General features: G+C 58.7%; 57 protein-coding genes (2 of these 57 running past the window's edge). 23 read left to right on the forward strand and 34 right to left on the reverse strand.

What is annotated here, in order from left to right; genetic code table 11:
* Both panC and glpK read left to right on the forward strand, forming a co-directional pair.
* On the forward strand, positions 1–330 hold the final stretch of the coding sequence (gene panC, locus AC2FJ5_RS13755) for a pantoate--beta-alanine ligase (protein ID WP_496793699.1). The gene continues 513 nt to the left of window position 1, outside the view; only the last 330 of its 843 coding nucleotides appear in the window; its start codon lies beyond the left edge, outside the window; its stop codon occupies positions 328–330.
* Between the two features lie 69 nt (positions 331–399).
* The gene (glpK, locus tag AC2FJ5_RS13760; protein WP_496793701.1) at positions 400–1878 is read left to right on the forward strand and encodes a glycerol kinase GlpK; all 1479 of its coding nucleotides are present in this window, start codon (positions 400–402) and stop codon (positions 1876–1878) included.
* Between the two features lie 180 nt (positions 1879–2058).
* On the opposite strand, the gene AC2FJ5_RS13765 is transcribed toward glpK, so the two are convergent.
* The 3 genes from AC2FJ5_RS13765 to AC2FJ5_RS13775 form a co-directional block, all read right to left on the reverse strand.
* Positions 2059–2904: an enoyl-CoA hydratase/isomerase family protein gene (locus tag AC2FJ5_RS13765; protein WP_142640334.1), complete on the reverse strand. Its 846-nt coding sequence runs from the start codon at positions 2902–2904 to the stop codon at positions 2059–2061.
* A 99-nt stretch (positions 2905–3003) separates the two neighbouring features.
* Positions 3004–3792, reverse strand: coding sequence for an SDR family NAD(P)-dependent oxidoreductase (locus tag AC2FJ5_RS13770; RefSeq protein ID WP_496793702.1), 789 nt, complete (start codon positions 3790–3792; stop codon positions 3004–3006).
* Between the two features lie 47 nt (positions 3793–3839).
* On the reverse strand, positions 3840–4622 hold the full coding sequence (locus tag AC2FJ5_RS13775; protein ID WP_496692789.1) for a CmcJ/NvfI family oxidoreductase: 783 nt from the start codon (positions 4620–4622) through the stop codon (positions 3840–3842).
* Between the two features lie 96 nt (positions 4623–4718).
* Here AC2FJ5_RS13775 and AC2FJ5_RS13780 point away from each other — a divergent pair, with 96 nt between their 5' ends.
* Both AC2FJ5_RS13780 and AC2FJ5_RS13785 read left to right on the forward strand, forming a co-directional pair.
* Positions 4719–5627: a LysR family transcriptional regulator gene (locus tag AC2FJ5_RS13780; RefSeq protein ID WP_271951652.1), complete on the forward strand. Its 909-nt coding sequence runs from the start codon at positions 4719–4721 to the stop codon at positions 5625–5627.
* A 130-nt stretch (positions 5628–5757) separates the two neighbouring features.
* Positions 5758–6660: a 2OG-Fe(II) oxygenase family protein gene (locus tag AC2FJ5_RS13785; protein WP_496714279.1), complete on the forward strand. Its 903-nt coding sequence runs from the start codon at positions 5758–5760 to the stop codon at positions 6658–6660.
* A 221-nt stretch (positions 6661–6881) separates the two neighbouring features.
* On the opposite strand, the gene smpB is transcribed toward AC2FJ5_RS13785, so the two are convergent.
* From smpB to AC2FJ5_RS13835, 10 genes are all read right to left on the reverse strand, one after another.
* Complete coding sequence (smpB, locus tag AC2FJ5_RS13790; protein WP_496692792.1) at positions 6882–7358, reverse strand: SsrA-binding protein SmpB; 477 nt, start codon at positions 7356–7358, stop codon at positions 6882–6884.
* Between the two features lie 145 nt (positions 7359–7503).
* Positions 7504–8046 (reverse strand): isopentenyl-diphosphate Delta-isomerase, encoded by a 543-nt coding sequence (idi, locus tag AC2FJ5_RS13795; RefSeq protein WP_142638583.1) that lies wholly within the window; start codon positions 8044–8046, stop codon positions 7504–7506.
* Positions 8047–8245: 199 nt separating this feature from the next.
* Positions 8246–8659 carry a c-type cytochrome gene (locus AC2FJ5_RS13800; protein WP_142638581.1) on the reverse strand — a complete coding sequence of 138 codons (414 nt, stop codon included), beginning with the start codon at positions 8657–8659 and terminating at the stop codon, positions 8246–8248.
* 113 nt (positions 8660–8772) lie between these two features.
* Positions 8773–9786: a P1 family peptidase gene (locus AC2FJ5_RS13805; RefSeq protein WP_496692793.1), complete on the reverse strand. Its 1014-nt coding sequence runs from the start codon at positions 9784–9786 to the stop codon at positions 8773–8775.
* A gap of 82 nt (positions 9787–9868) precedes the next feature.
* On the reverse strand, positions 9869–10615 hold the full coding sequence (locus AC2FJ5_RS13810; protein WP_496793703.1) for an SDR family oxidoreductase: 747 nt from the start codon (positions 10613–10615) through the stop codon (positions 9869–9871).
* A 59-nt stretch (positions 10616–10674) separates the two neighbouring features.
* Complete coding sequence (gene arfB / locus AC2FJ5_RS13815; RefSeq protein ID WP_142638575.1) at positions 10675–11094, reverse strand: alternative ribosome rescue aminoacyl-tRNA hydrolase ArfB; 420 nt, start codon at positions 11092–11094, stop codon at positions 10675–10677.
* Positions 11095–11356: 262 nt separating this feature from the next.
* A complete protein-coding gene (locus AC2FJ5_RS13820; RefSeq protein ID WP_496678444.1) occupies positions 11357–12001 on the reverse strand; it encodes a queuosine precursor transporter in 645 nt (214 codons plus the stop codon).
* Between the two features lie 91 nt (positions 12002–12092).
* Positions 12093–12977 carry an esterase-like activity of phytase family protein gene (locus tag AC2FJ5_RS13825; protein WP_142638571.1) on the reverse strand — a complete coding sequence of 295 codons (885 nt, stop codon included), beginning with the start codon at positions 12975–12977 and terminating at the stop codon, positions 12093–12095.
* A complete protein-coding gene (mepA, locus tag AC2FJ5_RS13830) occupies positions 12950–13813 on the reverse strand; it encodes a penicillin-insensitive murein endopeptidase (RefSeq protein ID WP_496692797.1) in 864 nt (287 codons plus the stop codon). Before mepA ends, AC2FJ5_RS13825 begins: the two co-directional genes overlap by 28 nt.
* Entirely contained in the window at positions 13810–15177 is a 1368-nt protein-coding gene (locus tag AC2FJ5_RS13835) for an MFS transporter (RefSeq protein ID WP_496729245.1), read from the reverse strand. The genes mepA and AC2FJ5_RS13835 overlap by 4 nt, the downstream gene beginning before the upstream one ends.
* Positions 15178–15308: 131 nt before the next feature.
* Between AC2FJ5_RS13835 and AC2FJ5_RS13840 the strand changes: the two genes are divergently transcribed.
* From AC2FJ5_RS13840 to yaaA, 3 genes are all read left to right on the forward strand, one after another.
* Positions 15309–15596 carry a YggT family protein gene (locus AC2FJ5_RS13840; RefSeq protein WP_271951835.1) on the forward strand — a complete coding sequence of 96 codons (288 nt, stop codon included), beginning with the start codon at positions 15309–15311 and terminating at the stop codon, positions 15594–15596.
* Positions 15597–15673: 77 nt separating this feature from the next.
* Positions 15674–17713: a DNA helicase RecQ gene (gene recQ, locus AC2FJ5_RS13845; protein ID WP_496793705.1), complete on the forward strand. Its 2040-nt coding sequence runs from the start codon at positions 15674–15676 to the stop codon at positions 17711–17713.
* A gap of 33 nt (positions 17714–17746) precedes the next feature.
* A complete protein-coding gene (yaaA, locus tag AC2FJ5_RS13850; RefSeq protein WP_496703451.1) occupies positions 17747–18538 on the forward strand; it encodes a peroxide stress protein YaaA in 792 nt (263 codons plus the stop codon).
* Here yaaA and AC2FJ5_RS13855 read toward each other — a convergent pair.
* The 6 genes from AC2FJ5_RS13855 to AC2FJ5_RS13880 form a co-directional block, all read right to left on the reverse strand.
* Positions 18508–18969: a VOC family protein gene (locus tag AC2FJ5_RS13855; RefSeq protein ID WP_496703450.1), complete on the reverse strand. Its 462-nt coding sequence runs from the start codon at positions 18967–18969 to the stop codon at positions 18508–18510. The genes yaaA and AC2FJ5_RS13855 overlap by 31 nt on opposite strands.
* 9 nt (positions 18970–18978) lie before the next feature.
* On the reverse strand, positions 18979–21195 hold the full coding sequence (locus AC2FJ5_RS13860) for a response regulator (RefSeq protein ID WP_496793706.1): 2217 nt from the start codon (positions 21193–21195) through the stop codon (positions 18979–18981).
* Positions 21196–21508: 313 nt separating this feature from the next.
* Positions 21509–23551, reverse strand: coding sequence for a hypothetical protein (locus AC2FJ5_RS13865; RefSeq protein WP_496690276.1), 2043 nt, complete (start codon positions 23549–23551; stop codon positions 21509–21511).
* Complete coding sequence (locus tag AC2FJ5_RS13870; protein ID WP_496793708.1) at positions 23548–26310, reverse strand: DUF4159 domain-containing protein; 2763 nt, start codon at positions 26308–26310, stop codon at positions 23548–23550. Before AC2FJ5_RS13870 ends, AC2FJ5_RS13865 begins: the two co-directional genes overlap by 4 nt.
* Complete coding sequence (locus AC2FJ5_RS13875) at positions 26307–27182, reverse strand: DUF58 domain-containing protein (RefSeq protein ID WP_496793709.1); 876 nt, start codon at positions 27180–27182, stop codon at positions 26307–26309. The genes AC2FJ5_RS13870 and AC2FJ5_RS13875 overlap by 4 nt, the downstream gene beginning before the upstream one ends.
* A complete protein-coding gene (locus AC2FJ5_RS13880; RefSeq protein ID WP_271951824.1) occupies positions 27179–28186 on the reverse strand; it encodes an AAA family ATPase in 1008 nt (335 codons plus the stop codon). The genes AC2FJ5_RS13875 and AC2FJ5_RS13880 overlap by 4 nt, the downstream gene beginning before the upstream one ends.
* Positions 28187–28250: 64 nt before the next feature.
* Between AC2FJ5_RS13880 and AC2FJ5_RS13885 the strand changes: the two genes are divergently transcribed.
* Entirely contained in the window at positions 28251–28826 is a 576-nt protein-coding gene (locus AC2FJ5_RS13885) for a DUF1285 domain-containing protein (protein WP_496793710.1), read from the forward strand.
* Here AC2FJ5_RS13885 and AC2FJ5_RS13890 read toward each other — a convergent pair.
* Positions 28809–29753 (reverse strand): DMT family transporter, encoded by a 945-nt coding sequence (locus AC2FJ5_RS13890; protein WP_496793712.1) that lies wholly within the window; start codon positions 29751–29753, stop codon positions 28809–28811. The genes AC2FJ5_RS13885 and AC2FJ5_RS13890 overlap by 18 nt on opposite strands.
* A 178-nt stretch (positions 29754–29931) precedes the next feature.
* On the opposite strand from AC2FJ5_RS13890, the gene AC2FJ5_RS13895 reads away from it, so the two are divergent.
* Positions 29932–30687, forward strand: coding sequence for a hydroxypyruvate isomerase family protein (locus AC2FJ5_RS13895; RefSeq protein ID WP_282022075.1), 756 nt, complete (start codon positions 29932–29934; stop codon positions 30685–30687).
* 71 nt (positions 30688–30758) lie between these two features.
* Positions 30759–30989, forward strand: a complete 231-nt coding sequence (locus tag AC2FJ5_RS13900; RefSeq protein ID WP_142638700.1) for a DUF2798 domain-containing protein — start codon at positions 30759–30761, stop codon at positions 30987–30989.
* A gap of 42 nt (positions 30990–31031) precedes the next feature.
* Here the strand turns inward: AC2FJ5_RS13900 and polA are convergent, their stop codons facing one another.
* The 4 genes from polA to AC2FJ5_RS13920 form a co-directional block, all read right to left on the reverse strand.
* Positions 31032–33830 (reverse strand): DNA polymerase I, encoded by a 2799-nt coding sequence (polA, locus tag AC2FJ5_RS13905; RefSeq protein ID WP_496793713.1) that lies wholly within the window; start codon positions 33828–33830, stop codon positions 31032–31034.
* Positions 33831–33900: 70 nt separating this feature from the next.
* A complete protein-coding gene (locus tag AC2FJ5_RS13910) occupies positions 33901–34368 on the reverse strand; it encodes a hypothetical protein (protein ID WP_281973333.1) in 468 nt (155 codons plus the stop codon).
* 64 nt (positions 34369–34432) lie between these two features.
* A complete protein-coding gene (locus AC2FJ5_RS13915) occupies positions 34433–34780 on the reverse strand; it encodes a DUF2459 domain-containing protein (RefSeq protein WP_496793714.1) in 348 nt (115 codons plus the stop codon).
* Positions 34781–34960, reverse strand: a complete 180-nt coding sequence (locus AC2FJ5_RS13920; RefSeq protein ID WP_282027669.1) for a zinc-finger domain-containing protein — start codon at positions 34958–34960, stop codon at positions 34781–34783.
* Positions 34961–35047: 87 nt separating this feature from the next.
* On the opposite strand from AC2FJ5_RS13920, the gene AC2FJ5_RS13925 reads away from it, so the two are divergent.
* Positions 35048–36040, forward strand: coding sequence for an ABC transporter ATP-binding protein (locus tag AC2FJ5_RS13925; protein ID WP_496793738.1), 993 nt, complete (start codon positions 35048–35050; stop codon positions 36038–36040).
* On the opposite strand, the gene AC2FJ5_RS13930 is transcribed toward AC2FJ5_RS13925, so the two are convergent.
* Positions 36037–36504 (reverse strand): DUF1203 domain-containing protein, encoded by a 468-nt coding sequence (locus AC2FJ5_RS13930; protein WP_142638541.1) that lies wholly within the window; start codon positions 36502–36504, stop codon positions 36037–36039. The genes AC2FJ5_RS13925 and AC2FJ5_RS13930 overlap by 4 nt on opposite strands.
* 165 nt (positions 36505–36669) lie before the next feature.
* Between AC2FJ5_RS13930 and AC2FJ5_RS13935 the strand changes: the two genes are divergently transcribed.
* Together AC2FJ5_RS13935 and AC2FJ5_RS13940 are read left to right on the forward strand one after the other, a co-directional pair.
* The gene (locus AC2FJ5_RS13935) at positions 36670–37101 is read left to right on the forward strand and encodes a group III truncated hemoglobin (RefSeq protein ID WP_142638539.1); all 432 of its coding nucleotides are present in this window, start codon (positions 36670–36672) and stop codon (positions 37099–37101) included.
* A 112-nt stretch (positions 37102–37213) separates the two neighbouring features.
* A complete protein-coding gene (locus AC2FJ5_RS13940) occupies positions 37214–38152 on the forward strand; it encodes a DMT family transporter (RefSeq protein ID WP_496706935.1) in 939 nt (312 codons plus the stop codon).
* Between the two features lie 9 nt (positions 38153–38161).
* On the opposite strand, the gene AC2FJ5_RS13945 is transcribed toward AC2FJ5_RS13940, so the two are convergent.
* Together AC2FJ5_RS13945 and AC2FJ5_RS13950 are read right to left on the reverse strand one after the other, a co-directional pair.
* Positions 38162–38887 carry an NYN domain-containing protein gene (locus tag AC2FJ5_RS13945; RefSeq protein WP_496793716.1) on the reverse strand — a complete coding sequence of 242 codons (726 nt, stop codon included), beginning with the start codon at positions 38885–38887 and terminating at the stop codon, positions 38162–38164.
* A 95-nt stretch (positions 38888–38982) separates the two neighbouring features.
* A complete protein-coding gene (locus AC2FJ5_RS13950) occupies positions 38983–40095 on the reverse strand; it encodes an S-(hydroxymethyl)glutathione dehydrogenase/class III alcohol dehydrogenase (protein ID WP_142638535.1) in 1113 nt (370 codons plus the stop codon).
* A gap of 130 nt (positions 40096–40225) precedes the next feature.
* Here AC2FJ5_RS13950 and AC2FJ5_RS13955 point away from each other — a divergent pair, with 130 nt between their 5' ends.
* Positions 40226–40513, forward strand: a complete 288-nt coding sequence (locus tag AC2FJ5_RS13955; RefSeq protein ID WP_496678465.1) for an I78 family peptidase inhibitor — start codon at positions 40226–40228, stop codon at positions 40511–40513.
* 34 nt (positions 40514–40547) lie between these two features.
* On the opposite strand, the gene AC2FJ5_RS13960 is transcribed toward AC2FJ5_RS13955, so the two are convergent.
* Positions 40548–41273: an SDR family NAD(P)-dependent oxidoreductase gene (locus AC2FJ5_RS13960; protein ID WP_496793717.1), complete on the reverse strand. Its 726-nt coding sequence runs from the start codon at positions 41271–41273 to the stop codon at positions 40548–40550.
* 178 nt (positions 41274–41451) lie between these two features.
* On the opposite strand from AC2FJ5_RS13960, the gene AC2FJ5_RS13965 reads away from it, so the two are divergent.
* The 5 genes from AC2FJ5_RS13965 to AC2FJ5_RS13985 are packed head-to-tail and all read left to right on the forward strand — an operon-like array spanning position 41452 to position 45658.
* Complete coding sequence (locus AC2FJ5_RS13965; RefSeq protein WP_496793719.1) at positions 41452–42786, forward strand: NAD(P)/FAD-dependent oxidoreductase; 1335 nt, start codon at positions 41452–41454, stop codon at positions 42784–42786.
* Positions 42737–43282 carry a hypothetical protein gene (locus AC2FJ5_RS13970; RefSeq protein WP_496706927.1) on the forward strand — a complete coding sequence of 182 codons (546 nt, stop codon included), beginning with the start codon at positions 42737–42739 and terminating at the stop codon, positions 43280–43282. Before AC2FJ5_RS13965 ends, AC2FJ5_RS13970 begins: the two co-directional genes overlap by 50 nt.
* Entirely contained in the window at positions 43282–44505 is a 1224-nt protein-coding gene (locus AC2FJ5_RS13975; RefSeq protein ID WP_496793721.1) for an MFS transporter, read from the forward strand. Before AC2FJ5_RS13970 ends, AC2FJ5_RS13975 begins: the two co-directional genes overlap by 1 nt.
* The gene (locus tag AC2FJ5_RS13980; RefSeq protein ID WP_496793723.1) at positions 44502–45119 is read left to right on the forward strand and encodes a DUF3833 domain-containing protein; all 618 of its coding nucleotides are present in this window, start codon (positions 44502–44504) and stop codon (positions 45117–45119) included. The genes AC2FJ5_RS13975 and AC2FJ5_RS13980 overlap by 4 nt, the downstream gene beginning before the upstream one ends.
* A complete protein-coding gene (locus AC2FJ5_RS13985; protein ID WP_496793725.1) occupies positions 45116–45658 on the forward strand; it encodes a DUF3833 domain-containing protein in 543 nt (180 codons plus the stop codon). The genes AC2FJ5_RS13980 and AC2FJ5_RS13985 overlap by 4 nt, the downstream gene beginning before the upstream one ends.
* A 60-nt stretch (positions 45659–45718) precedes the next feature.
* Here AC2FJ5_RS13985 and AC2FJ5_RS13990 read toward each other — a convergent pair whose 3' ends face one another.
* From AC2FJ5_RS13990 to AC2FJ5_RS14015, 6 genes are all read right to left on the reverse strand, one after another.
* Positions 45719–46726, reverse strand: a complete 1008-nt coding sequence (locus AC2FJ5_RS13990) for a porin (protein ID WP_496678480.1) — start codon at positions 46724–46726, stop codon at positions 45719–45721.
* A 442-nt stretch (positions 46727–47168) separates the two neighbouring features.
* A complete protein-coding gene (locus tag AC2FJ5_RS13995) occupies positions 47169–48296 on the reverse strand; it encodes an energy transducer TonB family protein (protein WP_496793726.1) in 1128 nt (375 codons plus the stop codon).
* On the reverse strand, positions 48293–48670 hold the full coding sequence (locus tag AC2FJ5_RS14000; protein WP_271951792.1) for an ExbD/TolR family protein: 378 nt from the start codon (positions 48668–48670) through the stop codon (positions 48293–48295). Before AC2FJ5_RS14000 ends, AC2FJ5_RS13995 begins: the two co-directional genes overlap by 4 nt.
* 4 nt (positions 48671–48674) lie before the next feature.
* Positions 48675–49040, reverse strand: a complete 366-nt coding sequence (locus tag AC2FJ5_RS14005) for a biopolymer transporter ExbD (RefSeq protein ID WP_496703416.1) — start codon at positions 49038–49040, stop codon at positions 48675–48677.
* Positions 49033–49698 (reverse strand): MotA/TolQ/ExbB proton channel family protein, encoded by a 666-nt coding sequence (locus tag AC2FJ5_RS14010; protein ID WP_496692821.1) that lies wholly within the window; start codon positions 49696–49698, stop codon positions 49033–49035. The genes AC2FJ5_RS14005 and AC2FJ5_RS14010 overlap by 8 nt, the downstream gene beginning before the upstream one ends.
* Positions 49695–50129 carry a hypothetical protein gene (locus AC2FJ5_RS14015; protein ID WP_496793728.1) on the reverse strand — a complete coding sequence of 145 codons (435 nt, stop codon included), beginning with the start codon at positions 50127–50129 and terminating at the stop codon, positions 49695–49697. The genes AC2FJ5_RS14010 and AC2FJ5_RS14015 overlap by 4 nt, the downstream gene beginning before the upstream one ends.
* A gap of 448 nt (positions 50130–50577) precedes the next feature.
* On the opposite strand from AC2FJ5_RS14015, the gene AC2FJ5_RS14020 reads away from it, so the two are divergent.
* The 4 genes in view from AC2FJ5_RS14020 to AC2FJ5_RS14035 are tightly spaced (at most 53 nt apart) and all read left to right on the forward strand, a layout consistent with a single transcriptional unit that may run on beyond the window.
* Positions 50578–53781 (forward strand): adenylate/guanylate cyclase domain-containing protein, encoded by a 3204-nt coding sequence (locus AC2FJ5_RS14020; protein ID WP_282022070.1) that lies wholly within the window; start codon positions 50578–50580, stop codon positions 53779–53781.
* A gap of 53 nt (positions 53782–53834) precedes the next feature.
* Positions 53835–54716 (forward strand): encapsulin, encoded by an 882-nt coding sequence (locus tag AC2FJ5_RS14025; protein WP_271951782.1) that lies wholly within the window; start codon positions 53835–53837, stop codon positions 54714–54716.
* A gap of 14 nt (positions 54717–54730) precedes the next feature.
* Positions 54731–55558, forward strand: coding sequence for a DUF3237 domain-containing protein (locus tag AC2FJ5_RS14030; RefSeq protein ID WP_496692824.1), 828 nt, complete (start codon positions 54731–54733; stop codon positions 55556–55558).
* Positions 55551–55707, forward strand: the 5' end (the start) of a protein-coding gene (locus tag AC2FJ5_RS14035) for a hydroxysqualene dehydroxylase (protein ID WP_142638506.1). Its footprint extends 1892 nt past the window's final position; 157 of the gene's 2049 nt are visible here — the first part of the coding sequence; it begins with the start codon at positions 55551–55553; the stop codon falls past the right edge of the window. Before AC2FJ5_RS14030 ends, AC2FJ5_RS14035 begins: the two co-directional genes overlap by 8 nt.

The following is a 55707-nucleotide window of genomic DNA, read 5'->3' on the forward strand; positions in this document are numbered from 1 at the left end:
GTGATCGGCTGCCCCACGGTGCGTGAACCCTCGGGTCTGGCCATGTCCTCACGCAATCAGCGCCTCTCGCCCGAGGGGATGGAGATTGCAGCGCACAAACACCGCATCATGCTGGATCTTGCCAACGCGCTAAAGAACGGCGCCCCGTTCGACACACTGGCAGCACAGGCCAGTACCGATCTTTTGGCCGCAGGTTTTACACAAGTGGAATATATCCAACTGCGCTGTGCGGAATCTCTGAACCCGCTGACACATGCCGACCGACCCGCCCGCCTGTTTGCCGCGGCCTGGGCGGATGGAGTGCGTCTAATCGACAATATTCCCGTCTGAACACTCTGGTACGCAACCGACTGTTTGCGCTAAAGTCTCGCAAAACCAAATGCGAAGGGGGGCGCAGGCGTGACCTATATTCTTGCCATTGATCAGGGCACCACATCATCACGGGCCATTCTGTTCGACGCAGACATGCAACGGGCAGGCACCGCGCAGCATGAATTTACGCAGTATTTCCCACAAGAAGGCTGGGTCGAACACGATCCCGAGGAAATCTGGGACAGCGTCCTACGTGTCTGCCGCGAGGTGATGCAGAGCGTTGGCGCAACCCCCGATCAGATTGCCAGTATCGGCATCACCAACCAGCGTGAAACAACCGTGGTCTGGGACAAGCAGACCGGCAAGCCGATTTACAATGCTATCGTCTGGCAGGATCGCCGCACCGCCGATATCTGCGCCCGCTACAAGCAGGCCGGTTGCGAGGATGACGTGACCCACCAGACCGGGCTGTTGCTGGACCCGTATTTTTCGGGAACCAAAGTCAAATGGCTACTGGACAATGTCCCCGGCGCCCGCGATCGCGCCGAGGCAGGAGAGCTACTGTTCGGCACCATCGACAGTTTCCTGATCTGGCGCCTGACCGAAGGCCGCAACCATGTGACAGACGCCACCAACGCTGCCCGCACACTGCTGTTCGACATCCACAAAGGCTGTTGGAGCACCGATATCTGCGATCTGTTGGATGTGCCCATGTCCATGCTGCCCGAGGTACAGGATTGCGCCTCGGATTTCGGAGAAACGACTCTGATTGGGGGAAATATCCCGATTCTGGGTGTTGCGGGCGATCAGCAGGCCGCGACCATCGGGCAGGCCTGTTTTCAGCCCGGCATGATGAAATCGACCTATGGGACAGGCTGTTTTGCGCTGTTGAATACCGGGCCACAGCCGGTCGCTTCGAAGAACCGCCTGCTGACGACGATCGCCTATCAGTTGGAAGGACAAAGAACCTATGCGCTTGAGGGGTCGATCTTTGTCGCAGGGGCTGCGGTGCAATGGCTGCGTGATGCTTTGCAGATCATCGAAACAGCCGCGGAAAGTGGTGAGCTGGCGCAGCAGGCCGACTCCAACCAGCATGTTGTGCTGGTGCCCGCGTTTACCGGATTGGGCGCGCCCTATTGGAAACCAGATTGTCGGGGCGCGGTCTTTGGCCTGACCCGCAATTCCGGGCGGGCAGAATTTGCCAAGGCAACACTGGAAAGCATCGCCTATCAGACCCGAGACCTGTGGCATGCCATGCAGGGCGATTGGGGCGCAGATACCGATGTCATCTTACGCGTCGACGGCGGTGCCAGCGCATCTGATTGGGCGATGCAAGGCCTGTCGGATTACCTCGGCGCCGAGGTCGACCGACCCGTGATGCAAGAAACCACCGCTCTGGGCGCGGCTTGGCTGGCCGGTATGCGCGCGGGCATCTACCCTGATCAACAGGAATTCGCGGAAACCTGGGCGCTGGATCGCCGGTTCGAACCCAAACTATCCGCAGAGGAACGCGACGCCGCCTATGACCGCTGGCAACGCGCTGTTCAGGCGGCCATGGCGTTCTGATCGCAGCCGCATTTGGGCTCTGCTTTGTTCAAACTTGGGTTCTTATGGGGCCACCCGTGCGAACGGTGAATTTCTACGGCAAGTCAGTGCTGCGAGTAAGGCTGTTGGTCAATGTCGGGACCGCGGGACAAAACGGACATCCGACGCACAAGGCCGAATGTCCGCTTAATCCAATCAATCTCAGTTGATATCCTGAACATCCATGACCAGGTTTTCCCAGTTCCGCTGGTTTTCCATGTCGTGCTCTAGGCCCTGCTCGTCTGCGATCGTGAAGCGTTTAACGGCTGATGTTTTGCTCGTTGCCTGGTAGAGCCAATAGGCCTCGGCCTTCAGGGCCTCATCGATAGGCTTGTCGATCGACTCGTAGACCATCTGCTTGCAGGCATTGATGGACTCTGCCGGGAACTTGGAAATCCGCTGCGCCAAGGTGTTTACGTAGTCGTCGATCTCATCAGCATCCAACGCTTTATTGATCGTGCCCATTGCCTCGGCTTCATCGGCGTCAAAGTCTCGGGCACTCAGGATGATTTCCAGCGCGCGGCCCAGACCGGTCTGACGGGCCATGCGGGACGCACCGCCGCCGCAGGGCAGGATACCCATGCCGACTTCCATCTGCATGAACTTGAATTTGCCACGCGCCGCAAAGCGCATGTCCAGCGCCAGGGCCAACTCGTGGCCACCACCGCGTGCGAAGCCTTCCAGCTTCGCGATCGTGGCCTGAGGCACCTTGCTGATGCGTTCGCAGACCGCTTGCAAATCGAGCAGCTGGGCTTCATCGCGGGAGACAGCTTCGGTCGACATGTCCTTGAGCAGCTCGGTGTCGTAGTGGCAGACCCAAACCTCGGGGTTCGCGGATTGGAAGATGACCACCTTGGTATCGCGGTCCCGCTCCAGCCGCATGGCAAGGCTGTTGAGGTCGGCCAGCATTTCCTGGCCTTGCACATTCACTGTTCCAAAATCGAATGCCACCGTTGCGATGGCGTCTTGGACCTTCACGTCAAAGGTTTGAAAATTCTCGTATTTCATCAGTCAGTCCTTTCTTGGGTCCGGACAACGCATGTCGCCGGAGGGTTGCAGCTTCAGGTGGTGTAAAAGACGCCCGACGTCAGACGGGCGTCAGTGGGATCAGCTGAGAGATTTCAAAGCATCTTCGATGCCTTGCATCACCTGCGCCGAATGAATTGCGTCCAGTGCAGCCGCATGTGGCTGCGCGAACTGGCCGCTGTCATTGTCAAAATACTTGCCCGAAACATCCGCGAACGACGACCCGAGCACCGCTTCACGCAGGATGTTCGCGCCGATGGACAGATCGTTGCCCGCGATGCCGTAGCCTTCCTTGACCATCTTCGAAGCCAACAACGATCCGGGATTGACGGCGACGACGACGGGTCCGTCGGTCAACTCCTTCGCCAATTCGCGGGTCCAGATCGTAATGCCGAGCTTGCTTTGCGCGTAGGCGTCATTGTGGCCAAGCTGTTTTTCCCCGCGCATGGCAGCCAAATCAATCGGCGCTTGCGCGGCAGAGGATAGATTCACGATCCGCCCGTCTTTCGGAATGATCGGCAGAAGCGCGCGGGTCAGCGCATAGGGCGCCAAGGTGTTGACCATGAACCGCACATCATGGCCGGCCTCGGTCTGGGTCTCCGCGACTTTCAGCACGCCCGCGTTATTGATCAGCACATCAAGGCGGTCGTGTTTCTCGCGCACCTCTGCCGCGAAGGTTTGGATATCGGCCATACGCGACAGGTCAGCGGCATAGGTTTCGACGTCGCCGCCGACCTCGTTGACGGCGGCTTCCAGTTTGGCTGCACCGCGTCCATGAAGCAGAATTTTGTGCCCCTCTTTTGCGAGGGTCTGCGCCGTCAAAAGACCGATGCCGTCTGTTGATCCGGTGATAAGAATTGTCTTGGTCATGATTGTCTCTCTCCGTTTGCTCGTGTTTCGTGGGTCCGATGATGGGATCAGGCAAAACGCACTAGGGTGCGGCTCTCAATGCTTTTGCGGATGGTCATGACGTTTGGGTCTTCGACCATGTCCAACGCGGAGTGCCCGATGGAGGGCCGTCCCTGATTGTCGAAGATGTTGAAGTAGGCGACCTCATCCGGGGTCATCTTCGACATGTAGATCCACTGATGATTCGGGTTTGCCGCCAACCCCATGATCTGTCCTTTGCGGTCGGGATAGATCAGATCAAGCAGGATCCAGTCTTCCGGGGCGACGCTCGACGGCAGGATAAACCCGAGCGGGGCTGAGTTGATCGCCGCCTCGATCGGTCGCCAGATGTTAATGAAGGCGTAGTGCCCCGCGCTCCATTTTGCCGCTGTATCAGCACCAAGAATGTCGATCAGTCGCTGTTCTGCGCCGTCAGGGCTGTAGTCGCTGTGGACGTTTCGCGCGGGCTTGCGCGCGGCGTCAGGGTCATCCACCCGGATCGTGTGATCAAAGATGATCACCTCCTGCGCGTCCAGCTTGGTCGTCAGAAGCGACGTCAGCTCTGCGTCGTACTCCGCTTGCCAAGCATCATCGTCTTGCGCGAACGAGACCGCTGTTGGGACGAAAGAAAACGCGACAGCGTCATCCTCGAATGATGGGTCTGTGGCTGACCTGCGCGCGTCGCGCACTTTCACTTCGGTTGGGGTGAGTTCTGGCGCGATCAGATTGCCAACGATGCCACCGGCATCAAGCTCGAACGCCTGACGCTCCGGTTTGTGGACGTGATAATTCACTGTCGCTGTCTGAGTCATTCCGCTCTCCGCTCTGTCTTGAGCTTTGACCTATACCGCTGCGCAGATATATAAACGGTAGATAATCGAATTCAGTTTTCTGGAAAAATATACAATATGGATACGCAAAGCCTCCGCCTCTTCGTCCTTGCTACTGAAACGCTGAACATCAGCGCGGCGGGCCGAACGCTAGGGATGGCACCGGCGGTGGCCAGCGCGCGGCTCGCAAAGCTTGAAAAACTGCTGGGCGCCGAATTGTTGCATCGATCCACGCGGAAAGTCTCGGTGTCCCTAGAGGGGCAGGACTTCTTGCCGTACGCCCGAGAGATGATCGAACAGGAAGAAGCGGCCCTCGCCGCATTCGGCAAAGGCAAGGCCGAGGTGAGCGGGACATTGCGCTTTGCCGCTCCAAGCACCTTTGCCCAGCTCTATATCGCGCCCCTGTTGCCCGCTTTTATGGATGCCTATCCAGACCTGACGCTCGATTTGCATTTATCAGATACCCAGTTCAACCTGATTGAGGGCAGCTATGATCTGGCCCTCCGCAATTCTATTCTGGAGGACAGCAGTCTGACGGCGCGCAAACTGGCAAACGACACACGTATTCTTTGTGCAGCACCAGACTATCTGGAAACACATGGGGTGCCCGGCACACCGGATGACCTCGCGGCGCATCGTCTGGTCGCCTTCAAGGATCTGGAGCCGCGCGCCTTGGTGTCAGATGACGGAGCCAAAGCAACATTCGACCTCCACAAAGCCTCCCACAGGCTGATCGTGAACGACGGGCTGACACAAGTGCGTGTCACGCTCAAGGGTGCCGGCATTTCGATTAACTCCCTCTGGGCGGTCCACAGCGAGCTGAATGATGGGTCCCTTGTGCAGGTGCTGCCCGGGTACACACTGGCGGACAATCCGGCGCTTTGGCTGATCTACCCCAAAAGCAACGTAGTCTCCGCAAAGGTCCGCGTCTTCATGGACTATCTGATCCAACAGATCGGACGGTCAGCGGCTTGGGCCGGGTCCTAGGCGCCACACCTCTATTATGTAGAAAAAACGAATTCTGTTATCAAAAATATGTCCATTCATACGCAATCTAAGCGTAATATCTGATGTCTCGGAAGCAACAGGCTTGACCATCAGAAAGTTGAGACAGGACATGACACAATCTGCATTAGAGCGCGCACGCGCCGTGGAACGCCCCACACGCGAAGCAATGCTGCAACGCGCCCCGCAAGTCGCGCAATTCTGGAATGACAACCAGGAGCTGTTCAAACACGCATGGAAGGAATGGGAGCAGGCCAATCAAACCGCCTTGGATGCATCTGTTCATGACGACCGTCTCCGCGCAGCGGTCGAGGGGGCCTGGAAAGACCCGGCAACCGAAGGCGAAGTGAAAAAACTATGGGAAGAGGTCTTCCCCGGTGTCTACAAAACCCAGTTCTTTGACCCCGAACGGCTGTTCGTTTTGCGCAGCTATCTGGACAGCGTCGCCGATGCAGGCATTCCGCTGCGCCCACCCTATGGCATTTCCCTCAACCGGGGCGGTGCAATGCTTGACCCGCGCTCGGAAGGGCATCTAGGGGCCTCAGCCTTCCAGACGTTCTACCGCGACCTCATGAACACCTATATGCGGCCCATCTCACGGCTCTTGTTCCCGGATGTGATAGGATACGACACGCAGACCTTCGGGTTTTCCATCCAGTGGCAAGCAGATAAGGACACGTCGCTCCGGCCTCACTCAGACGCATCATCGGTCACGCTGAATATCAATCTAAATCTACCGGACGAGGCCTTTTCTGGCTCCGCTGTCAGCTTCATTGATCCCGCGTCGCGACGGGTCGAAAAACTGCACTTTGAGCCCGGCACGGCCTTGATCCACCACGGCAGCGTCCCCCATGCGTCTGAACCGATCACCGAAGGTCAACGCTCCAATTTCGTGCTGTGGCTCTACGGTCAAAACGGCCAGATCCCGCATCCTGGTGCGTTCGCGCCCACAATCGATCCGCGCGCGCGCTGGACGGTCCCGACCGATCCATCGGACGGGTTTGCGCCCTTCTGATCCGCGGACCTCGACAGGTTGGTTGGGTGATAGACGTCGCCCAGCCAACATAGCGGAGGCTCGTTGGCCGCTTTTTCAGATAATCTCGAAGCAGCCATTGGTGCAGGTTGCAGCATTCGTTGTTTTGGGCTCAAACCTGACATCTGCCGTATCTGTAGCCCCGGTAGCCTGATTGAGAACGCGAGGATCAAATCCATCTGACAACCGATAGTCGAGCGCCTTTAGCTGTGATCTTTCAGCAAGCGTTGCTTTTGCCGTGACCAGTCACGCTTGGCCTGGGTTTCGCGCTTGTCGTGGTTTTTCTTACCCTTGGCGATGCCGATCTTAATCTTGGCCAGGCCCTTGTGGTTGAAATACAGGACCAGCGGCACAAGCGTCATGCCTTTGCGTTGGGTCGCGTTCCACAGATTAGACAGCTCTTTGCGCGACACCAATAGCTTACGGCGACGACGTTCTTCGTGTTTGAAGACCTTGGCCTGGTCGTAAGGGGCGACATAGCTGTTGACCAACCACAGCTCTCCGTCGTCAACCGTGGCATAGCTTTCGGCGATGTTAGAACCGCCTGCCCGCAGGGATTTGACCTCGGACCCGTGCAGCATGATGCCGCACTCGATATCCTCTTCGATCGCGTAATCGAAGCGGGCACGCCGGTTTTCGGCGATGACTTTGTAATTCGGGTCTGTCTTCTGCTTGGCCATGACGGGTTGATTTAGGCCCCTTGGGCGGGCCTTGCAAGCCCAGAGCGCTTTGCGTTCGAATTGAATCGAATTGCGCTGCCTCTCCCTTTGATCGAACGCGCAGCTCGATAGCCTTCTATCAGGAAACGCAAAGCGCCGAGGTGCATCAGGATTTGGCCGAGATAATCAGATCGGGGCCGAAAATTGTGTCGGCGTGGTTGTGCAGGTAGATCTTCAGCCAGGGTGTAAACCGGTCGGGATGGCGCTGCACTTCGGCCAGCAGATCGTGGTAGTCGATCCAGCGGATATCCATCACTTCCTCGGGGTTCGGCTCGATCTTCAATGGCCCGCGGACATGAGCGAGGAAAACATCCACCACCTCATGCTCGATCAGGGAATTGCCGACATCGGCATGATATTCCAGCCGGTGACGGTATTCGGGATACAGCCCAGTGATCCCCAGTTCCTCATGCAGGCGACGCACTGCACAGACCGAGGGCATCTCACCCCAGTCAGGATGGGTGCAGCAGGTATTCGCCCAAAGACCCGGCGTGTGGTATTTGCCCATCGCCCGGCGCTGCAGCAAAATCTCGGTGCCGCGCACAACAAAGACCGACACCGCCTTGTGCCGCAGACCCTTTTCATGGGCTTCAAGCTTTTCAACGGGGGTCAATTCACCATCAACCCAGGCCGGGATCATGATTCCCATTTGTCGTCTCCTGCTGCCGATCCGCCTGTGCGACCGGGAATTCCGGAATAGCTTTGGCCTGATAGGCTTGGCTGTGGTGCAAAGCGGGCAATGCACCACGCGATTCCAAACTGGCGTCTATTGATCCGGTTATCAACCGCACGAAAGGCCGCAGGGGCTGCGGCCTTTTCTGGTCTTACCGATTGCGTGGTTTCCCAGGTTATTCGCCCGAAACACTGACGATATAGGCGTAAACGTCCTCAGCGCCCTTTTTCAGCTTGAAGGTCATTTTGGACTTGGCCGAGGTCTGATCCAGATAGGATTGCAGGAAGGCTTTGGGGTCCTGGGCATATTCGACAAAGGTTGCCTCGTCCCAGACCAAGCCGTTTTCACCGGCTTCGACAATGCTGTCACCGTATTTAAACCCTTCGACCGTCCCAGCAGTACGGCCTGCAACCCCATAGAGGTTCGGGCCGGTTTTTCCGCCCTTTACGATCACCTCGCCATCGGGATCAGCAATCAGATGGCAGGATTTGCATTTGTTGAAGGCTTTCTTGCCAGCTTCGGTGTCACCTTCAGCATAGACTGGAAGGGCCAGTAGGCCGGCAATTGCGGTCGCGAGGATACGATTCATAACTTTTGCTCCGATACGAATTGGCTGCACAGAAAGGACCTCTGGCGCAGCAGAGAGTCAACGCGCAGATTGCCGCGCGATGGCACTGTGTCACAGCCGGGATCGGGTCGTCCTTAACTTAAGTCATGTACGTCTGCCCAACAGGGCAGAAGATCGCCTGCACTGGGTGACGCCAGATAAATCGCACGGGCGATCGCCCGCGACAGGCAAACCGAGGCTGCATGCGCGATCATAGGCAGCACGCTTGGGTCAACAGCTTGACCGGAGGTGCTGATGCCGAAAACCAGATCACCATCTTGTGAAGTATGCGCAGGCACAATCGCGCGAGCGATGCCATCATGAGCTGTCACCGCCAGGCGGTGGCACTGTGTCTTGGTTAACGCTGCATCAGTTGCGACAATTGCAATGGCCGTGTTGGCCCGGTCCGGGTCAACCTGCCCCATAGCTAGAGCTTTGCGGCTTTGCTGAATCTGTGCTTGACCCGATGAGAGGTCTGGCCCCAGGCCGCCAAATTCGTTGTCGATCTCGAATGGCGCCGCCCAAAAGTGGCGATCCCCAGGTGTCGTGACGCTGCCGACCGGATTGGCTGCCACAAGCGCGCCTACAGTGATGCCGTCGTCCAGAACCAACGATGCAGAACCCAGGCCACCTTTTTGCATAGCCGCCAATGCGCCGGTTCCTGCCCCGACTGAACCGAGCGCAAAACGTTCTGCGGCAGCGTGGTAGGCTGCCTTTCCGAGAGCGCGGTATGGATTCTCGGACCAAGTTTTATCGCCGCCATTGAGTAAATCGAACAGAATTGCTCCCGGCACGATGGGCACAATCGCATTCCCGACAGCAAAGCCGCGCCCGTCGGCCCGCAAACCATCCGTAACCCCTGAGCAGGCGTCCAACCCGAAAGCCGAGCCACCAGACAGCACGATCGCATCGATTTGATCAACGGTTTTATCCGGTGCCAACAAGTCAGTTTCACGCGTGCCCGGCGCGCCCCCCATTACATGGACAGAAGCAACAAAGGGTTTGTCCGCTGTCAGAACAGTTGTGCCCGATTTCAACGCCTCGTCCTGCGCGTTGCCGACCTTCAGCCCTGGGACATCGGTGATCAGGTTTTTGGATCCGGGAGTCATCGAAACCTCTGACGTTGGGCAGGGAAGCGCGCCTCGGCGCGCTGCCTCTGGCGGAGATATTTTGAGCCAAATGAAGTCCGGATCAAATGCATCGGCCCCCGTCCACTTCGAGCGTGGTGCCCGTAATCATACTGGCTTCATCCGAGCACAGAAAGCAGGCGGCGTTGGCCATGTCTTCGGGAGTCGAGAAGCGACCCAATGGGATGGTCGACAGGAATTTGGCGCGAATCTCGGGGGTGTCTTCGCCCATGAAGGATTTCAGCAATGGGGTTTCGCCCGCAACTGGGCAGATCGCGTTGACACGCACGCCGGACGGGGCGAGTTCCACCGCCATGGTTTTGGTTGCGGTGATCATCCAACCCTTGGACGCGTTATACCAGTTCAGGTTGGGGCGCGGGGACAGCCCGGCGGTTGAGGCGACGTTCAGGATCGCCCCGGTTCCGCGTGCCTTCATCATCGGCACAAAGGCGCGGGCGGTCAGATAGACGGATTTCATGTTCACGTTGAAGACACGGTCGAAATCCTCTTCGGAGACGTCCTCCAGCGGGGTCGGCAGATGGGTCACTCCGGCATTGTTGACCAGGATGTCGAGCCCGCCAAAGGCGTCGCGGGCGGTGTCCGCCATTTCCTGAACCGATGCCGTGCTGGCCACATCAACCTGCTGCGCGATGGCCTGCGCGCCCAGCGTTTCTGCCATTTCGCGGGCCGCAGCGCCGTTGATATCCGCGATCATCACGCGTGCGCCCTCTGCAATGAACTTCAGCGCGATACCGGCCCCGAACCCGGACGCGCCGCCTGTTACGATTGCGGTTTTTCCCTCCAACCTCATGGCTTTGCCTCCTTGTCGCCTGTCAGGGCAGAGTAGCAAGGCGCAAAGAAGTTACCAGATCAATCTTCGTCGACCCTGCCGCGCAGAGATTTGACATCCGAACGGGCCTTTTTGGCGGCCAATCGACGTTTGACCGAGCCATAGGTGGGCTTGGTGGCGATACGCCGTTTGGGTTTGACCAGCGCGCGGGTGATCAGTTCGGCCAATCGCACCCGCGCAATCTCGCGGTTGCGAGCCTGGCTACGCGTTTCCTCGCACTGGATGATGATCGCGCCCTCTTTGGTCCAGCGCCGCCCAGCCAACCGTTTCAGCCGCGCCTTGACCGGATCAGGCAGTGAGGGCGAGCGCGCCGCTTCGAACCGCAACTCGACTGCGGTCGAAACCTTGTTCACGTTCTGCCCGCCAGGGCCGGAAGAGCGCACAAAGCTTTCGGTCATTTCCCAGTCTTGCAGGGTGATATCGTCATTGATCCGCAACATGGGGCGGACCTTACAAGTGCTGTGCGGAAACAAAAAGGGCCGCCCTAGCAGGACGGCCCTTCGAAAGTTCAGGAGGTTGGGTCGGTTAGATCAATCGACCAGCCGGAGCGAGCGCTCCGCCAAGGGCTGCCCTAACGGGCGATCCCCCCGGTTGTTCCAACACCTCTCTCCAATCTCTTTCTCGACACTGGATCACCTCCTTTTCTATCTGTTGCGGTTAACTAGGATGGTGACACAAGCTGTGCCATTCTCAAAGCGTTTTTTAAACGGGCTGCCCGGTCAGGCGCGCAACGATCACCTTGAAGGGGATCAGCGCCGCCAGCGCCAACGACAACTTTACCAGCCAGTCGGCAAAGGCCAGCGTGACCCACAGGGGTGCCATCGGGCCAGACAGCATGAAGGGAACAGGCTCCCACGCCCAGCTGATCGCAGCGTCGGCATTGGCGCCGAAGATCGCGATCGAGGCCGAAAAGGCGATAGTGAAGAACAATGCTGTATCCAGCGCCGAACCCACTAGAGTCGAGACCAGCGGTGCGCGCCACCAGCGACCCCCGCGCATTGCATTGAACACGGTGACATCGGTCAGCTGGGCGATCAGGAAAGCAGTGCCAGAGGCAACAGCGATCCGCAGCGGCACAGCGGCATAGGTGAACCCGTCGCCCTGCAGAATGATTTGGCTGCCGATCAGCGAGCAGATGATGCCGGTGACGAATCCGGCAAACACGACCTTGCGGGCGGTTGCCACACCATAGACGCGGTTCATGATGTCGGTGACCAGAAAGGCCAGCGGATAGGTGAAAGCACCCCAGGTCAACAGCCCGTCAAGGATCAGGAACTGGACCAGAATGTTCGAAGCCACAACGATGGTGGCCATGGCAAGGATGCCGGGAATAAAAGCGCGTTGCATATTTTGATGCCCGTTTTGACAAGGTAGCGGCGACTTGGCCAAGGGACTGTCCCAAGGCAAGCCGTGCGTTTAGACCTTTGTTTCAGGCCTGTCAATCGGGCAGCAGATATTCCACCAGTTCCGTCCGCTGAAGGGCCAGAAAATTGTCATCCGAAATCATCGTAACCCGCAACCTTCCCTGATCGTCACGCCAGACCGACAGGCCTTCGAGGTTGTCATGCGTCCCGCGCGCGGTTTGCAGCAAGATCTCTTCGGATTGCGGAGTGTCACCATTCAGTTCCCAACGCCTGAGCTGCGACCGAAAGCCTGTCAGGGACACCGATCGTTCCAGCACATAGAACCGCCCGTCGGGGCCGAAATCCGCGGCTACTGGCAGGAACTTGCCCCGTTGCGGCAGGACAAAAGGTGTCGACCACGACAGACCATCCCAACGATATACCGGTATGTCCCCCGATACGGTACGGCTCTTTTCGGTCAGGGTGTACAGCCGCCCAAGCCTGTCAATGGCCAGTGCCTCGAACGAGCCGTTATGGTCAAGAACCTCAAAGGCTTTGGGGCGTGGCAGAACCTGCGCCGGGCCGGTTGGATCGGAATAATAAGCCACCCGGTGCACACCCTCGAATGAGATATAGACCCCACCGTCAGGGGCGATTGCCAGGCCTTCGGAATCGCCCGCGGTGCCCACCAGAACCTTGCCGGTGCTGGACAGGATGGGCCAGTGCCGCTGGATCTCGATGCCAGTAATCTCATCTTCGTTTCGATCAATACGAGCGTCCAACATCGTTGCACGATCACTCAGCGCGATCATGCGGGTGCCACCGTCAAAGATGTGAATTCCGGAATATCCGCCGAACCAATCCGCCTGATGTCGCCAGGCAAAATTGTTCAGCAAAGCGGCAGGCTTTGCTCCCTCGGCCCAGACACCCCCTGACAGCAGCAGCGCCGCGATCAGTTGGATTGCAAGACGTTTGTGCATTGCTTGGGCAGATCGGCCATCCGGTATTCGCGTCGCTTCTTGGGTGCTGGCGCGTTTGGATCGGGCGGTGGCGGGTTGAGGATGTTGTTCACCCATTGCTGTGCTTCGGCGCAACCATCACCCTTGGGCGGCGGATCCTGGTTCACGCAGCCGCTTGATCCTCTGGGGCAGGCCAGCCGCACGTGGAAATGATAGTGATGGCCCCACCATGGCCGGATTTTACGCAGGTAAGCGCGGTTGCCCTTTTCGTCGTTGCACATCTGCACCTTGGCCCCGGGAAAGACGAAAATCCGCGCCACACGCTTGTCTTTTGCCGCCGCACGCAGGACGGCGTGATGCTGTTTGGACCAGTTGCCGTTGACGAAGGCGCCATTGGAACGGCGCAGGGAAATCGAAGAGATATTCTCGCGCGCCTTGCGGGAAAGACGCATGTTGTCACCGGGCAGCATCCAGATATCGATGTCCAGACCCAGCTGGTGGCTGCGGTGGCCCGATGTCATCGGCCCGCCGCGCGGCTGGCTGATATCGCCTATATAGAGACCATTCCATCCTGACTGCTTGGCCGCAAACCGGCTCAGATCCTGGACATAGTCGATCGCCTGCGGATGGCCCCAGTTGCGGTTGCGTGACAGGCGCATAGCCTGCCATGTGGGTCCGGTTTCGGGCAGTTGTACCGCCCCCGCCGCACAGCCGCGCGAATAACTGCCGAAAGCGGCCGGTTTTTGTTGTGAACTTTGCTTTTGGCCTCCGAATAACTGCTTGGCCAGCGGCTCTGAACCTGCGGTACCGGCGAATGTGATTGCGGCAATGACCGCAAAAAAACGTAGTAAAATCATCTGCTCTGATCCCCTTCCGGTTTCACCCAGCGCATTAGGAACAGTCCCAGAATAAACAACAGAACTATGGGTGACACCCCCAGTCGCGCACTACCGGTCAGGGTTGTGGCAATCCCGATCAACAAAGGGGCCGCAAATGCGGTGGCGCGGCCGGACAAGCCATACAGGCCAAAGCTCTCGACCGGGGCAGCGGGATCGGTGTGGCGCACCATCAGAGAACGGCTGGCCGATTGTAGGATACCCCCCATGCCGCCGATCAGAACACCGCAACCAAAGAACACCAGATCCGGCAGGCCCGACCCTTCGGGCAGGGTGATGCCGTAGATCTGGGTCCGGTCCATCATCACGACGGTGATACAGACAAAGATCAGTACCCAGATCGCAACCAGAATGACAGGTTTGGGGCCGTATTTCTTGTCCAGCTTGCCGCCAAGCCAGGCAAAGGCTGCCGCAGCCAGAACGCTGACAATCCCGAATACGCCGATCTTGATCAGATCCCATTCCAGCACCAGCCGCGCATAAACGCCGCCAAAGGTATACAGACCGTTCAGCGCATCGCGATAGAACATGGACGAGCCCAGATAGCTGGCCAGACTGACGCGATTGCGCAGGTTAGAGACTGATTTGACCAGCAGCTGCAGCGCCTCTTTGACGCTGCCTTTCTTTTCGACATCTGGATCGTCGCGCACCCACAGGAAATAGGGGATCATGAACAGAATGAACCACACGGCGGTGAACGGCCCGACAAATCGCGTGCCTTCGCGTGCTGCGGCGTCCAGACCAAAAACAGGGTCCATGCCGATCAGGGTCTTGCCATTACCCTGCTCAACAAACAGGGCCAGCATGATTGCCAGCGAGATAAGCCCGCCGAAATAGCCAAAGGCAAAACCCGAACCCGATATCTCGCCCACCTCACTGTCATCACCCAGATCGGGCAGCTGAGAATTGGCGAAGATCAGCGCGTATTCCGCCCCGACAAAACCCAGGCCAAAGGCCGACAGCATCAGCCACATGTTTGACCCGTCCGGCAACGTGTACCACAGCGCAGCAGAGCCCACCGCGTACATGATGGAAAAGCCGAATATCCATGGTATACGACGGCCCGAAACATCCGCCATCGCCCCCATCAGCGGGGCACCAAAGGCGATGATCAGCCCCACGATGGTCATGCAGTTCGCCCACACCGTCTGCGCCCGTGCGTCTGCGGCATCGGCGCCCAGACCGGCGTTCAGATAATACTCGGCAGCTACTCCGGCAAAATAGGGCCCAAAAACAAAGGTCACCAACAGCGTGTGATAGGGCTGACTTGCCCAGTCGAAGAACCACCAGCCCCAGATGCGTTTGCGCTTGGAAATCTCTGCCATACCTGCCCCGTTTTTATTGTTGGCGTCATAAGACGGGGCTTTGGCTCAATTCGCAAGCGTTCTGTTGGCGCGGACTTGCTCTTTTGTGCAGGGGCGCTTAGGTCTCAGCAGATGTGAAATCCGGAGGCCCCATGCTGTCGTTGATCCAAATTCTGCTGCTGATTCTGGACATTGTCTGGTTCATCATTCTGGCCCATGTCATCATGAGCTGGCTGATCAATTTCCAGGTGCTGAACCTGCATCAACAGTTGGTTGCGCAGATCTGGTACGGGCTGAACCGCCTGTTAGAGCCGATTTACGGCCCGATCCGACGCGTTCTGCCTGCAATGGGCGGACTTGACCTGACGCCCCTGGTGGTTCTGATCGGTGTCTATGCGCTGCGTATTATCCTGATCAACAATATGGTCTATTTTGTCTGACCTCTTGTTCAGTGAATCTTAGTATGTGATTGTCCTGTCTTAAGAGCAGATAACCTTAAAACAGGGCACCCCCGCACATGTTTGACGCCGCGCCTTTGCTGCGAGATGTCTTTGGATTCGACGACTTCCGTCCGGGTCAGGAAGAGATCGTCGATGCCGTCACGCTGGGCGAAAACGTGCTGGCCATCATGCCCACGGGCGGTGGCAAATCCCTGTGTTTCCAACTGCCTGCGCTGATGCGCGATGGGGTCACGGTGGTGATCTCTCCGCTGATTGCCCTGATGCGCGATCAGGTGCGCGGCTTGCAGGAAGCAGGCGTCGAGGCCGGCGCGCTGACCTCCGGCAACACGCCCGAAGAAACCGATGCCGTGTGGGAAGCGTTAGAGGCCGGGCGGCTCAAGCTGCTGTACATGGCCCCCGAACGTCTGGCCGCCGGGTCGGCGCTCGGCATGCTGCGACGGATCAATGTCAGCCTGATTGCGGTGGATGAGGCCCATTGCGTCAGCCAATGGGGCCATGATTTCCGCCCAGACTACCTTCGGATCGGAGAGCTGCGACGTGCGCTGAACGTGCCCCTGGCCGCCTTCACCGCCACGGCGGATGCGGAAACCCAGGACGAGATTGTCGAAAAGCTGTTTGACGGCGCGGCCCCACGCAAGTTCCTGCGCGGGTTCGACCGGCCCAACATCCACCTGGCCTTTGCCGCCAAGGATGGGCCCCGCAAACAGGTCCTGGATTTTGCCGCCGCGCGCAAAACCCAATCCGGCATTGTCTATTGCGGCACCCGTAACAAGACCGAGGTTCTGGCACAGGCCCTGCGTGCCGAAGGCCACACCGCCTGTCACTATCACGGCGGCATGGATCCCGAGGATCGCCGCATCGTCGAGACCCGCTTTGCGCGCGAGGATGGTCTGATCGTGGTGGCCACGGTTGCATTTGGCATGGGCATCGACAAGCCCGACATCCGCTGGGTCGCCCATGCGGACCTGCCCAAATCCATCGAAGCTTATTATCAGGAAATCGGCCGCGCCGGGCGTGATGGCGCCCCGGCAGAAACCCTGACCCTGTTTGGGGCAGATGACATTCGCCTGCGCCGGTCACAGATAGACGAGGGGCTTGCTCCCTCTGACCGGCGGATGGCCGATCACGCCCGTTTGAACGCCCTGCTTGGCCTGGCCGAGGCGCTGGCCTGCCGCCGTCAGACTTTGCTGGGTTATTTCGGTGAACAGACCGAACCCTGTGGCAAATGCGATCTGTGTGACAGCCCGCCGGAAGTGTTCGATGGCACCACCCCGGTTCGTATGGCCCTGTCCGCGATCCTGCGCACCGAGGAATGGTTCGGCGCAGGCCATCTGATCGACATCCTGCTGGGCAACGAGACCGACAAGATCCGCGCCCGCCGCCATGATGCGCTGTCCACCTATGGTATCGGCAAGGACTGGTCGCGCCCGCAATGGCAGGCGATCTTTCGGCAGATGATGGGCCATGATCTGGTCCGTCCTGATCCCGACCGCCACGGTGCGCTGCGCATGACTGAGGCCGCCAAGCCGATCCTGAAAGGCGAGGCGCAGATCAACCTGCGTAAGGACACGATCCGCAAAGCAACCCGTCGGCCTGCAGTCAAAGAGATGGTATCCGAAGAAGACGCACCGCTGCTGAGCGCACTGAAGGCGAAACGCCGTGCGCTGGCCGAATCCGCGCGGGTCCCGGCCTATGTTATTTTTCCCGATCGCACCCTGATCGAAATGGCGGAAACCCGCCCTGCAACGCTGGACGATATGGCCCGGATCAGCGGGATCGGTGCTAAAAAGCTGGAACGCTACGGGGCCACGTTTCTGGAGGTTCTGACCGGCGCGGTCGAAGAACTGCACCCGGCCCGCCGCAAACTGGCCGGGCGCGATCAGGGCGAGATTTACGACCGCCTGCTCGAAGTTCAGTCGCAACTGTCGCGCGGCCCTGATGGAATCGACAAGCCGCTGACCTGTACCGCCTCGCAACTGGCAAAGGTGGCGCAGTTGCGATCAGACGACCCGCGCGCCATCGAACAGGTTCTGGGTGACCGCCGTCACGAAAGGTTTGGCGCCGCCTTTCTGGACGTGCTGCGTATGGCAAGCTAGATACCCACCAACAGGCAAGAAACGAGGGCGACTATGCTGGTAGTGATTTCCCCGGCCAAACGGCTGGATTGGGCAGAACGGAATGTTGAGGTCACGCAACCCGACTTTCAGGATGACGCGATCCGCCTGTCGAAAACCGCCCGCAATCTGACATTGGGCGACCTGAAAAAGCTGATGGATCTGAGCGAAGATCTGGCCCGCCTGAACCGCGACCGTTATCGCGCCTTTTCGGACGCCCCCGATGCTGTGGCGACACGCCCGGCCGCACTGGCCTTTGCCGGAGACACCTATCAGGGGCTCGAAGCGACTTCGCTGGATGCGGAAGAGATGGCCTGGGCCCAGGATCACCTGCGTATCCTGTCCGGACTATATGGCATATTGCGTCCGCTGGACGCCATTCAGCCCTATCGGCTTGAGATGGGCAGTAGGCTGAAGACCCGGCGCGGCAAGAACCTGTACGATTATTGGCGCGACCAACTAAGCAAGGCGCTAAACGCTCAGGCAGCCGGGATCGGTAGCGATGTGCTGTTGAATTGCGCCAGTCAGGAATATTTCGGTGCAGTAGACCCCAAAGCGCTGAAATTACGGGTCATCACGCCGGTCTTCATGGAAGACAAGGGCGGCACACCAAAGATCGTCAGCTTCTTTGCCAAAAAGGCACGCGGGGCGATGGCACGCTATGTCATTCAACACCGTCTGTCCGATCCCGCCAGCCTGACAGAGTTCGACTCGGGCGGCTATGAATACCGCCCCGACCTGTCAGAGAACGACAAGCCGGTCTTTATCCGGCCCTATCAGGCCTCAGCCAGCATCGACGGGTCGTAAGAGACCAGTTCAACTGTGTTGCCTTCCGGGTCTTCGGTGAAAATTCCGCGCCAACCAACCCATCCGAACTGCTCGACGCGATAGGGTTGGCCGATCTTGTCATACCAACTCGTGACCGCCGGCTGCTCGTCGAAGGGCAGCGACAATGCGATATGATGCAGCGACGATCCCGCTCCTGTTACGGGACCTTCTGCACCGGCCCGATGTTGCCCCGGTCGTGGCGCGGTGCTGTGGTGAAACAGGGCCAGAACTTGCGTATGGCCGCCAAACCCCTCGGCTATCCGGAAGAAGGTTATAGCGCTGTCATGGTCACCGCTCAGACGCTGCAGGCCGATCACCTGTTCATAGAACTGCACCATAGCGGCCATATCTGCGCAGCGAATGGCAATCTCGCCCAGCGCGCGGGGGTGAAATCCACGGTCATCAGTCATGTCGGCAGCCTAGAACGCTCGGGTTTCGTCATCAAGAACCGGTTGCGTTCCGTCTGGCCGATGGTCAAGGATCATCTGGTGGATTTTCTGTTTTTGCAGCGGTTTGGTCAGGTAGTAGTCCAATCCAGCCGATAAAATACCCTGATTATCTCCGCTCATTGCATGTGCGGTCAGGGCTACGATCGGGACGTGCTGATTGGTTTCAACCTCGCGGCGGCGGATTTCACCTGTGGCCTGTTTACCATCCATTCCGGGCATCGAGATATCCATGAATATCAAATCCGGGTCGAATTCCAGATGGGCGGCGACCGCCTCAAGCCCGTTGCCCGCAAAGCGAAGATCAATGTTCAGATCCTTGACCATTTTGCGCAGGATCAGCTGGTTGGTCTTGTTGTCCTCAGCAGCCAGAACCCGCATGAGCCTTTGATCCCCGGCAATCGGTCTGACCTGCGCAACCGTTGGGTTTTGCGTGTCGGAACCATTCGATATCGAATCCGCTGATCGTCCCAGAGCGGTCAGACGTGCATATAATTCTGAACGAGGGATCGGCTTTTGCAACACTCCGTCAATAAGCTCGCAGGCCGGATGAGCATGAATCACGCCGGGATTGGCCGACATGACCACGACAGAGGTATCCGTCCACCCCCGGCCCTTTATCGTGGCCGCCAAATCCAGCCCGTCCATGTCCGGCAGATCGTGATCGCACAGCACCAGATCTACCGTGTCATCAAGCGTAGCCAGCGCCTCGGTTCCGGTGGTACATTCGGTAACCTTGGCACCTAGGCGACCAAGTTGCTTTGACAGGATCGCTCGATTGACAGCCAGACCTTCAACCACAACCACATGGCGCAGACATCCTTCCATATTCGGGGGGGCGGGTTGCGGGCCCTCGACCGTCGGCAGCGTTATCCGAAATCCAAAACAGGACCCCTGGCCCGGCTCGCTTTCGACCCAAATGGCACCGTCCATCAATTTGATCAGTCGTTTGGTGATGGCCAGACCCAACCCGGTCCCTTCAAACTGTCGGTTTTGTTCATCCTCGACCTGATTGAATTCACCAAAGATATGCGCCGCTTTATCCTCGGCAATACCGATACCGGTATCTTCTATGGCAACATGAATATCACAGGCCTGGGCCTCCACGCGGGGGACCCCCGTGACGCGGATCAAGACATGCCCTTCCGCCGTGAACTTGACCGCGTTTCCAACCAGATTGGTCAAGACCTGACGCACCCGGCCCGGATCGCCCACGAACAGGGTTGGCAAAAACAGGTCATAGTCGACTAAAAGGCTTAAACCCTTGTCACGAACACTGGGCTGCAGCAGCATCGCCACCTCAAGGATACAGCGTTCGAAATCGAACTGTTCGGGGTGCAGGACCAGCTTATCCGCCTCAATCTTCGAGTAATCCAGAACATCGTTGATGATCACCAGCAAGGCTTCACCGGAATTGCGGATCGTGTTGAGATAGAGCCGTTGTTCTTCATCCAGCGCGGTTTCGGTCATCAACTCGGTCATGCCAACAATACCGTTCATGGGCGTGCGGATTTCATGGCTCATATTGGCCAGGAATGCAGATTTCGCGCGGTTTGCGGCCTCGGCCCGTTCGCGCGCAGCGGTCAGTTCGGCCTGATGCCGGACCGAGGCGGTTATATCAAGCGCAAGGCTGACCACATCGCCACCGCCACCGCGTTGATCAATCAGCTTGATATAGAGCCCGTTCCACAGTTTGACGATTTCTGACGGCGGGTTGGACAACTTCCAACGGGCCAGCATCCTGGCGCGCCAATCATCCTGTGTCTCGTCGACGGTATCAATCAGACCCTCCTGCGTGAGGGTTTCCAGAATTCTGCCATAGCTGATGCCGGGCGCTACTTCATCCAGCCCCTCAAACAGGCTGAAATATGAGGCATTTGCCCCGATCAACCGGCTCTCTTCGTCGAAGAATGCAAACCCGTCTGGGAAGGTCTGGATCGAATGCCATAGCCGCCGTTCCGCCACTTCGATCTTGGCATTGGCCAATGTCAGGTCCGATTTAACTTTTTCATTTTCATCGCGCACCGTCTCAACCTCGGCCCGCGTTTCACCAATGCGTTTAGTCAGAGCCATCGCGTGCAGGCCCAATTTCCGGTTGGCCGCTGATAGTTCGGCCTGTTTCATCTCCAGCAGACGTTCAGCGGCAAGCCGTGCGCGTCTTTCCTGTGCCAGTTTGGTTGCAAGACTCATCAAAGGTGATCCCGGTACAATCTGCCCACAGCATCCTGACAGAGCGTGAAAAAGTGTTTAAGCCGTGCCTGTTGCCACAGACCAATGGCAGGCTCAGAGGCCGCAAACGTCCAAAACTGCCTGCCTCGCCGGTACCTGCCTTTTCCTACTCAACGCAAAATCTGCGGTATCTGAATGCGCGAAAGGCGCTCAGATCAAAAAAACTGTGTGGGATTACACGACAAACCTGACGCAGCAAAGCCGGTTCAAACGGTGCTTTACCATGACATGATGCTGGTGATTGGGGCCACAATCGGCGTTGTGGTCGAATGACCTAACGCCGACCTTCACGCAGCCAACCCGCCAGAAGGAACCCACCGGCCAGCAAAAGCACCAGCCAGGGCGGTAGAACACCAGCCTGTGTTACAGAGCTGGTCTGGTAGGCATCGCGCGGGGTCAGCCCGATCCAACCGCGCCCCGATGCTGGCCGCCCAGCGCGGACATTTCGGATCGAAGGCAAACCGTCCTCGACCCGGATCACACCGCCGCGCAATTCGGCCAGAACCGGCTCAAGGATCTGATCAGTAGCAATCGTGCGCTCAAATTCTTTGGGGGCCGCAGGGCCCAACCCAATTACCGCCGAATGTTCACCCTCTTGCAGACGATAGAGGCCAATCTCGGGGCCGAAGATCTGAGCTTCGAACCGCCCCGGAGAAACTTCGTTCAGCGTCACCTCAAGTGTCTCGCCATTGGGCTGCGTGATGGTAACTGTTCCGACGTCATCCCCCAGGGTTTGACGGATGACGCGCATGATTTGACCATTTGCTTCGGCCCACAGAGCCTCTTCCTCAAGCTCGGGTTCTTTCATCATCCAATGTGCCAATCGCCGCAGCAGTTCAAGCTGCGGACCACCGCCGTCGAAGCCACGGCTCCAGAGCCAAGCGTGGTCAGAGGCCAGCATTGCCACGCGCCCCTCTCCGACCCGGTCCAGCACCAGCAGCGGCCGGTCATCGACGCCGGTCATCAGCGTTTCACCTGATCGGAACAGGACATCAACCTGGCGCAACCATGCACCCCAATGCTCGGAATCGCCCAGATCCGTGGTCACCGGGTGCCGGTGCCCCATATCTGTAACTGTGGGGACAAAGCGTTCTTCGATGACCCGTGCGGTAGGCTGCGCCGGAAGAATCGGCGCCAGCGGCGAGCGGAAGATACTGTCGGCGCTGGCAAAATCAGGACCAGCCGCAATCAGAACCGCACCACCATCATTGATGTAATTGGTGACATTCTCCAGATAGACCGCAGGCAGAATACCGCGCCGCTTATAGCGATCAAAGATGATCAGATCGAAATCGTTGATCTTTTCCAGAAACAGTTCTCGAGTCGGAAAAGCGATCAAAGACAACTCGTCCACAGGCACACCATCCTGCTTTTCAGGCGGTCGCAGGATCGTGAAATGCACCAGATCGACCGAGCTGTCGGATTTCAGAAGGTTCCGCCAGGTCCGTCCACCGGGATGCGGTTCACCCGAAACCAGCAGCACCCGCAGACGGTCGCGCACACCGTTCATCTGAATCAGTGCGGTGTTGTTGCGGTCGGTCAACTCTCCTTCGACGCCGGGTACGGTAAACTGGATGACATTCCGCCCGCCATGGGACAGCTTGACCGGTAGCTCGACATCGACACCGATTGGAATGGTGAAATGCTCTGGCGCATTGCCATCAACCGAAATTTCCAAAGGCGCATTCGCAGCCGCAACAGGAACTGCGCCGCTATCCTCAACCCGCAACGTCAGCGTGACCGGCTCTCCGATAATGGCAAAAGCCGGTGCATTGCGGACGATCAGACGGCGGTCCCAGTCGCTGGCCCGCCCAGTCTGCAACAGGTGCATCGGTGCAGGCAGGTCAGGGGCCTGATCAACGTCATGCACGATCCCATCCGAAACCACGAGGATCCCCGCAATGCGCGCACGGGGTTCCTCGGCCAGGACTTTGTTCAGCGCAGCCATGACCTGTGTGCCCTCATCCCCATCGCTGTCAGCCACCCGGATCCGGCGCAGCTCGGTATTGTCGCGCGTGTCGATCTCGGCCGCCAGTTCGGCAGCGGCCTGTGCTGTCTGTTCCGGGCGATCGGACAGGGTCTGGCTGGCGCTTTCATCCTCGATCATCACCACGATGTCGGTCAGCGGAGTGCGATCTTCGACCTGATAAACAGGCCCCGCCATGGCCGCGATCACGACCAGGGCGGCCAACCCGCGCAAAGCCCAGCCAGACAGGCCCCGCCACAGGGCTAGAACAACGCCTGATATGGCAATCGCGGCAACGACCATCAGAACGGGCCACGGAATCAGAGGGTCAAAGATAACGGTTCCGGTCATTGTCCCAACCTGTCCAGCAGCGCAGGCACATGGACCTGATCCGATTTGTAATTCCCGGTCAGCACATGCATCACCAGATTGACGCCAAACCGATTGGCCAATTCCCGCTGCCGCTCACCGGCATATCCGCGCCCGACCGGCAACAAGGCCTGCCCGTTTCGGTCGACGGCCCAGGCCCCGGCCCAGTCATTCCCGCCGATCACTACCGGTGTCACATTGTCGTTTAGGTTGCGGAACGGCATGCCGTCGATCTGTTCCGCATCCGGCGGGGCGGCTTCGACCCAAATCTCGGTACCAGCATATCGGCCCGGGAAATCCTGCAGCAAATAGAAGGCCCGCGTCAGAACATGGTCATCCGGAACAGGCTCTAACGAAGGGATATTCAGCGGGGCGGCCAGTTGTTGCAGCTTGCGGCCATTGGGGCTTGCTGCACCGAAACGCGCCACATCCGCGTCGCGCGTGTCGAACAGGATCATGCCGCCCGAGCGGAGATAGGCATTCAGCTTGGCATAGGCTTCGTCCGAGGGTTGCGGCTGTTCCGGCGTGATCGGCCAGTACAGCAGCGGGAAAAACGCCAGCTCGTCCCGTTCCAGATCAACGCCGATGGGCTCTGCCGGTTCGACCGAAGTGCGGAAGAACAAAGTTTGCGCCAAGCCACGCATCCCGGCGCCCGCGATATCGTCAACCTGCGCGTTTCCGGTCATGACATGAGCCAGTACCAGCTCTTGCGTTGCCATCAGGGCAAAATCGGTTTCCTCGGGCGTCTGAGCCTGAAGGTCAGGTGCAATCAGCAACGCACCCAGCGCCATCGCCGCGGCCCGGGCCAGCCCAAGTCGCCCCGACAACAGAAGTGACGCAATGACGTCCACCGTCAGCAAGATCAGCGCGAGGCTAAGCAAAATGCCCCCGACCGGCGTTTCGGCGCTGATTTCCTGCCCTTTGATCGGCACATCAGATGGCCAGATGGCTGGCGTCAGCACCGTATCCGCATCCAGTACATTCAGCGCCAGTTTTTGCTTGCCGCTTTCATACAGGCCCGGCCGCAGGTCCGGCCCGATTGCGCCCGAGGCCAGATCAACCCCATCGACACCGGCCAGGTTATCCGCATCCGACAAACCTCCGAACCCATCCATGACCTGCAGCGGTTCCCAGGTCGTGCCCTGTAGTTGCGATTCTTCCCGGGATTTCGCAGCCGAGGCAACGGCGAGCCGGTCCAGCATCTCGACAAACAGGCCCGAGAGGGGAAGGCTCGACCATTCGGCATCAGCGGTGACATGGAACAGCACCACCTGCCCCAACCCCAACGCCTTGCGCGTGACCAGAGGCGTGCCATCCGTCAGCGATGCAATCACCCGATCAGCCAAATTAGGGTCTGGTTGCGCCATGACCTGTGTGGTCACGGAAACATCCGGTGGCACGCGCAGCCCGTAGAAAGGAGACGTTTCGGGGAACGGAGCCAGACCTTTGGCCTCACCCCAGCTCATCGCGCCGCCGACCGAACGGCCACCGCTGCGCAGGCGCACCGGCAGCAAGGTATCCTCGACATCCCGCCCCAGATCGCTAGCGGCCATGCGCGGCCCGGCAAAGCGCAACAGCAGCCCGCCCTGTTCGACCCATTCGGTCACCGCCAGTTGTTCCGCTTCGGCCAATTTCGCCACATCCGCCAGAACAATCACATCCGGATTGGCGGGCAACACATCCATCAACCCGCCCTCGACAAAATCCGCGGTCGGGACCAAAACCTGCGTCAGATAATGTAGCGGCGACAACAGCTCTAACCCTTCACGGTTCAAACTGCCCGCAAGCAGGGCCACCTCACGCCTGCGCAGGCTGTCATCCGTCAGCGTTACGGCACCCGCCGACCGCTGGCCCTGAATCTCGAACCGGGTGATTCTGGCCCGTAGTTCCGAGGGCAGCGCCAGCTCCACCTGAGCAAGCGTTTCGCCTTCAGCAAAGACGATATTGGCGGATTGCAGAACCCGCATTGCGCCCGCCGGATCGCGCCCCTGTGCCAAAATGGTCAGGATGTTTTCCGGACCAGCAGTGGCGCGTTGGGCCGTCAGTTGAATGACACCATCCTGATAGGCGGCGGGCAGAATCGCATAAACAGGCGAGCCTGACTGGTACACGGTCACTTCCCCGCGCGATTGCAAAGCAGCCAGAACCGTTTCCCGACCCGCGAATTCCAGACCGTCGCTGAACCAATATGTATCAAAACCACCATCAAGCTGATCCAGCACATCGAGCACCTGATCCATCTGCAGCTGAGTTGGTTGCCAGGGCATCGGAGTCACCCCCGGAAGCCGACCCCGCCACGCTTCGGCGGCCTGAAAGACCGGGGCTTCTGGCTCCGTCAAGTTGAGCAAGGCCACCGTGCGTCCGGCGCGTCCGGCCTCGGTCAGCTGCGTATCAAGCTGGTCCTGAAGCGATGGCCAGCCGCTTGCACCTGCCCAGCTGGCATCCAGCACCAACAACAGCGGCCCCGAACCCACCTGATCCCGCGAGGGATTCAAAACCGGCCCGGCCAGACCGATAATGATCGCCGCCGCCGCCAGCATTCGCAACAGCAGCAGCCACCATGGTGTCCGATCCGAAACACTCTCGTCGTCCTTCAGCCCCAGCAGCAGCGTTACGGCCGGAAACATTCGCCGGATCGGCGCAGGCGGCACAGCGCGCAGGACCAGCCACAGGATGGGCAGGGTCAACAATCCCAGCAACACCCAGGGCGCGGTAAAGCCTATCCCAGCCAAAACCGTCATACTCTGCCCCCGTCCAAAGCGCGATACAGCCATAACAGAGCCGCCTGTGCGTTGTCGCCAGTGTGGTGCAGCCCCAGTTGCCATCCCGTCACCCGACACAAGCGCATCAAGGCATCCTTTCGTTCGGCAAGGCGCGCAAGATACCGGTCACGAAGATCAGAAGCCTTGAGCGTTTCATGCCGGGCCGAGCCGCCCACGCTTTCGAAAATGGTGCGCCCGCGATAGGGGAAATTCTCTTCACCGGGATCCAGCACCTGCAGGACCACCCCGCGCACGCCACGATCCGCAGCTTTGGACAGTGCCAGTTCAACCTCTTCCATCGGGCCAAGAAAATCAGAGATGAACACCGCCCGCGCATGGGGGATCATGGCGCGGTGCTCGGGTGGCGCATAGTCGGCTTGATCATCCTCGGACCAGGCCTGCGCAAGCCGGATGATCTGTGCGTTGCCGCGCCGGGGCGGCAGAGTTGTGCCCGTCAGGCCCACACGCTCACCACCGCGCGCCAGCAGGATCGAGGTTGCCAGCCCCAGCAAACGCGCGCGATCCGCCTTGGTGGGCAGCGAAGCGTCCGAGGCAAAGCGCATTGACGCGCCCTGATCCACCCACAGCATCACCGATTGGGCAATCTGCCATTCGCGTTCGCGCACAAATTGTTGATCGCCACGGGCCGAGCGGCGGTGGTCGATCATCCGGCGGCTGTCGCCAACCTGTGCCGGGCGGTATTGCCAGAAATCATCGCCCATCCCGGATCGGCGACGCCCATGGTCACCCAGCAGGACGGTTCCGGCCAGATGTTCCGCCCGCGCCAACAGGGGCGGCAACCGAGATGCCTCGGCCTCGGATCTTTCACGAAGGGTCAGCCCGGCATTCACGCCGCAGCCTCGGTTCGGATCAACCCAAGTGCAGTCGAGTCAATCAGATCGGCCAGACTGTCACCGCGCGCCCGTGCCGCAAAGTTCAGCGCCATACGATGGCTGAGGACCGGGCGGGCCATCTCAAGAACATCTTCGGCGTTGGGGGCCAGTCGCCCCTGCAACATGGCGTTGGCACGCACCGTCATCATCAACGCCTGCGCCGCGCGGGGGCCAGGGCCCCAGGCCACGGTTTCGGCCACACGATCGGACACGCCTGCTTCGCCGGGGCGGAATGCGCGGACGAGATCCAGAATCAGTTCGACCACAGACTCGCCAACCGGCATCCGGCGCAACAGAAGCTGCGCCGCCAGCAATTCCTCTTTGGTGAAAATCTGATGGGCGTCGTCTTCTTCGACACCGGTCGTGGCCAGAAGGATATCCCGCTCGGTCTGACGATCCGGGTATTCTACGTCAATCTGCACCAAAAAGCGGTCCAACTGCGCCTCGGGCAGCGGATAGGTGCCTTCTTGTTCAATCGGGTTTTGCGTGGCCAGCACGTGAAACGGCTCATCCAGCGCACGATCCTCGCCCGCGACGGTGACGGTGCGTTCCTGCATCGCTTGCAGCAAAGCCGACTGTGTGCGCGGGCTGGCGCGGTTGATCTCATCCGCCATCAGCAATTCGCAGAAGATCGGTCCGGGAATGAATCGGAAGTGGCGACTGCCATCCTCGGCCGTATCCAGAACCTCGGACCCCAGAATATCAGCCGGCATCAGATCCGGCGTGAACTGGATACGGTTGCCATGCAGGCCCATCACGGTCGACAAAGTCTCAACCAGCCGGGTCTTGCCCAGCCCTGGCAATCCGATCAGCAATGCGTGCCCGCCGCATAACAGCGCGGCCAGCGTCAGATCCACGACCCGCTCTTGCCCGATAAAGCGTCGGGTGATCGAGGCCTTGGCCTCTTGCAGTTTAGTTTCCAGCGCTTCGATCTCGGATACGAGGTCGGCAGGTTCGCTCATGACTTTCCCTTCCGTGGACGAGTATGGTTGAAGTGTATCGCGCGAAAAGGAAATGGCAAAAGTAATGAGCGGACAAATCCCTGTGACACCTTCTCCTGATGGCATTGCGGCATCAGTCAAAGCCGCGAAAACACGGGAATTACCCCCTGTTCACCTGTGGAATCCCCCGTTTTGTGGCGATCTGGACATCAGGATCGCAAAAGATGGTTCTTGGAGTTATTTAGGCTCGCCCATCAACAGGTTCGAGCTTGTGAAGCTTTTTTCCTCAATTCTTAAGAAAGAAGAAGGCAAATATTACCTGGTGACCCCGGTCGAAAAGGTGGGAATCACGGTTGAGGATGTCCCGTTCGTCGCTGTCGACTTTGATGCCACAGGCTCAGGCGCGGCGCAGATTTTGACTTTCAGCACCCATGTGGGTGACACGGCCAAGGCCGGACCGGATCACCCGATCCGTGTTGAGTTTGATCCGAAGACCCAGGAACCCTCGCCCTATATCCTGATCCGCGCAAATCTAGAGGCGCGCATTGACCGCAAAAGCTTTTACCGGCTGGTCGAGATCGGCACCGACCATGAAGACTGGTTCGGGGTATGGTCAGGCGGTCAGTTCTTTCCGCTGATCCGCTCAGCCGATCTGGGCTGAGCGCGGCCTGCGATCCTGCGCCAGAACAACGGCGACCGCCACGATGCCCGCGCCCAGCGCGCGGGTTGAATTCCACTCATCCCCCAGCACAATCATGATCAGCATCACGTAAAATGGCGCGATGTTCATATGGAATGAGGCCAGCGCCACGCCCAGCTTTCCAACCGAAGCAACAAACAGGATCTGGCTCAGCCCCAGCGAAATCAGCGCGTAAATCCCCAGCATCCCGATCTGCTGCCCGTCAATCGCAACCTTAGGCACCACATCCATACCCAGCAGCCCAGCGGCAAAGCACAAGATCACGGCCATGGCAAAGCCCCCGATCAACGTGATCGTCGCGCGCCCGGTCTTGCTGAGTTCGGGGAAATCGCGCGCTGTGGTCATGCTGCCCCAGCTGAAAAAGACGACCGACACGACCGCGCATAAGGCCCCAAGGCCCAGCTGCGCCGGGGCGACGGCGCTGGTGGCGATCAGCCCGCCGATAATTGAAACCAGAACGCCCAGGCCAAAATTCCAGCTCAGCCGACGTGTGCCCGCCTTAAGCTCCAGCAGGGTTGCGATTAGTGGCGCGCAAGAGGCGATGATGACGACGGTTACCGGATCGGTCAGCTTTTGCGCCAGGATCAGCAGGAACATCGGGCAGCCAAAGCCAAACGCTCCGACGATCATGGCCCATCCCCATCTGGCCCTTAGAATACGACTGGGACCGTCCAGCATCAGCCAGATCGGCAGCAGCACCAAAACCGCCAGACCCAGACGTGCCGCCAGCAAGCCCACTGGCGACCAGCTTTGCAACAAGACCTCCGCCGCCGGAAAGCCTGCGGCCCATGCCAGCATCGAGGCAACCGCCAACCCGTTGCCAGACAACGCGGAGTTGCGGTCGGCAGACATAGAAATAGCGGTCCCGCGCACGGGGTCAGGGCTCATTGCCATGGGTCATACCTCTGGTCAAAGCGGCGCCAGAAATGATTCGCCGCATTGTCCCGAACGTCACTGAATTAAACCGGGTGATCTGGCCGATTTTCGACAATCTGTCGTTTTCAGTCCCTTTCGCTGAAATCACCCGACCGATATGGTCCGGCGAACAGACACGCAAAGGCCATCCATGCCCAAATTCGCTGCAAATATCTCACTGCTCTTTGCCGAACTGCCCTATCTCGACCGGTTTCAGGCCGCCGCGCAGGCCGGGTTCAAGGCGGTTGAGGTTCTGTTTCCCTATGATCTGGCTACCAAGGAAACCCGCCGTGCTCTGCTGGCTAATGGGCTCGACCTGGTGCTGATCAACGCGCCGCCACCCAACTACACCGGCGGCACTCCCGGATATGCCGCCGTTCCAGGCGGTGAGGCGCGGTTCCAGTCCGACATCCGCCGCGTTCTACGCTATGCTCAGGCGCTGCGGCCCGAAAAAATCCACATCATGTCCGGATATTCCTCGGGCGCGGATGCTATGGATTGCTTTGTTCAAAACCTGCAATGGGCAGCAGACCACGCGCCCCAACAGCCGTTCACGATCGAACCGCTCAACCCGGTGTCACAGCCTGAATATTTCCTGAACTCTTACTATCTGGCCGCCGAGGTTTTGGATCGCGTGAACCGGCCCAATGTTGGCCTGCAATATGACAGTTTTCACGCCCAGATGATCCATGGCAACGCGTTGCAGGTCTGGCAGCAGTTCCAAACCCGCATCGTGCATGCTCAGATTGGAGCGGCACCGGATCGCTCAGAGCCCGGTCGAGGTGAGATGAATTTTGCCGAGTTGTTCCGAGCGATTGATGACAGCGGCTACATCGGCTGGGTCAGTGCCGAATATCAGCCCTCGATCCAACGTACCGCCGAGACGCTCGGCTGGATGCACCTTTGATTGTCCACTGGCACTGGTATTACCCGGAAAAATGGCGCAGATCAGTGCCACCTCATACCAAGGATGTCCGGATGATCCCTGCCCGCTATGCCCGCGCCCTGTTCAGCCTGATCATGTCAGGCATGATGTCCTGCATCGTCACCGGTATCGCCACGGCCAAGGCCGTCGGCTTCGGTCCCGCGACGCTGGGCGACTGGATGGGCTCATGGGTTTTCTCCTGGCCCATTGCGTTCACAGTTATCCTACTGCTGGGCCCCAGCGTGCAACGGATGGTCAACCGCATGGTCAGACCACAGGGCTGACCCGCCGCGAAGAGGGCCCGCAGGGCTTGATGAACGGCGGCGCTAGTGCGCCTCGGCCCAATTCGCGCCCTGTCCCGCATCAACGCTGAGTTTCACATCCAGTTTCACCGCTGGGTCCGAGGCCCCCTCCATCACGTCGCGCGCCGCGTCGATCAGCGAGTCAACGGCGTCCTCGGATACTTCGAACAGCAATTCGTCATGCACTTGCAGCAACATTTTCGCGGGCAACCCATGGATCGCATCCGGCATCCGCACCATCGCGCGGCGGATCACGTCGGCCGCGGTGCCTTGAATCGGAGCGTTGATCGCGGCCCGACGCGAAAATCCGGCATGCGGCCCCTTGGCATTGATTTCGGGCGTATGGATTTTGCGCCCGAATAGGGTCTGCACATAGCCATTCTCTTTGGCAAAGGCGACGGTGTCGTCCATATAGGTCCGAATGCCGGGGAAGCGTTCGAAATAGCGGTCGATGAAGCCCTGCGCCTCGGCCCGTGGAATGCGCAGGTTGCGCGCCAGACCAAAGCCCGAGATGCCATAGATCACACCGAAGTTGATCGCCTTGGCCTGACGGCGAATATCCGGCGTCATCTCATCCAGTGGCACGTCGAACATTTCCGACGCAGTCATGGCGTGAATGTCCAGCCCATCGGTAAACGCCTGCTTCAAGGCCGGAATATCGGCAATATGCGCCAGAATGCGCAGCTCGATCTGGCTATAGTCGAGGCTGACCAGCACATTTCCCGGTTCGGCAATGAACGCCTCGCGGATGCGACGACCTTCCTCGGTGCGCACGGGGATGTTCTGCAGGTTCGGATCGGTCGAGGCCAAACGACCGGTGTTCGCCCCGGTGATCGAATAGGATGTATGTACCCGGCCCGTATCGGGGTTGATATGGGTCTGCAGCGCGTCCGTATAGGTCGATTTCAGTTTCGACAGCTGCCGCCAATCCAGCACCCGACGCGGCAATTCATGCTCGGTCGCCAGATCCTCAAGGATATCGGCCCCGGTTGAATATTTACCGGTCTTGCCCTTCTTGCCGCCTTCCAGACTCATCTTGTCGAACAGAATCTCGCCCAGCTGAGCGGGCGAGCCTACATTGAAGCTTTCACCAGCCAACTCGTGGATTTCAGCCTCTAACCCGGCCATTTTCTGGGCAAACGCGTTGGACATGCGGCTGAGGACATCGCGGTCAACCTTGATGCCATGCATCTCCATTTCGGCCAGAACCGGCACCAGCGGGCGTTCCAACGTTTCATAGACGGTCGTCACCTGCACCTGGTGCAGTTGCGGCTTGAACAGTTTCCACAGACGCAGCGTTATATCGGCGTCCTCGGCCGCATAGGCGGTCGCTTCATCAATCGGAACCTTGTCGAAGGTGATCGCGGATTTGCCGGATCCCAGCAGCGGTTTGATCGGAATCGGCGTGTGGTTCAGATAACGCTCGGACAGGGTGTCCATGCCATGCCCATGCTCGCCGCCATGCATCGCATAGGACATCAACATCGTGTCATCAATCGGCGCCACATCCACGCCATAGCGGGCAAAAATCTTGGCATCGTATTTCATGTTTTGCCCGATCTTGAGGATCGACGGGTCCTCTAACATCGGTTTTATCAGTGTTAGAGCCTGTTCAATCGGCATTTGCCCCTCGGCCAGCGCGTCCGAACCGAACAGATCGTCGGTGGCGCTTTGACGATGGATCAATGGGATATAGCAGGCCTCGCCCGCCTCGATGCAGAGCGAAATGCCAACCAGATCTGCGATCATCTCGTTCAGCCCGGTGGTCTCGGTGTCCACTGCAACCCAGCCACGCTCATAGGCCTGGTCTATCCATTTCTGCAAAGCCCCCGCGTCGCGGACGCATTCATACTTCGACGCGTCGAATGGAATGTCTTCAGCCTCGGCCACATCTGTAACGGGCGCAGGCGCGTCTGCAATCACCGGTGCCTCGGCCCCCAGCTTGTCCGCTATGCGCTTGGTGAGGGTGCGGAACTCCATCTCAGCCAGAAAGCCCAGCAGAGTGTCCGGTTCAGGGTCTTGCACCTCAAGTTCGTCTAAGGTGAAATCCAGCGGCGTGTTCTCATCCAACTGCACCAGTCTTTTCGACAGCTCAATCTGGGCGCGTTTGTCGATCAGGGTCTGGCGGCGTTTGGGTTGTTTGATCTCTTCGGCGCGGTCCAGCAGAGTTTCCAGATCCCCAAATTCATTGATCAAAAGCGCCGCCGTCTTGATCCCAATGCCCGGAGCCCCCGGCACATTGTCCACGCTGTCCCCGGCCAGCGCCTGCACGTCCACCACACGTTCAGGCCCGACGCCGAATTTCTCGAACACGCCATCGCGGTCGATGCGTTTGTTCTTCATCGCATCCAGCATTTCGACCCCATCGCCGACCAGCTGCATCAGGTCCTTGTCGGAACTGACGATCGTGACGCGACCACCGGCCTCACGCGCCTGTATGGCAAGGGTGGCAATGATGTCGTCGGCCTCATAGCCCTCAAGCTCTTTGCAGGCGATATTGAAGGCGCGGGTCGCCTCGCGGGTCAGCGGCATCTGAGGGCGCAGATCCTCGGGCATGGCCTCGCGGTTGGCCTTGTAAAGGTCATACATGTCATTGCGGAACGTATGAGAGCCCTTGTCAAAAATCACCGCCACATGCGTCGGCGCGTCTGGCCCGGTGTTTCCTTCGACATATTTCTGCAGCATGTTGCAAAAGCCCGACACGGCCCCAATCGGCAACCCATCCGACTTCCGCGTCAGCGGCGGCAGCGCGTGATAGGCCCTGAAGATAAAAGCCGATCCGTCAATAAGATGAAGGTGACACCCTTTTCCGAAATTGCTCATGCGCGCGCTCCCTGTCGGTCAGGGATGGTTCTGCCACAGGGGCGCACGGGTGACCAGTACAGAAGGTGAACTATCCGCCGAACAGGCCGCCAAATACATCCGAAAAGCTGTTGAGCAGCGCCATGATGACCAGCACACCGAGGAAAGCGAAAAACGCAAAAGCAAAGAACTGAAACAGGATTGCGCCGATGCCGATTGCGATACCCGCAATGGCCGGGCGCAGTTTTTCGTGGCGCAGAATGCCTATGGCCGACAGGATGACGGCCAATCCTCCCAAAAGGGCTACGCCGATCTGCAGAAAGTCGTCCAGATCACGGACCCGGGCCACCGGCTCGGGTTGGTCCAGCCCGGCGGCCGAGCGCAGGGTGGATTTTCCAAGCTCGGCTGCAAGCTCTCCCAAAGACACGCCAGTCGATTGTTGCGGTGCGAATGGCCCGGCCCAGAACAGGAACAGGGCGCCCAACAGGGCCATCGCGGAAACACTAAAACCAATCCATCCGAAGACCGGTTGGTTGGTATTTTGGATACTGGCGTCCATCAACACACTTCCTCCATTGAGCCGGCGCAAAGCTATCGTCAGAACACGACATTAGTTGGGCAGGTTAGACCTTGCCTGATTGGTTTATCAAGCGGGACAAAGTGATCGAGTAAGGCAATGGCACCCAAGTGCCGAAGTCTTCATTCGCGGCCCACAGCACCTCACCGGCCCAGACATTGCAGGTTCGCAGCGCGTTGAAACGCCCTCTGGCCTTAAAACTGATTTCGGTCGAAAAAACCCGGCACCCAGGAGGCCTGTAGATCGGCCCGCTGACCAGGGCGATTTCGATCGTATCATTGCCCTGCGCCCGATTTCCCGATCCGGTTAGAAGCATTCCGATAGCGGCGGCCAGAAAATAGCCAACAGCTCCAATGATTAGGCAGAGGTAAAACCTGCCCGCGGCTTTGCACATTCAGGCGCTGGCATGGTGCCCCTTCAAGACATACTTGCAGTCGCAATAGGGGCACTCGACCCAGCCGATGTCTTCGGGGATCTGCAACCAGACGCGTGGGTGGCCCAATGCACCTTCGCCGCCATCACAGGCGACACGAGAGGTTTCGACGATCTTGGTTTCCGGCGCTTCGATTGTCACGGCTGGCGATCCTTCACTGGTTGTCGGCCTCGCGGGCATGCATTAGGTGCGTTTATGAGCGATGAGCAAACCGGGGGCAAGAGCCACATGGACAATGCGGCAATCAGGATCGAAGGGCTGCGCAAGACCTATCGCGGCAGCAAGGGCCAGCCTGAAAAGCAGGCGCTGAAGGGTATCGACCTGACAATCCCGCGTGGTTCAGTCTTTGGATTGCTCGGGCCGAACGGGGCCGGGAAATCGACCCTGATCAACATTCTGGCCGGGTTGGTGGTGAAATCTGCAGGCCATGTGTCGATCTGGGGTCATGACCAAGACCGCAACCCGCGCCAATCTCGCGCTGCCATCGGCGTTATGCCGCAAGAGCTGAACCTGGACCCTTTCTTTACCCCGCGCGGTGCTTTGGAGGTTCAAGCTGGCCTATATGGTGTACCAAAGGCGCAGCGGCGCAGTGATGAAATCCTCGAACTGGTTGGCCTCAGCGACAAGGCCGAGGCCTATGCCCGCACCCTGTCCGGCGGGATGCGGCGCCGGTTGCTGTTGGCCAAGGCTTTGGTGCATAACCCCAAAGTGCTGGTTCTGGACGAACCCACAGCGGGCGTGGATATCGAGCTGCGCCAAATGCTCTGGGCCAACGTGCGCAAGCTGAACCAGCAGGGCATGACCATCATCCTGACGACGCATTACCTGGAAGAAGCACAGGAGATGTGCGACCAGATCGCCATCATCAATCATGGCGAAAAGATCGCACAGGACAGCACGGCAGACCTGCTGAGCCGCATGGATGGTCGGACGATGGTAATTATTCCGGATGGCCCCGTCACTGAACTGCCTGCGACCGAGGGAGTCGAGGCCACACTGCGCGACGATGGCAGCCTGGTGCTGCGCTATCGCAGTGCCCAGACCAGTGCCGAACAGGTTCTGGAATCCGTCAGGGCCGTGGGCATGCGTATCCGGGACGTTCGCACCGAAGAAGCAGATCTTGAGGATGTGTTCCTGGCCCTGACCTCGACGCGGGCGGGCGATGTCCCGGCAGCTGATCTTGATCAGCCGCGCCGGGGATTGCACCGGGTTAAGCTTTAGGCGCGGTCGATCCGCGCGTGATAGCAGTTATTCGACGCGGATCTGATGTGGATATAGGCGACATCCGCGCGGGCAAAGATATCCCCGGCAGCGTTTTGCAATTCCGCCTGCGGCGTAATGATCCCGGTGCCGTAAACAATCCTGTCGTCCGATCCGTACCCTTTAATCAGATAATTGGGTGAGGCGGTCAGCGCCTCGGGCAGGTTGGTGAGATCCTCATAGCGCTGACAATGCTCTACACAAAGGTAAATCGGCCCGGTTTCAGCAAAAGGTTGTGTCGCTGGAAAGGGCCGGTGGGCCAGCACCAGCATTTCCTTTCCCTTGGGAATATAGGTCAGGCAATGACGGCAGGGGTTTCCTTCCCCGTTCGATATCGCCCGTTCGGGCGGGTTGCCATAACCATCAGGCGCACCTTGGCGATAGGCCTGCACCTGCGCAGTGGGGAGGGCGGATATTTTGTGCATGTTAGGTCTCCTTCTTTGTACAAAAGATGCCTGACCCGGCGAGGGGAACCGACCCGTTTCCTGCGCAAACGCTTCTTTGAGACAGCGCGACATATACGCGCCGTGGCTTGACAGCACGGGCTACAATCCGATCTGAACGGGACGCAATTCAGTTTCGGAACGCCCATGTCCAAACCTACCTCTCCTGCCCGCCCAGGAATTCCTCCGAGGTTTCCCGCCACCGCTGAACAGATCATGTCGCAGGTGAGCGCATTCTACGCCCGCGTCCGGCAGGACGAGGCACTGGCGCCGGTCTTTGCAAACCATGTCAGCGACTGGCCCCCGCACGAGAACAAGATCGCCGCGTTCTGGCGCAACGCCATTCTGCATGAGCGTTGTTATGACGGAAATCCGCAGCGTATTCACATCGAAAGGCCTGATATCAGGCCCGAATTGTTCGATCATTGGCTGGACCTGTTCGAGGAGGTGGCCCATAGCACCCTGCCCGCAGAAACCGCGCTGCCCTGGGTGGCGCTGGCCCGGCGCATCGGCGTAGGGATGAAAGTGGGTGTACAATCCGCGCGCCAGCCAAAGGACGCGCCACCGATCCTGCGATGATCTCAGATCATGGCCGGTTGCCATGTTAGCGGTAAAATAGGGACTATCAGACTCTGAAAAATGGGTTTATGCAACGGATGAACCCACCATTCCGCTGCCCAAGGTCAGACCCATGAGCACTCAAAACACCACCCTCAGGGGCCTTGGCTATGCGTTTCTGGGCTTTGCTGTCTTTGCCAGCCACGATGCTCTGATCAAGGTGCTGGGCGGAACCTATTCGGTGATGCAAATCATCTTTTTCGCCACGCTGTTTTCCTTTGTGCCGATGGCCGTGACAATCCTGACAGACCGCTCTACCGGCAACTTCCTTCCGCACCATCCCTGGCTGGTCCTGCTGCGGTCGGGGTTGATGGTCACAGGCATGTCCTGCGCATTTTATTCCTTTTCGGTCCTGCCTTTGGCCGAGGTATATTCACTCCTGTTCTCTTTCCCGCTGATCGTCACGGTCCTGTCGATCCCCATATTGGGCGAGGTGGTCCGCGCCCAGCGTTGGGCCGCGGTTGGCGTGGGCCTGATCGGCGTGTTGATCGTTCTGCGCCCGGGTACCACGGACATCACGCTAGGCCATCTGGCGGCGCTGACGGCCGCGTTCTGCAGCGCTTTCGCGTCAGTTCTGGTCCGTAAGATCGGCAATGAGGAACGCTCGGCCGTTCTGATCCTTTATCCGATGCTGCTGGCCATAGTGGTCATGAGCATCGCGCAACCGGCCGTTTATCAACCTCCGTCCCTGTTGCATCTGGCCATGATGGCACTGGTCGGAGTGTTTTCTGTCATTGCCCAACACCTGATTATTCTGGCTTATCGTGCCGCGCCAGCGGGGGTCATCGCCCCCAGCCAATACAGCCAGATCATCTGGGCCACGATCTTTGGCATGGCGTTTTTCGGCGAAAAGCCAGACGGCTGGGTTGCCGTCGGCGCCAGCATCATCATCGCATCTGGTGTCTTCGTCGTCTGGCGCGAGAGCCGGTCGAACACCACCTCGGTCAATACCCCGGTTCTGCGGGTTCGCTCACCGCGTTCGGATACAGGGGCGACACGACCGGGGGAATGACCCCTGCCTTTATGGCTCTTTGCATCTGATCCTGAGACCACCATTTTCGCCGCTCTTTTCAAACCGGTCTATGGCGCGCACCAGATCGCTCAGCCTTTTGTGGCCATAAGAGCGGGAATCAAAATCCGGATACATCTTACCCAGCTGACTTCCGACAATCCCAAGGCTGGTCCAGCCGTCCGGCTCATTGGTATTCTGAACGACATTGCGAATAAGCTGATAGGCATGGTTCAGCTCTTGCTTTGGCTTTGGGCTTTCGGACTTTTTGGCCTGTGGGTTATGTGCCGCTGGCTTCTCAATATTATCAATATAGATGAACCGGTTGCACGCTGCCACAAAGGCCTTGGGGGCTTTGCGTTCTCCTATTCCGATCACATCCAACCCCTGCTCGCGTATCCGACTGGCAAGGCGCGTGAAGTCGCTGTCTGACGAGACCAACACAAAGCCGCTGAACCGACCCGAATGCAGAATATCCATGGCATCAATGACCAAGGCAATGTCGCTGGAGTTCTTGCCGGATGTGTTGGCGAATTGCTGATGCGGAACGATGGCGTATTCGGCCAGAGATTTGGCCTCCCATCCCTGCGGTGACCCGTTCGAGAAATCCCCATTAATCCGCCTTAAACCAGCCTCACCGAGCGTGGCAATTTCTTCGAAAATCTCTGCTGCATGTTTTGCAGAGACATTGTCCGCATCGATCAGAACCGCCAGACGGTCTGTCTTTCCTGTCGTCACCTGAAATCCTCAACCTTAAATTTAATTCATAGTGAGGAATGTAAGACCCAAAAAGGGCGAGCAAAAGCCCGCCCTCGGAAACTATTTCGGTTTTCTCAGTATACCACAACCGAGCGGATGCTTTCGCCCTTATGCATCAGGTCGAACCCATGGTTGATGTCGTCCAGGCCCATGGTGTGGGTGATCATCGGGTCGATCTCGATCTTACCTTCCATGTACCAATCGACGATCTTGGGCACATCCGTGCGGCCACGGGCGCCGCCAAAGGCCGTACCGCGCCAGGACCGACCGGTGACCAACTGGAACGGGCGGGTCGAGATCTCGGCCCCTGCAGGTGCCACGCCGATTATGATCGACTCGCCCCAGCCCTTATGCGCCGATTCCAGCGCCGTGCGCATCACGCCGACATTGCCCGTTGCGTCAAAGGTGTAATCTGCGCCGCCCTTGGTCAGATTGACCAGATAAGGCACCAGATCGCCTTCGACCTCGGACGGGTTCACGAAATCGGTCATACCGAACCGGGTGGCCATTTCCACCTTGGAGGGGTTCAAGTCGACGCCGACGATCTGGTCGGCCCCTGCCAGTCGCAGGCCCTGGATCACGTTCAGGCCGATGCCACCCAGACCAAAGACAATGGCGCGGCTGCCGATCTCGACCTTGGCGGTGTTGATCACCGCGCCGATGCCGGTGGTCACGCCGCAACCGATATAGCAGATCTTGTCGAAAGGCGCGTCCGGGCGCACTTTGGCAAGCGCGATTTCCGGCAGGACCGTGTGGTTGGCAAAGGTCGAGCAGCCCATGTAATGCAGGATCGGATCACCATCCAGCGTCGAGAACCGAGAGGTGCCATCGGGCATCAACCCTTGGCCCTGCGTCGAACGGATCGCCTGACACAGGTTGGTTTTGGGATGCAGGCAGTATTCACATTCGCGACACTCGGGGGTGTAAAGCGGGATCACGTGATCGCCCGGCTTCAGGCTGGTCACGCCCGGGCCGACCTCGACCACCACACCTGCGCCTTCATGGCCCAGAATGGCGGGGAACAGGCCTTCGGGGTCTGCACCCGACAGGGTGAATTCGTCGGTGTGGCAAATGCCGGTCGCCTTGATCTCGACCAGAACCTCGCCCGCCTTGGGGCCTTCGAGGTTCACATCCATCACTTCCAAAGGTTTGCCCGCCTGAACGGCGACAGCGGCACGGGTGCGCATGATGTACTTCTCCCAGTCAAATTTGGCCTGACCCTGCGTTAAATGCAGGGTTTTTTCAACTGCGCTTTGATGGCAGCAATGCTAAATATTTGATATTACAGAAACGACATTGCCAGAAAGAGGAGCGCCAATGCGCCGTTTGACCCCTGTTTTGATTTTGCTGGTCGCATGTACGGAGTCGCCCGCTCCTGAGGACGCGCCACTGCCACTTGAACCCGCCCCGGTCGATTTGGCTTTTTGCAGAGGAGAGCCATTTGCCGATGCGATTGGCAAGCCTGTATCGACCATTCAGTCGCAATTACCCGAACGGTCGCGCGTTTTAGGCCCCGATGACATCGCCACACAGGATTATCGCATCGACCGGTTGAACGTCTTTGTGGACGGCTCGGGGATCATACAGAATCTGACCTGCGGTTAAGCCTGGCAGAAGCCCAAAACCCCAATGTTAGGGCCTATCTTCCGCGATATATCACCCAATCCGGCAAATAGCCCACAAGGCGGATCAGCCATGAAAACGGAGCTGGGAAGTCTGTGCGGAATCTGTGGCGGGACATTGCCCGAACCACATGCTGGGCCGCGCCCTGAGGCGTCATCAGCATCGGCATCCTGAAACTGTTCTTTTCGGTCAGGCGAGTCTTGATGAAGCCGGGATTTACGATCCGAACCGTGACGCCCGAACCCGCCAGATCATGCCGCATGGTTTCTGCCAGTGAAATCAAAGCCGCCTTGCTGGCACCATACCCGACTGCAGATGGCAGGCCATGATAGCCGGACAGCGACCCGATCAGCGTGATCTCCCCCTGCCCGGCCTTAACAAACCCAGGAAGTATTTCGCCCAGAACCCGCAAAGCGCCCTGAAAATTAACATCGGACATCCGAAGAGCGGCCTCGGTGTTCCACTCGGTGCTGCGCATCGGGTCATAAGCCCCGGCATTATAGATAAGGCCATCCACGTTTCCGACAGCGGAAGCGGCACGTCGAACAGAGTCTAAATCGGAGACATCGCATCGAATGGCTTTTGAATTTGGCAGAATGCTGCAGATTTCATCCAGGCGTTTCGCGTTTCGCGCCGACAGGATCACCCGGGCGCCGCGATTGCTTAGAGCTTGCGCCAAAGCACGACCCAAACCTTCGCTTGCGCCAACTATCCAATAAGTTTTCCCGTCAAAGCTGTTCATGCCGACCATTTCTGAATTGTGTTATTTCAATACGGTTACACGGCCAGTTTGGATCACCTTCGGTTGCTCGCGGTGAGGCCGCTAAATTGCAGCCGCACCCGAAAAACCCCTGTCTTGAATGATCCAATCCTGCTCCTACTGCGTATTCATTATCAAAACGTCACGTAACGAGGCTATCATGTTCGACGAAACCCAAAGGGGCAGGAAAAAAATCGCCATAGTTGGCGCAGGCATTTCAGGCCTTTCAGCGGCTTATTATCTTTCCGAAAACAATGACGTGACACTCTTTGAGGCTGAACCCAGGCTTGGCGGGCATGCCCGCACGGTCGTGGCGGGCAAAAATGACGATCAACCCGTCGATACCGGTTTTATCGTCTTCAACTATGCCACCTACCCTTACCTGACACGGTTGTTCGATACGCTGAACGTGCCTGTCGAAAAATCCGAGATGAGCTTTGGTGCGACCATCGACAACGGGCGCATCGAATACGGGCTGAACAACCTGCGCACTCTTACGGCGCAGAAACGCAATCTTGCGCGGCCGGCCTATTACAAGATGATCGCCGACATCCTGCGTTTTGGCAGAGAGGCCCCGGACGAAGCCAAGGACGATGACACAACCATCGGAGAGCTGGTTGATCAGCTGCGGTTGGGGCACTGGTTTCGGCACAATTACCTGATGCCCATGTGCGGGGCGATCTGGTCGACCCCGGTTGAATTTGTGGATCAATTCCCGGCGCGGTCGCTGGTGCAGTTCTTTCGCAATCACGCTCTGCTGGCCAATGGCCGCGCCAATCAGCACCAATGGTACACCGTCAAGGGCGGCAGCATTGAATATGTCCGCCGGATTGACGCCACCCTGCGTGCCCGCGGGGCCGAAATACGTCTGGCCAGCCCCGTTCAGAGGGTTCAGCGCAATGAGATAGGCGTGACCGTTCACAGCCAAGGCCAGTCGGATCAGTATGATGAGATCATTCTGGCCACCCACTCGGATCAATCCCTTGCCATTCTCGGCCAGGATGCCACCCCAGCCGAAGCAGCCGCGCTTGGCGCGATCCAGTATCAGCCCAACACGGCCATCCTGCATTGCGATCCGTCGCAGATGCCCAAACGCCGAGCCTGTTGGTCCAGCTGGACCTATCGCTCGCAGGCCGGGAATGTCGGGGTGACCTATTGGATGAACAGGCTGCAGAATATTCCCGACAGTGACCCGCTGTTTGTGACGCTGAACGCCTCATCCGAGATCGCCGCCGACAAGATCTATGATAAGGTCGAATTCGCCCATCCGGTTTTTGACAAGGCCGCACTTTGGGCACAGGGGCAAATCCGCGAGATGCAAGGACAGAACCGCACCTGGTTTGCGGGCGCCTATAACCGGCACGGGTTTCACGAAGACGGGATTGCCAGCGCGATGCATGTCGTCGAGCGGATCACCGGCACCCCGCAAACCATCGGAGCAGACAATGGCACCCCCGAACAGATCGCGGCCATCCCTGTTGCGGCCGCTCTCTAAGCTGATGTGCCCGGCCATTCTGGCGCTGGCGATGATGCTGCCCTGCGGCTTGGCGGCGTCGCCTTTGGCTGACCGGCTGGGCGATCCACAGGTTCTTGGCAGCTCTACGTTCCGGTTCCTGGGTTTGCCGGTTTACGATGCCAGGCTTTATACGCCCGGCGGCGCACCGTTTAACTGGAATCAAGAGTTCGGACTGAAACTGACATACCGCAAATCCATCGCGCAGAAGGCTCTGATCAAGTCGACGCTTGACGAAATGGTGCGACAGGGCAACCCGACTCCAACCGCCGATCAGTTGCAGGCCTGTTTTCAGGCCGTCAGCAAAGGCGACAGCTATCTAGCAATCCCGGAGGGGCCGGACAAGATCGGGTTCTGGCGCAATGGCAGCAGAACCTGCACCTTGTCGAGCCCGGGTATCACGCGCGCATTCATGTCGATATTTCTTGGCAGCAACACCAGATCGGCCAACTTTACCCGGCAGTTGAAGGGTCAGTGATGCTGTATCCCCGGGTCAGTCTCTATGCGTTGATGCTCGCCGCTGCAGGCATCCCGCTTTACATTCATCTGCCGCGTTTTGCGGCGGTCAATCTGGGCATTGGCCTTGGGGTGATCGGCGCCGTCCTGTTGCTGATCCGTTTGGTTGACCTTGTGCAGGATCCCCTGATTGGCTGGGCGATTGACCGGTGGCCTGGTGGCCAGCTTTTGTTTGCTGCCCTCGCCGCACTTGGGCTGGCGGTTGGCTTCCCGCTGCTGTTCACTCTGTCTGAGGGCGTGTCCGTTGCCAGTTTGGTGGCCATCCTTATCCTGCTGTTTTCAGCCTACAGCCTGGGAACCATCCTGCTCTATGGCCGCAGCGCCACGTTGGCCAAAACGCCCACCCCGTCCGAGCTGATGACACTCGCCGCCTATCGCGAGGGCGGGCAGCTAACCGGCGTGATACTTGCCGCAAGTGCCCCCGCGCTGTTTGTCGCCTTTGGCGCGCAGGCGCAGGGCTATCCTGCGTTCGGGCTGTTTTTGGGCCTCATCGCCATTCTGACCTTTGTCCTGACGGCCCCGATCTGGCGACTCGCGCCGATAACCGGGCAAGCCCTGACCTTTTCCGGGCTCGGCGATGCCGGTGCGTTGCGCCTGCTGGTTCTTGCGCTGATCAACAGCTTGCCGGTCGCCATCACCTCGACTCTGTTTCTGTTTTTTGTCGAAGACCGGCTGCAACTGCCAGGCATGGCAGGACCGCTGTTGATCTTGTTCTTCCTCAGCGCGGGGGCAAGCGTGCCCCTTTGGGCGCGGCTCGGCAATCGGATTGGCCCGAAACAGACCCTAATGATCGCCATGCCGCTGTCGATTGCGGCCTTTGTCAGCGCCGCGACGCTGTCAACCGGCAACCTTGCCGGGTTCGCCCTGATCTGTATTGCATCGGGCGCCGCACTTGGGGCGGATATGGTGGTGCTGCCGGCCATGTTCTCGGTAGCTCTGACACGCGCAGGTCTGAACGCATCCGCCGCATTCGGCATCTGGTCTTTCGCGGGTAAGCTGGGGCTAGCCCTGGCGGCCTTTTTCACCCTTCCATTGCTGGAACGCAGCGGATTCACTCCGGGACAGGCAAATTCAGCCGAGGCGCTGCGAACGCTCAACCTCGCCTATGCCATTTTGCCGTGCATCCTGAAACTCGGCGCGTTTGGAATGGTCCTGACGCTGCCAACTGAGGTCTCAGCCAAATGAAACTACTTGCTATAGCCCTGCTCATCATCTTCGCCCTGTCCATTGCAAAGGGGCGCTATCTTAGCTTTCGGGCCCAATCGCCTGAGGATTACAGTGGCACCGGCCCGGCGTTTAAGATGACGGAAAACCTAAACGGGGAAATCCTGTCCGAAGGGCTGATCTATGGCCCCGACGGTAAGATGTCGAACAGCTTTGTCGCCCGTATGGTCGGGGAATGGGACGGCAACACAGGCACCCTGACCGAGAATTTCACCTATTCCAACGGCAAGAAGATGGCTCGCAAATGGTATCTGACTCTGGGCACGGGAAACACATTCATTGCGACAGCAGATGACATCGTGGGCGAAGGGCACGGCACGGTCTCGGGCTCGACCGTAAAGCTGACCTACAAGATCATCCTGCCCGAGGACGCAGGGGGACACACGCTGGACGTAACCGACTGGATGTACCTGACGGAAAGTGGCGTGATCATGAACCGGTCCGAGATGCGAAAGTTCGGCATCAAAGTCGCCGAGCTGATCGCCACCATGCGCCCGGCGCCCTCCACCAAATCAGCCTATCTGGACCGGGCGAATGGCCATGACACCGCCGCTGAAACACGGGTGCTGCAATGAAACCACGTCGTCTTGTCATCGCGGGCCTTGCTGTTCTGGGGCTGACCGTTCTGGCTGCCTGCTCCGCCAAACCCCGAACCCCCAAGACCTTTTTGTCCGATCGGCAGTTGAACCTGGAAGAGTTCTTTGAGGGTCAGACTGTGGCCTATGGTCAATTTCAGGATGTTCTGGGCAATGTGCCACGCCGGTTCACTGTTGATATCAATGGCACATGGGATGGCGAGACGCTGACCCTGATCGAGGATTTCGTCTATGACGACGGCGCAACCGAGCAGCGCGTCTGGACCCTGACCAAAACCGGCGAGGATAGCTGGACCGGCACAGCCCCCGGCGTGCTGGGCACCGCCAGCGGGATCGAGCGTGGCGATACCTTCAACTGGACCTACAAGATCGACCTGCCCGTCAAGGACGGGACCATGCGGGTCGATTTCGATGACTGGATGTGGATGCTGAGCGATGACCGGCTGCTGAACCGGGCCTATGTCTCGCGCTATGGCATCCGGCTGGGTGAGGTCATTTTGTTCTTTGAAAAGAAATAGTCAGACAGAAAAAGGGCGAACCCGAAGGCCCGCCCTTAGATCAATCTGGTTCAGATCAGCTTAGAAGTTGAACTGAGCACCAAAGTCGGCACGGATCTTGCCGTCGTCGTCGCCGTCTTTGATCTCGCCAACTGCACCACGCAGCGATACACCGCCGCCCAGGTCATAGATGGCGCCAACACCGATGTTGCGGGTGTCGTCGTCAGCCGAACCGTCACCGTAAACCAGCTGCAGCGTGGTTGCCGCACCCAGATCATAGGCGACCGAGAAACCATAAGCGGTGCCGTCTTCGGCGTCGTTGTTGACGTCATCGTCAGCCACGAACAGGGTGCCGTAGAAATCGCCCAGTTCTGCACCCAGGGTCAGAACAGTCAGGCTTTCCTTGTCAACGCCTGCACCTTCATCAGTTTCACCATATGCCAGCGAGGCGGTGAAGTTGTTGAAGGTGTAAGATGCGCTTACGTCCCAGCGGTCACGGTCGTCAGTGATGCCTGCGCCCAGGAATTTCGTGTCCTGGTCATAGGATGCCGAGAATGCCAGATCGCCAACGGTGTAGCGGAAGAACACAGCATTCGCGCCCGTGCCGGTTGAGCTGTATTCCAGGAAGGAATAGTTCACGCCCGAATACTGACCCAGGAATTCTTCCAGGCCCGGCTCGGTACCGAAGTAGTCATCCAGGTTGTCGAACGAACCCGAAACGTTACCGGCGTCAACACGCAGGCCGCCATAGATAACCGAGAAACGGGCGCCATTCAGGCCAGCTTCGTTCTGCTCGCCGGTGCTTGAATCGTCATCCGCCTGCAGACGAACACGGCCCTGGAATTCAACGCCGCCATCTGTTTCGGCACTGGCGTCGATGTTCAGACGAAAACGCGACACCAAAATGGTATCGTCGGTCGAGGCGTTGTTTGAATTGACCGCACCAGACGCGGTCGTTGTGGTGGTGGTTGCTGAACGGTCTTCTTCATAGCCCAGACCAAAGCGGCCATAGCCGCTGAATTTGACTTCCGCGGCAGCAACACTGGCGGTTGCAATCAGCGCGGTCGATGCGATGAGTACGTTTTTCATGGTTAATCCATAAGTTTTGAGAGGAGTAGTGCCACCGAAGCGGCGGCTAAATTCGTCGAATAAATTCAACATGGGCACAATAGCGAGACGGGATTTTCCACGCCCTCTGCCTGCAACGGTGTTGCCACTTTGCACCGGGCAAAAAGGCCGCAGGGCGCAGATATTCAAGCTTTTCGAGCACTTTGTTCGCCCATTGGAAACGTTACAAAAAATTGAACGCAAAAAAGCCAGACCACCTCTTTAAACCGGGAATTATTGACAGGTCGCATGATTCAGGGATTCTCGGTCCCTACCCCTGTTGTGACTGCAGCCCAATTTCAGGTGAGTCGCAATCTGAGAGTCCGCATTCCGGGAATTGCCACGCCCAAGACCACGCCCATTCAGACGGCATAATGCCCAGCCGCGCCTCGGGTCGGATGCGATCCTGCTGCGGCACCATATGCTAGTTGCTGCTATAGAAAAATGACAGGCTGCGGCTGACACCGCCAGGGGGCAACGGGAAAGGCGACGCCGCGCGAACCTGCGCCTTGGCAGCACGGTCGACTTCGGGGGATCCAGAGCTGTCGACCACATCGACAAAGGCCAAGGTTCCATCCGGGTTGATCTGAAAAAAGACCTGAGCGAAACCGCGCGCCGAAACATAGACCAAAGGCGCCCGGTTCAGATGCATGAGCACACGGCCAGCATAGTTGGTTTTGCTGGAATTGCCTGGCCCCCTTCCCCCTGAACCGGCACTGGTGTTGCCGCGTGTGAACGGGTCAATCCCCGCGCGTTTGTACTGCGACAGCGGGGATTCGACCTCTTTCTCAGGGAACCGCAGATCACTGAAATCGTTGGAGCCCGGCAAGACGCCCTGCGGTTTGGAACTAGGCCGTTGATCCGGTAGCTTCGGACGCACCGAAGAGGTCAGTGCCGTCTCTGTCTCTTCCTCCGCCTCAGGTTCGGGCTCGACAAGTGGGATGTCGACGTCGGGAATGTCAGCTATCAGCGGTATGTCGGGAACCGGCGATGGCTCGGGCGTGGGAACTTCAGCCGGGGCCGGGTCAACCGCTGCCTGTTCTTCGGCTTGAACCGGGCTGGCCTCGGGCACTCCTTCGGGTGTTTCGGCCTGCTCACTGGGTTCGGCCTGAGGCGTGGAATCTTCGTCCTGGCTGGCGGCTTCATTTGCGTCCGAAGGTGTCTCAGACGTGGTTTCCGACGGCTCAACCGTTTCCGTCACCACCGGGCGCACGATTTCGGACTTGCCCAGATCGGGTGAAGGGACCTGCTGAGGGTTATCAGAGGCGACCAATGCTTCGCTGACCGGCACTTCTTCGGGTTCGGGTGCCGGTTCGGGCGCCAGCGGCTCTTCCGGTTCCGGTTCGGATTCGGGGGCGGGCTCGGGCTCAACCGGGTCCGCAACGACATCGGCAATCTCCTCGAACTCATTGCCCAGCGCGATGGCATCGGCCGGGCCTGCAGGTTCCGTGGTTTCAGTCAGACGAGGCGCCGTCACGCTCAACCCGACTAAGTGAATTAACAGGGACACTAGGACCGCAATAGCCGCAATGACAACCGAGCGTCTGATCATTCCAGCGCCTTTTCGGTCACAACAAAGACTGAGGTTGCCCCCAGCCGCCGCAAAGTGCCGGTCACCTCGATCAACCGGTGACCGGGCGCATCCCGGTCGGGCACGATCCGCACCGGCGCGGGGTCGCGGCCGGTCATATAGGCCTCGGGGGTCATCGGCTGGCCCCGAAAGCTGAGCAATCCGTTCTTGTGCAGAACCAACGCGTCGGGGGGCTCACTGCCCTCCAGTTCCGACGTATCCACAAGTTGCAGATCCGGATCCAGCGGCGGCGCGATGGTTCCGGTGATCAAAAAGAAGATCAGCATCAGAAACACGACATTGATCAAAGCAATGGTCGAATCGCGTTTGCGGCGGGGTCGAATATTGCGGATCATCGCCTCACTCCAACACCAGAACGCTCAACCCGTCGCGGCCACGCAACCGTACCAGCAGATTGACCAGCCTTTGCGAGGTTGTATCGGGGTCGAGGCTGACCAGGACCTGACCGGTGTTCACCTGTTCGACCACGTCGTCCAATGTGACCGGCACACCGTTCAGGATCAGGCGCTCTGAGCCCAACTGCAGAAACACCCGCTGACCCGTAACTTCGTCGACAGAGGCGCCACCGGTGGCGCTGCTTAATTCGATCTCGGCATATTTCGAGAATGTCGAGGTCAGCATGAAAAAGAGCAACAAGAGAAATATGATGTCGATGAGCGGCGTCATCGACATTGGCCGTCGCACAAATGGTGCAGAATTACGCATGATCTGCTGTCGTTGGGACAGCGGCCACCTGGGCAGAGTCTGACGATCCCCGCCCCGGAACAAGAACGGTCCTCAAGGCCTTGTCGGCAAAAACCCGTTCGCGCGCAGTGCGACTTTCGAACCAGGACAGAACCATCGAGGTCGGCATCGCCACGGCCAGACCAACCGCTGTGGTGACCAGCGCTACCCAGATACCGCCCGCAAGCAGCGAGGGATCAACGGATGATCCGGCAGTCTGCAGGCTCTGGAACGCTTCGATCATGCCAAGTACGGTGCCGAACAGGCCCAGCAGCGGTGCCAGCTGTGCCACGGTGTCCAACAGACGAAAGCCGCGCTCAAGGCCCGCCAGGGCCAACCCGGCCTCGGCATCCAGCCTTTGGTCCAGCCCCGGCACGATGGGCGCATCCATGGCAGAGTTGACCAGCGGCGCAAGATAGCTGCGGCTTTCCGCCAGCTTGGCCCTTGCGGCCTGCGTGTCACCGGCATCCCAGGCCGCAAGCGCCTGGGACAGGATCTTGTGCCGACCGACACCGGAAACCGTGAATTGCCAAAGCTTGTACAGCGTGACGGCCAGCGTCACGATCGACATGGCGATCAGGACCGCAACCACCGGCCCGCCAAGGGCAACAATTTCACGCAAAGCATCAAGCGGGCTCATCTGAGAAACTCCACATCTGTTCGGTTGTTTAGCGTAAGGGCTTCGTCGCAAAGATCGCTTTCGGCGCCTTCGACCGTACATGTATTGGATCCGTTGATCAGAATCCGGCCAACATCGCCGCAGATCATGTCCGCGATGCTGAACTGCCGCACCCGCAGACGTCCCGCAGGAATATCGCGGAAATTATACAGCGACAGGCTGACAACATTGCCCTCCGCGTTAAAGATAACGGTTTCAAAATTGGCGGCCTCAATCTCGGCACCGGTCTGATTTTGCAACAGAAATGACAATCGGCAGTTGCCATCGACCTGTTGCAAATTGTTCAGTTCCATCAACAGCCCAGCGCTTGGGTCCTCGGCGGATTGCGCAAGGGACATGGTTGGAATGCCAAGACAAAGGATCGCTAGTTTCGCCAGGCGGAAAGACGTCACAGGTATTCTCCCGGTAATTCAATGAAGACATCGAAGGCCGGCGTTTCGGTGCTGGCGCGTTATTCTTTTATCCAAGAGCTATGGCCCGCGAAAGGGCTCGCGACGCATTTGTGACCAACCGGCATATTTATCGCCATCCGGTCAGGCCACTGGTTTCCGGCCGGATTAACCTGAACCCCTGAGGCCTTGTACCTGGTGCCAATTAACCTCGGACCGACCGAAATTGCGTCTGAGTGGTCCGACCAAACCGGGCTGGTTCCGATTTGACAACAAAACCATTCATTTGGGAGGCTTGACCGCAATATCATAGCAATTCGGCCTGACATCTGCCACACTTGTTACCAAATTGGTCTGATACCACGTCAATCTTTTGGATTCGGCGCGATATTGACGCGAATGAGGCATGCAACGATGTGCCGAAGAAGTACCAGGGGGCAAGCGCTGATCAATGACGACTGTCATCGGGAAATCCACACGCCTTTCAACTATTCTGCAAAACGCCGATCTACATGACTTCAGCGCGCGGTTTCTCGAAGAAGGGATAGACGACGTAATATTGGACGAATTGACAGACCCGGAACTTCGAGATCTGGGTTTGACAGTCGGTCAAAGGAAACGTTTTCGGCAAACACAGGCAGAACTGAAGCTTCAGGAAGCGTCCGACAAACCCGCAATGTCCCGCGTGGCCGAACGGCGACAGCTGACGCTTGTATTCTGCGATCTGGTCGGGTCCACACAATTAGCACAACGGCATGATCCGGAAGAGCTGATGCAGATCATGAATCTGTATCTGGACACCGCCATCGGCACGATGAAACAACACGGATGCCACCTGGCTTATAAGCAGGGCGATGGCATCATGATGTATTTCGGATATCCGAAAGCCACTGAAGATGATACCGAGCGCGCGGTGCGTGCGGTTTTGGAAACCATCGAAGCGGTTCAGAATCTGGAAAACAAGTTCGGTGAAAACCTGGACCTGCGCGCGGGAATCGCAACCGGAGTTGTCGTTGTCGGGGTTGTTTCCTCTGCCAGCCTGGGAACACAGGATTTCATTGTTGGCGAAACGGCCAACCTTGCCTCACGCCTTCAGGGATTGGCCAATCCCGGTGAAGTTGTCGTCTCGTCCGAGACATGGCGCCTGACAAAAGGGGCCTTTAACTTTGAACCGCGCGGCAATCACGAATTGAAGGGATTTGATGGTGAGCGCTCGGTCTTCCGCGTTATTGACGAAAAGATCGCCGCCAGCCGGTTCGACGCGCGCACCGGCAAGTCCACGGTCAAATTGGTTGCCCGCGAAGACGACCTGACCGGCCTGACAGGGCTTTGGGATCATGTGCTGCGCGGATCGGGTCAGGTTGCGCTGGTTGGTGGCCCGGCCGGTATCGGGAAATCGCGCCTGATCAATTCCCTCAGCAAAACGCTGGGACAAAGGCCTATGACCCTGCAATGTGTCCCGCATCTTGCCAGTTTGCCCCTGCACCCGCTACGTGCCGAGCTTCGACGGTTTGCAGGGGATGAGACTGATACCGACAAGGTAACCGAGTCGATCAGGGAATACGCGAAAAACGCCTCTCGTTTGACCGAAGAAGATGCTGCGCTGCTATTGGATTTGGCCGGGTTTGAAACTGACGCTCCGGTCGAACCCGATCCGATCAAGAAAGCCCGCAAATCTTTGGATTTGCTGATCCGCTGTGCCGGGAGCATCTGCGATGAACGCGGGTCATTGCTGTTGGTATTCGAAGATGTGCACTGGGCGGACGCAACCACGCTGGATGCCTTGGACGCGCTGATCGACGCCTTGGACCAATTGCCCATCCTTGTGGTTCTGACGCACCGCCCTGAATACGAGCCTCCGGAACATTTTGAAGGCCGCGCGTCAATCGTCGAATTGACACCTCTTTCGGTTCTCGAAGCGTCTGAACTGGTGCGCCGTGTTGCCGTACCGCGCAGCCTGCCGGTCACTTTGGTCAGACAGATTGTCGAAAAAGCCGATGGTGTGCCGCTTTATATCGAGGAAATGACCAAGGCGGTTCTGGATCAGCTGCCGCAGGACGTGCCCATCGACGCCGGGGTAATGGGAACCCTCAGTATCCCCGCAACTCTTCATGACTCGCTGATGTCGCGGCTGGACCGGATGGAAAATGCGCGACCTGTAGCGCAGTTGGGATCCGTGATTGGCCGCAGCTTCACGTCGGCGATGATCCATGCGGTAGCACCCAAGGACACGGATGTGGAATCAGCATTGATCCAACTGATCGGTGCAGGTCTGGTATCCATCACCAGCGAAGCCGGGGCGCCGACTTACACGTTCCACCATGCGCTGGTGCAGGACACAGCGTACCAGTCGCTTTTACTTGAAGACCGGGAACAGATTCACCTGAAAATCGCCAAAGAATTGCTGGCCGGTCACAAGGCTTTTGGTAACCCTACACCGGATACCGTGGCGCATCACTGCGATCTAGGCGGTCTTAAGGGCGAGGCTGTTACCCACTGGGTTCTGGCGGGTGAACAGGCCCTCAGCCGCCTTGCGAACCTACCGGCGATTGCCGCTTTTCAGGCCGCATTGCGCAATATCGAAACGATGCCCGGCGGTCCCGAACGAGATGGGGTAGAGCTTGGCGTTCAGATGAATGTATTGCCTGCGTTCATGGCGATACACGGTTGGTCATCCACACAGGTTGGGCAGACCGCAGCCCGTGCGATGCATCTTGCACAGGCGCTGGGTGCGGGCGAAACCCTGTTTGCCGCAACCTTCTGCCGATGGACGCATTTCTTTGTGTCGGGCCAGATGAACCGCGCACTTGAGATGGCGCAGGCCCTTGACGGCATGGCCAGCCTTGCACCGGATCCGGTTACAAACGTCCTTGCTGCTCGGGCACTCAGCTATACTCATTATTTCCGCGGCGAGTTTGCCGATTGCGAAAGACAGCTTGAACGGGGCCTTGCCCTGATCACGCCCGAGCTTGACATGGCCATGATGCCGATGACCCAGTCCTCGACCAGCGCGTCGTTCTTTGCCATTCAGGGCTGTCTTCTGTGGCAGCTTGGCAAATTCGACGAGGCCGAAGAGGCCCGCCTGAAGTCGATCGAAATCAGCAAGCCGTTCGAACACGCCCCCAACCTTGTCTACATTATGGGCGCGTCGTCGATGTTCCTTCCGTATGCGGGCGAATGGGACTTGCTGGACGATACGATGAACGAAGCGCGTCGGATCGCGGACGAAGAAGGGTTCCTGTATCTTCACGCAATGCAGGATATCTATCTGGGTCTGGCTCAGGCGGGCAAAGGTGACGTGATCGGGGGGGCTGCTCGTGTCGGGACCTATATGGACCTTGTGTCCCAGGCTGGCGGCAACTTTACCTTCCCGCAAAACCAGATTGTCCTGTCCGAGCTGTTGATCGATCAGGGTCATATCGAGGATGCCCTGAACCGGCTTGAACATGTTTGCACGCCCGGGTGGGAGCGTGGAGAGATGCTGAACAAGCCAGAATATCACCGTGTGCGCGCCAAAGCATTGGCCGCCCGTGGCGACCTTGACCAAGCTGTCACCGAGGCAAATCAAGCCCTGCAGCTTGCACGTGACATCGGGGCAGTTGTTCAAGAGAAACGCGCTCTGGATTGCCTGAACAAATTTGCTAAAACGTTATGAAATTAGATAGCTGCCAGATTTAACCGCGCAGTGCCATCCAGAAGGGGGAGACGATGACCGAAGCACTTGAATTGGACCAGCAGCAGTGGGACGCTGTGAACAAGGCCGTCCACGATGAAGCGTTGCGCGCGCGTATTGCTGCCAGTTTTCTGCCGCTCTACGGCCCGCTACCGGCTGATACCCAATCGGTTCCTCTGAACAAGCTTGAACTGGTTCCCGAAGCGACCGGTCCAAAGATGCGCTTTGGCGTGAATGATTTTGATACGACGCGGCTGTCGACAGTGTCCGTGAACGTCCATGTCAAAGGCGCACAGCTTGCAGATCCTGAACTGGCCGCCGCGCTGATCATGTTCCGCCGGGCGGCTGCCATTGTCGCACGGGTCGAGGATGAGATCATTTTTAACGGTCAGGCCGGCACCGGTGAAGGCCCCCAACCCGCGCCCGGCGCACCCGTCACGCTGCCCCCAGTTTATACCGTAAGCGGTGGTGGAAAATACGAAGGCCTGCTGGAAGCGGGGGAGGCACAACCCATTTCCAGCGGTTCCAAGAAAAAGCCTACCGGCCCCGAGGTATTCGAGGCCGTGGTTGCGGGTATCAGTCAACTGGAATCCCTGGGTCATCTTGGACCCTATGCCTGTGTGATGGGTAACGGCCTGTTCCAGGCGGTCACGACACCGATGGAAAACTCGATGGTCCTGCCCCGCGACAGCATTCTGCCATTTCTGGACGGGCCGCTGCTGCGGTCTGGCGCATTTCCGGTGAACAAGGCCGTGCTGGTGTCTTTGCAGGGCGCACCGGTTGAGATTGTTGTGCCTTCTGACATTGCTGTCAAATATCTGCAGACCTCGGCAGATGGCGATCATATCTTCCGCGTTCAGCAGAAATTCCGCCTTAGGATCAAAGAAGCTCAGGCTATCTCGACCATCACGTGCTGACCGGCGCGATGGGTATGCGGGAATTCAGCGACGGCGGGGTCACCCTGCGCTGGTCCGAGGCCGCCTTTCAAGCAGCCACCGGGGTACAGCGGGTTCTGGTTGAGGCCGGGCCTGCGATATCTCCGCATGACACGCTGCGCCTGTTCTATCGCGAAGGCGGCGGACCTGAACGGGCTGTCCGTGGGTGGCCACTGGGTCAGGATCCACAAACGGGGTTGCAACAATTTGCAGCGGCCCTGCCCGTTCCCGCTGTGGGAAAACAGATGACCTGGCGGCCGGTTCTGACCTCGGGCGGGCGCGATTATGACCCCGGAAACGCGGTCGCGCCGAAACCAGAAGATCGCGCGCCAAAACACGAGACATCCAGTCCGGTGCTGGATCATATCGCCCATTTTGAGGTGCCGTTTTCGGGCAACTTCAACCCATCGGGTGAAACTCCCGATGGCATATGGCTGCATTTTGCGATCAAAGAAGGCGGTACCGTGACCGGCCCGAACCTGAACGGAACGATCGAGCCCGTGGGCGGAGACTGGATGCGCGTGCGCCCTGATGGCGTGGGTATTCTGCATGCCAAGGCGCTGATCAATCCGACAACCGGCGGTGCCCCGGTCATGTTCGACGATACCGGGATCTGCGATTTCGGTACGGATGGCTATGCCGCCCTTGCCAAGGGCAAGCTGCCACCCAGTGCCCCGGTTCGGCTGGCACCCCGGTATCTGACCTCGAATCCGCGTTATATGTGGATCAACCGTCTGCAGGGTTTCGGAATCGGAGAGGCCAGCCTGTCCGACATCACCCTGCGATTTGACGTCTATTCCGCGAAAGGAACATCCGATGGCTGAAAAGGTGGTCATATTAGGCGGAGGCGTCGGCGGGATGAGCGCCGCGCATGAGCTGATCGAACGGGGTTTCGAAGTCGAAGTGTATGAGCGTCAGCTTATCGCCGGCGGCAAGGCACGCAGCATTCCCGTGCTTGAAGGTGAAGACGATC

Source organism: Ruegeria sp. CDSA221 (genome assembly GCF_059611825.1).

What these genes read in the sequence shown, in the direction of transcription:
- AC2FJ5_RS13765 (WP_142640334.1), bottom strand. Translation starts at nt 2,904, where the DNA reads ATGAAATACGAGAATTTTCAAACCTTTGACGTGAAGGTCCAAGACGCC.
- AC2FJ5_RS13770 (WP_496793702.1), bottom strand. Translation starts at nt 3,792, where the DNA reads ATGACCAAGACAATTCTTATCACCGGATCAACAGACGGCATCGGTCTT.
- AC2FJ5_RS13775 (WP_496692789.1), bottom strand. Translation starts at nt 4,622, where the DNA reads ATGACTCAGACAGCGACAGTGAATTATCACGTCCACAAACCGGAGCGT.
- AC2FJ5_RS13780 (WP_271951652.1), top strand. Translation starts at nt 4,719, where the DNA reads ATGGATACGCAAAGCCTCCGCCTCTTCGTCCTTGCTACTGAAACGCTG.
- AC2FJ5_RS13785 (WP_496714279.1), top strand. Translation starts at nt 5,758, where the DNA reads ATGACACAATCTGCATTAGAGCGCGCACGCGCCGTGGAACGCCCCACA.
- smpB (WP_496692792.1), bottom strand. Translation starts at nt 7,358, where the DNA reads ATGGCCAAGCAGAAGACAGACCCGAATTACAAAGTCATCGCCGAAAAC.
- idi (WP_142638583.1), bottom strand. Translation starts at nt 8,046, where the DNA reads ATGGGAATCATGATCCCGGCCTGGGTTGATGGTGAATTGACCCCCGTT.
- AC2FJ5_RS13800 (WP_142638581.1), bottom strand. Translation starts at nt 8,659, where the DNA reads ATGAATCGTATCCTCGCGACCGCAATTGCCGGCCTACTGGCCCTTCCA.
- AC2FJ5_RS13805 (WP_496692793.1), bottom strand. Translation starts at nt 9,786, where the DNA reads ATGACTCCCGGATCCAAAAACCTGATCACCGATGTCCCAGGGCTGAAG.
- AC2FJ5_RS13810 (WP_496793703.1), bottom strand. Translation starts at nt 10,615, where the DNA reads ATGAGGTTGGAGGGAAAAACCGCAATCGTAACAGGCGGCGCGTCCGGG.
- arfB (WP_142638575.1), bottom strand. Translation starts at nt 11,094, where the DNA reads ATGTTGCGGATCAATGACGATATCACCCTGCAAGACTGGGAAATGACC.
- AC2FJ5_RS13820 (WP_496678444.1), bottom strand. Translation starts at nt 12,001, where the DNA reads ATGCAACGCGCTTTTATTCCCGGCATCCTTGCCATGGCCACCATCGTT.
- AC2FJ5_RS13825 (WP_142638571.1), bottom strand. Translation starts at nt 12,977, where the DNA reads ATGCACAAACGTCTTGCAATCCAACTGATCGCGGCGCTGCTGCTGTCA.
- mepA (WP_496692797.1), bottom strand. Translation starts at nt 13,813, where the DNA reads ATGATTTTACTACGTTTTTTTGCGGTCATTGCCGCAATCACATTCGCC.
- AC2FJ5_RS13835 (WP_496729245.1), bottom strand. Translation starts at nt 15,177, where the DNA reads ATGGCAGAGATTTCCAAGCGCAAACGCATCTGGGGCTGGTGGTTCTTC.
- AC2FJ5_RS13840 (WP_271951835.1), top strand. Translation starts at nt 15,309, where the DNA reads ATGCTGTCGTTGATCCAAATTCTGCTGCTGATTCTGGACATTGTCTGG.
- recQ (WP_496793705.1), top strand. Translation starts at nt 15,674, where the DNA reads ATGTTTGACGCCGCGCCTTTGCTGCGAGATGTCTTTGGATTCGACGAC.
- yaaA (WP_496703451.1), top strand. Translation starts at nt 17,747, where the DNA reads ATGCTGGTAGTGATTTCCCCGGCCAAACGGCTGGATTGGGCAGAACGG.
- AC2FJ5_RS13855 (WP_496703450.1), bottom strand. Translation starts at nt 18,969, where the DNA reads ATGACTGATGACCGTGGATTTCACCCCCGCGCGCTGGGCGAGATTGCC.
- AC2FJ5_RS13860 (WP_496793706.1), bottom strand. Translation starts at nt 21,195, where the DNA reads ATGAGTCTTGCAACCAAACTGGCACAGGAAAGACGCGCACGGCTTGCC.
- AC2FJ5_RS13865 (WP_496690276.1), bottom strand. Translation starts at nt 23,551, where the DNA reads ATGACCGGAACCGTTATCTTTGACCCTCTGATTCCGTGGCCCGTTCTG.
- AC2FJ5_RS13870 (WP_496793708.1), bottom strand. Translation starts at nt 26,310, where the DNA reads ATGACGGTTTTGGCTGGGATAGGCTTTACCGCGCCCTGGGTGTTGCTG.
- AC2FJ5_RS13880 (WP_271951824.1), bottom strand. Translation starts at nt 28,186, where the DNA reads ATGAGCGAACCTGCCGACCTCGTATCCGAGATCGAAGCGCTGGAAACT.
- AC2FJ5_RS13885 (WP_496793710.1), top strand. Translation starts at nt 28,251, where the DNA reads ATGAGCGGACAAATCCCTGTGACACCTTCTCCTGATGGCATTGCGGCA.
- AC2FJ5_RS13890 (WP_496793712.1), bottom strand. Translation starts at nt 29,753, where the DNA reads ATGAGCCCTGACCCCGTGCGCGGGACCGCTATTTCTATGTCTGCCGAC.
- AC2FJ5_RS13895 (WP_282022075.1), top strand. Translation starts at nt 29,932, where the DNA reads ATGCCCAAATTCGCTGCAAATATCTCACTGCTCTTTGCCGAACTGCCC.
- AC2FJ5_RS13900 (WP_142638700.1), top strand. Translation starts at nt 30,759, where the DNA reads ATGATCCCTGCCCGCTATGCCCGCGCCCTGTTCAGCCTGATCATGTCA.
- polA (WP_496793713.1), bottom strand. Translation starts at nt 33,830, where the DNA reads ATGAGCAATTTCGGAAAAGGGTGTCACCTTCATCTTATTGACGGATCG.
- AC2FJ5_RS13910 (WP_281973333.1), bottom strand. Translation starts at nt 34,368, where the DNA reads ATGGACGCCAGTATCCAAAATACCAACCAACCGGTCTTCGGATGGATT.
- AC2FJ5_RS13915 (WP_496793714.1), bottom strand. Translation starts at nt 34,780, where the DNA reads ATGTGCAAAGCCGCGGGCAGGTTTTACCTCTGCCTAATCATTGGAGCT.
- AC2FJ5_RS13925 (WP_496793738.1), top strand. Translation starts at nt 35,048, where the DNA reads ATGGACAATGCGGCAATCAGGATCGAAGGGCTGCGCAAGACCTATCGC.
- AC2FJ5_RS13930 (WP_142638541.1), bottom strand. Translation starts at nt 36,504, where the DNA reads ATGCACAAAATATCCGCCCTCCCCACTGCGCAGGTGCAGGCCTATCGC.
- AC2FJ5_RS13935 (WP_142638539.1), top strand. Translation starts at nt 36,670, where the DNA reads ATGTCCAAACCTACCTCTCCTGCCCGCCCAGGAATTCCTCCGAGGTTT.
- AC2FJ5_RS13940 (WP_496706935.1), top strand. Translation starts at nt 37,214, where the DNA reads ATGAGCACTCAAAACACCACCCTCAGGGGCCTTGGCTATGCGTTTCTG.
- AC2FJ5_RS13950 (WP_142638535.1), bottom strand. Translation starts at nt 40,095, where the DNA reads ATGCGCACCCGTGCCGCTGTCGCCGTTCAGGCGGGCAAACCTTTGGAA.
- AC2FJ5_RS13955 (WP_496678465.1), top strand. Translation starts at nt 40,226, where the DNA reads ATGCGCCGTTTGACCCCTGTTTTGATTTTGCTGGTCGCATGTACGGAG.
- AC2FJ5_RS13960 (WP_496793717.1), bottom strand. Translation starts at nt 41,273, where the DNA reads ATGAACAGCTTTGACGGGAAAACTTATTGGATAGTTGGCGCAAGCGAA.
- AC2FJ5_RS13965 (WP_496793719.1), top strand. Translation starts at nt 41,452, where the DNA reads ATGTTCGACGAAACCCAAAGGGGCAGGAAAAAAATCGCCATAGTTGGC.
- AC2FJ5_RS13970 (WP_496706927.1), top strand. Translation starts at nt 42,737, where the DNA reads ATGGCACCCCCGAACAGATCGCGGCCATCCCTGTTGCGGCCGCTCTCT.
- AC2FJ5_RS13975 (WP_496793721.1), top strand. Translation starts at nt 43,282, where the DNA reads ATGCTGTATCCCCGGGTCAGTCTCTATGCGTTGATGCTCGCCGCTGCA.
- AC2FJ5_RS13980 (WP_496793723.1), top strand. Translation starts at nt 44,502, where the DNA reads ATGAAACTACTTGCTATAGCCCTGCTCATCATCTTCGCCCTGTCCATT.
- AC2FJ5_RS13985 (WP_496793725.1), top strand. Translation starts at nt 45,116, where the DNA reads ATGAAACCACGTCGTCTTGTCATCGCGGGCCTTGCTGTTCTGGGGCTG.
- AC2FJ5_RS13990 (WP_496678480.1), bottom strand. Translation starts at nt 46,726, where the DNA reads ATGAAAAACGTACTCATCGCATCGACCGCGCTGATTGCAACCGCCAGT.
- AC2FJ5_RS13995 (WP_496793726.1), bottom strand. Translation starts at nt 48,296, where the DNA reads ATGATCAGACGCTCGGTTGTCATTGCGGCTATTGCGGTCCTAGTGTCC.
- AC2FJ5_RS14000 (WP_271951792.1), bottom strand. Translation starts at nt 48,670, where the DNA reads ATGATCCGCAATATTCGACCCCGCCGCAAACGCGATTCGACCATTGCT.
- AC2FJ5_RS14005 (WP_496703416.1), bottom strand. Translation starts at nt 49,040, where the DNA reads ATGCGTAATTCTGCACCATTTGTGCGACGGCCAATGTCGATGACGCCG.
- AC2FJ5_RS14010 (WP_496692821.1), bottom strand. Translation starts at nt 49,698, where the DNA reads ATGAGCCCGCTTGATGCTTTGCGTGAAATTGTTGCCCTTGGCGGGCCG.
- AC2FJ5_RS14020 (WP_282022070.1), top strand. Translation starts at nt 50,578, where the DNA reads ATGACGACTGTCATCGGGAAATCCACACGCCTTTCAACTATTCTGCAA.
- AC2FJ5_RS14025 (WP_271951782.1), top strand. Translation starts at nt 53,835, where the DNA reads ATGACCGAAGCACTTGAATTGGACCAGCAGCAGTGGGACGCTGTGAAC.
- AC2FJ5_RS14030 (WP_496692824.1), top strand. Translation starts at nt 54,731, where the DNA reads ATGCGGGAATTCAGCGACGGCGGGGTCACCCTGCGCTGGTCCGAGGCC.